Origin of the sequence: Bosea beijingensis, from assembly GCF_030758975.1 — a bacterium.
GTDB lineage: Bacteria > Pseudomonadota > Alphaproteobacteria > Rhizobiales > Beijerinckiaceae > Allobosea > Allobosea beijingensis.
The window spans coordinates 3,989,502-4,046,137 of sequence record NZ_CP132359.1 but is presented as its reverse complement, the minus strand read 5'-3'; the positions used below and the strand labels follow the sequence as shown (position 1 = coordinate 4,046,137).

General features: G+C 65.8%; 48 protein-coding genes, 2 pseudogenes and 1 riboswitch (2 of these 51 cut by a window edge). Of the genes and pseudogenes, 28 read left to right on the top strand and 22 right to left on the bottom strand.

Going from position 1 to position 56,636, the window contains the following annotated elements:
* From Q9235_RS19305 to Q9235_RS19295, 3 genes are all read left to right on the top strand, one after another.
* On the top strand, positions 1–1,209 hold the 3' portion of the coding sequence (locus Q9235_RS19305) for a type I secretion system permease/ATPase (RefSeq protein ID WP_306223412.1). 648 nt of this gene lie to the left of the window's left edge; 1,209 of the gene's 1,857 nt are visible here — the last part of the coding sequence; its start codon lies beyond the left edge, outside the window; the stop codon is at positions 1,207–1,209.
* Complete coding sequence (locus Q9235_RS19300) at positions 1,206–2,534, top strand: HlyD family type I secretion periplasmic adaptor subunit (RefSeq protein WP_306223411.1); 1,329 nt, start codon at positions 1,206–1,208, stop codon at positions 2,532–2,534. Before Q9235_RS19305 ends, Q9235_RS19300 begins: the two co-directional genes overlap by 4 nt.
* Before the next feature lie 328 nt (positions 2,535–2,862).
* Positions 2,863–3,495 carry a calcium-binding protein gene (locus Q9235_RS19295; protein WP_306223410.1) on the top strand — a complete coding sequence of 211 codons (633 nt, stop codon included), beginning with the start codon at positions 2,863–2,865 and terminating at the stop codon, positions 3,493–3,495.
* A gap of 153 nt (positions 3,496–3,648) precedes the next feature.
* Here the strand turns inward: Q9235_RS19295 and Q9235_RS19290 are convergent, their stop codons facing one another.
* The 3 genes from Q9235_RS19290 to Q9235_RS19280 all read right to left on the bottom strand — a co-directional run bounded on the left by Q9235_RS19290 (position 3,649) and on the right by Q9235_RS19280 (position 7,747).
* Entirely contained in the window at positions 3,649–4,983 is a 1,335-nt protein-coding gene (locus tag Q9235_RS19290) for an HlyD family type I secretion periplasmic adaptor subunit (RefSeq protein ID WP_306223409.1), read from the bottom strand.
* 45 nt (positions 4,984–5,028) lie between these two features.
* Positions 5,029–6,804, bottom strand: a complete 1,776-nt coding sequence (locus Q9235_RS19285) for a type I secretion system permease/ATPase (protein ID WP_306228362.1) — start codon at positions 6,802–6,804, stop codon at positions 5,029–5,031.
* Positions 6,805–7,102: 298 nt separating this feature from the next.
* Positions 7,103–7,747, bottom strand: a complete 645-nt coding sequence (locus tag Q9235_RS19280) for a thermonuclease family protein (RefSeq protein WP_306223408.1) — start codon at positions 7,745–7,747, stop codon at positions 7,103–7,105.
* A gap of 366 nt (positions 7,748–8,113) precedes the next feature.
* On the opposite strand from Q9235_RS19280, the gene Q9235_RS19275 reads away from it, so the two are divergent.
* From Q9235_RS19275 to Q9235_RS19260, 4 genes are read left to right on the top strand one after another with little or no spacing between them, the layout of a single operon-like run.
* A complete protein-coding gene (locus Q9235_RS19275) occupies positions 8,114–8,692 on the top strand; it encodes a CatB-related O-acetyltransferase (protein ID WP_306228361.1) in 579 nt (192 codons plus the stop codon).
* Entirely contained in the window at positions 8,689–9,615 is a 927-nt protein-coding gene (locus Q9235_RS19270; protein WP_306223407.1) for a glycosyltransferase family 2 protein, read from the top strand. The genes Q9235_RS19275 and Q9235_RS19270 overlap by 4 nt, the downstream gene beginning before the upstream one ends.
* Positions 9,612–10,628, top strand: coding sequence for a glycosyltransferase family protein (locus tag Q9235_RS19265; RefSeq protein WP_306223406.1), 1,017 nt, complete (start codon positions 9,612–9,614; stop codon positions 10,626–10,628). The genes Q9235_RS19270 and Q9235_RS19265 overlap by 4 nt, the downstream gene beginning before the upstream one ends.
* Positions 10,625–11,863, top strand: a complete 1,239-nt coding sequence (locus tag Q9235_RS19260) for a polysaccharide pyruvyl transferase family protein (RefSeq protein ID WP_306223405.1) — start codon at positions 10,625–10,627, stop codon at positions 11,861–11,863. The genes Q9235_RS19265 and Q9235_RS19260 overlap by 4 nt, the downstream gene beginning before the upstream one ends.
* 813 nt (positions 11,864–12,676) lie before the next feature.
* Here the strand turns inward: Q9235_RS19260 and Q9235_RS19255 are convergent.
* A complete protein-coding gene (locus Q9235_RS19255; protein WP_306223404.1) occupies positions 12,677–13,246 on the bottom strand; it encodes a calcium-binding protein in 570 nt (189 codons plus the stop codon).
* 309 nt (positions 13,247–13,555) lie between these two features.
* Here Q9235_RS19255 and Q9235_RS19250 point away from each other — a divergent pair, with 309 nt between their 5' ends.
* Positions 13,556–16,117, top strand: a complete 2,562-nt coding sequence (locus Q9235_RS19250) for an AMP-binding protein (RefSeq protein ID WP_306223403.1) — start codon at positions 13,556–13,558, stop codon at positions 16,115–16,117.
* Between the two features lie 218 nt (positions 16,118–16,335).
* Positions 16,336–16,440 (top strand): annotated as a pseudogene (locus Q9235_RS26875) (hypothetical protein); the annotation flags it as partial.
* Positions 16,441–16,454: 14 nt separating this feature from the next.
* Here the strand turns inward: Q9235_RS26875 and Q9235_RS19245 are convergent.
* From Q9235_RS19245 to Q9235_RS19215, 7 genes are all read right to left on the bottom strand, one after another.
* The gene (locus Q9235_RS19245; protein WP_306223402.1) at positions 16,455–17,279 is read right to left on the bottom strand and encodes an inositol monophosphatase family protein; all 825 of its coding nucleotides are present in this window, start codon (positions 17,277–17,279) and stop codon (positions 16,455–16,457) included.
* The gene (locus tag Q9235_RS19240) at positions 17,276–18,118 is read right to left on the bottom strand and encodes an endonuclease/exonuclease/phosphatase family protein (RefSeq protein WP_306223401.1); all 843 of its coding nucleotides are present in this window, start codon (positions 18,116–18,118) and stop codon (positions 17,276–17,278) included. Before Q9235_RS19240 ends, Q9235_RS19245 begins: the two co-directional genes overlap by 4 nt.
* Before the next feature lie 10 nt (positions 18,119–18,128).
* Positions 18,129–18,992: a carbohydrate ABC transporter permease gene (locus Q9235_RS19235; protein ID WP_306223400.1), complete on the bottom strand. Its 864-nt coding sequence runs from the start codon at positions 18,990–18,992 to the stop codon at positions 18,129–18,131.
* A complete protein-coding gene (locus Q9235_RS19230; RefSeq protein ID WP_257735620.1) occupies positions 18,989–19,867 on the bottom strand; it encodes a carbohydrate ABC transporter permease in 879 nt (292 codons plus the stop codon). Before Q9235_RS19230 ends, Q9235_RS19235 begins: the two co-directional genes overlap by 4 nt.
* Before the next feature lie 9 nt (positions 19,868–19,876).
* Entirely contained in the window at positions 19,877–21,166 is a 1,290-nt protein-coding gene (locus tag Q9235_RS19225; RefSeq protein WP_306223399.1) for an ABC transporter substrate-binding protein, read from the bottom strand.
* 54 nt (positions 21,167–21,220) lie between these two features.
* The gene (locus Q9235_RS19220) at positions 21,221–22,258 is read right to left on the bottom strand and encodes an ABC transporter ATP-binding protein (RefSeq protein ID WP_306223398.1); all 1,038 of its coding nucleotides are present in this window, start codon (positions 22,256–22,258) and stop codon (positions 21,221–21,223) included.
* Between the two features lie 336 nt (positions 22,259–22,594).
* Positions 22,595–23,377 (bottom strand): DUF899 domain-containing protein, encoded by a 783-nt coding sequence (locus Q9235_RS19215; RefSeq protein WP_306223397.1) that lies wholly within the window; start codon positions 23,375–23,377, stop codon positions 22,595–22,597.
* A gap of 116 nt (positions 23,378–23,493) precedes the next feature.
* Here Q9235_RS19215 and Q9235_RS19210 point away from each other — a divergent pair, with 116 nt between their 5' ends.
* Positions 23,494–24,714 (top strand): helix-turn-helix domain-containing protein, encoded by a 1,221-nt coding sequence (locus Q9235_RS19210; RefSeq protein WP_306223396.1) that lies wholly within the window; start codon positions 23,494–23,496, stop codon positions 24,712–24,714.
* A gap of 34 nt (positions 24,715–24,748) precedes the next feature.
* Positions 24,749–25,387, top strand: coding sequence for a Vgb family protein (locus Q9235_RS19205; RefSeq protein ID WP_306223395.1), 639 nt, complete (start codon positions 24,749–24,751; stop codon positions 25,385–25,387).
* Between the two features lie 143 nt (positions 25,388–25,530).
* Here Q9235_RS19205 and Q9235_RS19200 read toward each other — a convergent pair whose 3' ends face one another.
* A complete protein-coding gene (locus tag Q9235_RS19200; protein ID WP_306223394.1) occupies positions 25,531–26,694 on the bottom strand; it encodes a M20 aminoacylase family protein in 1,164 nt (387 codons plus the stop codon).
* Between the two features lie 105 nt (positions 26,695–26,799).
* The gene (locus Q9235_RS19195) at positions 26,800–27,726 is read right to left on the bottom strand and encodes a LysR substrate-binding domain-containing protein (RefSeq protein WP_306223393.1); all 927 of its coding nucleotides are present in this window, start codon (positions 27,724–27,726) and stop codon (positions 26,800–26,802) included.
* A 130-nt stretch (positions 27,727–27,856) separates the two neighbouring features.
* On the opposite strand from Q9235_RS19195, the gene Q9235_RS19190 reads away from it, so the two are divergent.
* Entirely contained in the window at positions 27,857–28,561 is a 705-nt protein-coding gene (locus Q9235_RS19190; RefSeq protein ID WP_306223392.1) for an SDR family oxidoreductase, read from the top strand.
* Between the two features lie 18 nt (positions 28,562–28,579).
* On the opposite strand, the gene Q9235_RS19185 is transcribed toward Q9235_RS19190, so the two are convergent.
* From Q9235_RS19185 to Q9235_RS19175, 3 genes are read right to left on the bottom strand one after another with little or no spacing between them, the layout of a single operon-like run.
* The gene (locus Q9235_RS19185; protein WP_306223391.1) at positions 28,580–30,097 is read right to left on the bottom strand and encodes a tripartite tricarboxylate transporter permease; all 1,518 of its coding nucleotides are present in this window, start codon (positions 30,095–30,097) and stop codon (positions 28,580–28,582) included.
* Between the two features lies 1 nt (position 30,098).
* Complete coding sequence (locus Q9235_RS19180) at positions 30,099–30,524, bottom strand: tripartite tricarboxylate transporter TctB family protein (protein WP_306223390.1); 426 nt, start codon at positions 30,522–30,524, stop codon at positions 30,099–30,101.
* A 42-nt stretch (positions 30,525–30,566) separates the two neighbouring features.
* Positions 30,567–31,538: a Bug family tripartite tricarboxylate transporter substrate binding protein gene (locus tag Q9235_RS19175; RefSeq protein WP_306223389.1), complete on the bottom strand. Its 972-nt coding sequence runs from the start codon at positions 31,536–31,538 to the stop codon at positions 30,567–30,569.
* 212 nt (positions 31,539–31,750) lie between these two features.
* Between Q9235_RS19175 and Q9235_RS19170 the strand changes: the two genes are divergently transcribed.
* The 5 genes from Q9235_RS19170 (at position 31,751) to Q9235_RS19150 (ending at position 37,287) form a co-directional block, all read left to right on the top strand.
* On the top strand, positions 31,751–33,202 hold the full coding sequence (locus tag Q9235_RS19170; RefSeq protein WP_306223388.1) for a bifunctional 2-methylcitrate dehydratase/aconitate hydratase: 1,452 nt from the start codon (positions 31,751–31,753) through the stop codon (positions 33,200–33,202).
* A gap of 6 nt (positions 33,203–33,208) precedes the next feature.
* The gene (gene prpB, locus Q9235_RS19165; RefSeq protein ID WP_306223387.1) at positions 33,209–34,141 is read left to right on the top strand and encodes a methylisocitrate lyase; all 933 of its coding nucleotides are present in this window, start codon (positions 33,209–33,211) and stop codon (positions 34,139–34,141) included.
* Between the two features lie 105 nt (positions 34,142–34,246).
* The gene (locus tag Q9235_RS19160; protein WP_306223386.1) at positions 34,247–35,197 is read left to right on the top strand and encodes a Bug family tripartite tricarboxylate transporter substrate binding protein; all 951 of its coding nucleotides are present in this window, start codon (positions 34,247–34,249) and stop codon (positions 35,195–35,197) included.
* A gap of 71 nt (positions 35,198–35,268) precedes the next feature.
* Entirely contained in the window at positions 35,269–35,763 is a 495-nt protein-coding gene (locus Q9235_RS19155) for a tripartite tricarboxylate transporter TctB family protein (protein WP_306223385.1), read from the top strand.
* A 3-nt stretch (positions 35,764–35,766) separates the two neighbouring features.
* Positions 35,767–37,287 carry a tripartite tricarboxylate transporter permease gene (locus Q9235_RS19150; protein ID WP_306223384.1) on the top strand — a complete coding sequence of 507 codons (1,521 nt, stop codon included), beginning with the start codon at positions 35,767–35,769 and terminating at the stop codon, positions 37,285–37,287.
* 6 nt (positions 37,288–37,293) lie between these two features.
* On the opposite strand, the gene Q9235_RS19145 is transcribed toward Q9235_RS19150, so the two are convergent.
* The gene (locus Q9235_RS19145) at positions 37,294–38,010 is read right to left on the bottom strand and encodes a GntR family transcriptional regulator (RefSeq protein ID WP_306223383.1); all 717 of its coding nucleotides are present in this window, start codon (positions 38,008–38,010) and stop codon (positions 37,294–37,296) included.
* Between the two features lie 117 nt (positions 38,011–38,127).
* A riboswitch (cobalamin riboswitch) is annotated at positions 38,128–38,326 on the top strand.
* A 122-nt stretch (positions 38,327–38,448) separates the two neighbouring features.
* Between Q9235_RS19145 and Q9235_RS19140 the strand changes: the two genes are divergently transcribed.
* The 9 genes and pseudogenes from Q9235_RS19140 to Q9235_RS19100 all read left to right on the top strand — a co-directional run bounded on the left by Q9235_RS19140 (position 38,449) and on the right by Q9235_RS19100 (position 46,806).
* Positions 38,449–40,395, top strand: a complete 1,947-nt coding sequence (locus tag Q9235_RS19140) for a TonB-dependent receptor plug domain-containing protein (protein WP_306223382.1) — start codon at positions 38,449–38,451, stop codon at positions 40,393–40,395.
* On the top strand, positions 40,392–41,252 hold the full coding sequence (locus tag Q9235_RS19135) for an ABC transporter substrate-binding protein (protein ID WP_306223381.1): 861 nt from the start codon (positions 40,392–40,394) through the stop codon (positions 41,250–41,252). The genes Q9235_RS19140 and Q9235_RS19135 overlap by 4 nt, the downstream gene beginning before the upstream one ends.
* Positions 41,249–42,262, top strand: a complete 1,014-nt coding sequence (locus Q9235_RS19130; protein ID WP_306223380.1) for a FecCD family ABC transporter permease — start codon at positions 41,249–41,251, stop codon at positions 42,260–42,262. The genes Q9235_RS19135 and Q9235_RS19130 overlap by 4 nt, the downstream gene beginning before the upstream one ends.
* Before the next feature lie 71 nt (positions 42,263–42,333).
* Positions 42,334–43,053: pseudogene (locus Q9235_RS19125) on the top strand (ABC transporter ATP-binding protein); the annotation flags it as partial.
* Positions 43,050–44,066 (top strand): DUF6925 family protein, encoded by a 1,017-nt coding sequence (locus tag Q9235_RS19120; protein ID WP_306223378.1) that lies wholly within the window; start codon positions 43,050–43,052, stop codon positions 44,064–44,066. The pseudogene Q9235_RS19125 and the gene Q9235_RS19120, both read left to right, overlap by 4 nt.
* Before the next feature lie 123 nt (positions 44,067–44,189).
* Positions 44,190–44,828, top strand: a complete 639-nt coding sequence (locus Q9235_RS19115; RefSeq protein WP_306223377.1) for a lysophospholipid acyltransferase family protein — start codon at positions 44,190–44,192, stop codon at positions 44,826–44,828.
* Complete coding sequence (locus tag Q9235_RS19110; RefSeq protein ID WP_306223376.1) at positions 44,825–45,775, top strand: phosphatidate cytidylyltransferase; 951 nt, start codon at positions 44,825–44,827, stop codon at positions 45,773–45,775. Before Q9235_RS19115 ends, Q9235_RS19110 begins: the two co-directional genes overlap by 4 nt.
* Complete coding sequence (locus tag Q9235_RS19105) at positions 45,772–46,161, top strand: hypothetical protein (protein WP_306223375.1); 390 nt, start codon at positions 45,772–45,774, stop codon at positions 46,159–46,161. Before Q9235_RS19110 ends, Q9235_RS19105 begins: the two co-directional genes overlap by 4 nt.
* A 3-nt stretch (positions 46,162–46,164) precedes the next feature.
* On the top strand, positions 46,165–46,806 hold the full coding sequence (locus Q9235_RS19100; RefSeq protein WP_306223374.1) for a CDP-alcohol phosphatidyltransferase family protein: 642 nt from the start codon (positions 46,165–46,167) through the stop codon (positions 46,804–46,806).
* 15 nt (positions 46,807–46,821) lie between these two features.
* Here the strand turns inward: Q9235_RS19100 and Q9235_RS19095 are convergent, their stop codons facing one another.
* From Q9235_RS19095 to pdxR, 5 genes are all read right to left on the bottom strand, one after another.
* The gene (locus Q9235_RS19095; protein WP_306223373.1) at positions 46,822–47,967 is read right to left on the bottom strand and encodes an iron-containing alcohol dehydrogenase; all 1,146 of its coding nucleotides are present in this window, start codon (positions 47,965–47,967) and stop codon (positions 46,822–46,824) included.
* Positions 47,967–49,349, bottom strand: a complete 1,383-nt coding sequence (locus Q9235_RS19090; RefSeq protein WP_306223372.1) for an aldehyde dehydrogenase family protein — start codon at positions 49,347–49,349, stop codon at positions 47,967–47,969. The genes Q9235_RS19095 and Q9235_RS19090 overlap by 1 nt, the downstream gene beginning before the upstream one ends.
* A 48-nt stretch (positions 49,350–49,397) precedes the next feature.
* On the bottom strand, positions 49,398–50,765 hold the full coding sequence (locus Q9235_RS19085; protein WP_306223371.1) for a glutamine synthetase family protein: 1,368 nt from the start codon (positions 50,763–50,765) through the stop codon (positions 49,398–49,400).
* A 100-nt stretch (positions 50,766–50,865) separates the two neighbouring features.
* Positions 50,866–52,476, bottom strand: coding sequence for a GMC family oxidoreductase (locus Q9235_RS19080; protein ID WP_306223370.1), 1,611 nt, complete (start codon positions 52,474–52,476; stop codon positions 50,866–50,868).
* A gap of 112 nt (positions 52,477–52,588) precedes the next feature.
* Positions 52,589–54,076 (bottom strand): MocR-like pyridoxine biosynthesis transcription factor PdxR, encoded by a 1,488-nt coding sequence (gene pdxR / locus Q9235_RS19075; RefSeq protein WP_306223369.1) that lies wholly within the window; start codon positions 54,074–54,076, stop codon positions 52,589–52,591.
* A gap of 134 nt (positions 54,077–54,210) precedes the next feature.
* Here pdxR and Q9235_RS19070 point away from each other — a divergent pair, with 134 nt between their 5' ends.
* Together Q9235_RS19070 and Q9235_RS19065 are read left to right on the top strand one after the other, a co-directional pair.
* The gene (locus tag Q9235_RS19070) at positions 54,211–55,317 is read left to right on the top strand and encodes a mandelate racemase/muconate lactonizing enzyme family protein (protein ID WP_306223368.1); all 1,107 of its coding nucleotides are present in this window, start codon (positions 54,211–54,213) and stop codon (positions 55,315–55,317) included.
* Positions 55,314–56,636: the 5' portion of an aldehyde dehydrogenase family protein gene (locus Q9235_RS19065; RefSeq protein WP_306223367.1), read on the top strand. Its footprint extends 171 nt past the window's final position; only the first 1,323 of its 1,494 coding nucleotides appear in the window; the start codon lies at positions 55,314–55,316; the stop codon falls past the right edge of the window. Before Q9235_RS19070 ends, Q9235_RS19065 begins: the two co-directional genes overlap by 4 nt.

The window sequence follows — 56,636 nt, the reverse complement described above, 5'->3', positions numbered from 1 at the left end:
TCGTTTTCGCAGCGTTTCGACCTGATCCATGCGCGCCATGTCGAAGACTACATGCAGCTCTCGCAGGCGACCGGCGGCGTCAATTCCTTCGCCAAGATGTTCCGGTTCATCCTGCAATCGGCCGTGCTCGGCCTGGGAGCATTGCTGGTGATCCGCGGCGAGATGTCGGGCGGCGCCATGCTGGCGGCCTCGGTCCTGACCAGCCGGGCCCTCGCGCCGGTCGAGCTTGCGGTCGCCCATCTCAAGACATTCGTCGCGGCCCGGCAGGGCTATGCCAGGCTCAAGGCGACCTTGCCCGAGCATGAGCCGTCCCGGCGCTCGCTCTTCCTGCCGGCGCCCTGCCGGGCGATCAGCGTCGAGGACGTCACCCTGAATCCGCCGGGCAGCCGCCGCTTCATCGTGATGAGCGTCCGGTTCCAGTTGAGCGCCGGCCAGTCGCTGGGCCTGATCGGACCGTCGGGCTCCGGCAAGTCCAGCCTTGCGCGGGCTCTGGTCGGCATCTGGCAGCCGGCCCGGGGCGCGGTGCGGCTCGACGGCGCCCTGATGACGCAATGGGACGGCGACAGCCTCGGCCGCTCGATCGGCTATCTGCCCCAGGATGTCGAACTGTTTCCGGGCACGATCGCCGAGAACATCGCCCGCTTCGATCCAGAGGCCACGAGCGACGACATCCTGGCCGCGACGAAGATCGCCGGCGCCCATGACATGATCGTCGCGCTACCGGACGGCTATGAGACGGTGGTCGGCGAAGGCGGTGCGGCGCTCTCCGGCGGCCAGCGCCAGCGGATCGCACTGGCGCGCGCGCTCTACGACAATCCCTTCCTCGTCGTGCTCGACGAACCGAATTCCAGCCTGGACGCGGATGGCGACAATGCGCTCGCGGCCGCGATCCACGCGGTGAAGGCACGAGGCGGCATCGTGATCGTGATCACGCACCGTCCCTCCGGCCTATCGGCCGTCGACCTGGTCGGCGTCATGAACGAGGGCAGGCTCCAGGCCTTGGGCCCGCGCGACGAGATCCTCGCCGCCACGACACGCAGCGAAGCGATGCCCGAGCGGGCGCCCCGGCCAGCCGCGGCCGAGCCCGGCGTGCCCCAGGACGGCGGCGCGGAAGCGTCGATCCGCGACCTCAGGCGCATGGCCAGAACCATGCGCGACGCCGACGAGGCCCGGGAAATGCTGGCGCAGGAGCAGAGGGCCCATTCATGACCGCGCCAGCCGGCCGCGACACTCAGCGAATCGACCATCACGAGCGCGCCATCAGGCGGCTCGGCCGCAGGGGCTACATCGCGGCCGGCCTCTTTATCGGCACGGTCGGCGTGTGGACCACCACGGTTTCGATCTCGGGCGCCGTCGTCGCGGGCGCGCAGTTCGTCGTCGAGAACAACACCAAGAAGGTGCAGCATCCGACCGGCGGCGTCGTCAGCGACATCAAGGTACGCGAGGGCGCGCTCGTCAATCAGGGCGACGTCCTGATCCGCCTGGACGAGACGGTGACGCGCACCAATCTCCAGATCGTCAGCCGCCAGCTCGACGAGGCGCGCGTGCGTTCGGCCCGCCTCGAGGCCGAACGCGACCAGGCGCCCCGGCTCGAATTCCCGGACGCGCTCGCCGCCCGCGCATCCGAAGCCGATTTCGCCATGCTTCTGGCCGCCGAGAGACGCCAGTTCGATGCGCGGGCGGCAGCCCGCAACGGCACCCGCTCGCAGCTCACGCGTCGCATCGACCAGCTCGGCAGCGAGATCACGGGCCTGAAAGGGCAGATGGAAGCCAAGGTGCGCGAAGCGGCGCTCACGGCGCGCGAGCTGGAAGGCGTGCGCGGCCTCTACAAGCGCAATCTGGTCAGTCTCAGCCGCCTGTCCGGGCTGGAGCGCGACGCCGTCGCGATCGACGGCGTCCATGGCCAGCTCGCGGCCCAGATCGCGCAGGCGGAGGGCAAGATCGCCGAGACGGAGCTCCAGATCCTTCAGATCAACGAGGATCTGCGCACCGAGGTCCTGCGCGAGTTGCGCGAGAACGAGGCCAAGCTCTCCGAGCTGGTGCAGCGCCGCGCCGCCGCCGAAGACCAGTTCAGGCGGATGGAGATCCGCGCGCCGTCATCAGGCTATGTCCATCAGCTCGCGGTCCACAATGTCGGCGGGGTGATCAACCCGGCCGAGCCGGTGATGCTGATCGTGCCGAGCGAGGAACAACTGAACCTCGAAGCGAAGGTGTCGCCGCTGGATTACGATCAGTTGCGGCTGGGCCAGCCGGTCGTGATCCGCGTCCACGCCTTCAACCAGCGCACGACGCCGGAGCTGCGCGGCAAGGTCGCGCGCATGGCAGCCGATGTCTCAAGGGAGCAGCAGACCGGGGCGAGCCTCTACACAATCCGGATCGCTCTGCTGGAGGGCGAGATCGAGCGGCTGGCTCCTCTGGAGGTCAGGTCCGGTATGCAGGCCGAGGTCCTGGTCAAGACGGGCGACAGGACGCCGCTGACCTTCCTGCTGAAGCCGCTGTCGGATCAGATCGCCAGAGCTTTCCGGGAACGCTGAGGCGCGCGCCTTTCCTGCCGCGACAGCTCCGGAAACGATCCGACGAGGCATCGCGCCTCCACAGCCCTGACGCGGGAGGCGCCGGGACGCGCGCGCCGGCCGATCGGATTCCGCATGCCGATCAAGTCGAGAGCGCCATCCTACCCAACGGAAGATTCTACTTCAGCGCATGATCCGAGAATAAAAGCCAACAATAGATCACCCGATTGGCTGCGATGATTACGATTCATAGTTACCCGACGGTTTGATTGACGATTGAAACCTCCCTTGTAAACACTTCATTAACCAGTAAAATCTCTTGCTGGTTAGCTGAGGGGAGTTTTGAAAAATGGCAGTACCAGGACAACAAAATAAAATACTCGGAACCGACAAGAAAGATTTCCTCTACGGAACCAACTTGGATGATTCGATCCTTGGCGGCAACAAAAGCGATCTTCTTCTCGGAAAAAAGGGTAACGACTATCTCGATGGCGGCAACGGCAACGACCTTCTTTTCGGCGGCAACGGCGATGACTGGCTGCTCGGCGGCGGAGGCGACGACATCTTGATCGGCGGCAGCGGCGCGGACCAGTTCCGCTTCGACGGCGCGCAGATTTCCGGCAGTCGGGACACGGATATCGTGGCCGACCTCAATTTCGCGCAAGGCGACAAGCTCGTCGTCTACGGCTTCAAACCCGGAACCTTCGACGACAAGGACGGGATCACCGAAGATGCGGACGGCAACGATCTCGACATCACTGTGCCTTATCCGACCAACCCGGCTCGCTATGGCGAAGGGTTCGTCGCGGACTCCGTCGACGATCTCGTGGAGCTCGTCAAGTATTCGACCGGCGCGAGCGCGCAGAAGGGCTTTTGCGACACGCTGATCCTGAAGCTGGATGACGGCACCCGCCAGCAGACCATCCTGCTCAACGGCTGGGCCGACGCGTTCGCCAACGCCGGCGGCGTCTACGGCATCTGATAGCGGAGGGGCATCGCGCGCTTCGGCCCGCGATGCCCTGCGTTTCGCCAGGGCATACCGGCCGATCCGGGTACGACGGAGCGCATAGTCCCGCCTCGGCCTAGGTCACCCGCCCCGGACGCATCTTGCAGGACAGCGCTGGCCCGAAGCGCCCTACTCTTCCCGGAACGCGCGATTCAGCTGCTCGAGCAGGGGTTTCATCAGGAAACTGGCGACAGTGCGCTCGGATGTCTTGATGAAGGCTTCGGCCGGCATGCCCGGGATGAGCTTCAGCTTGCCGAGGCGCTCGCGCTCCTTGTCGCTGACGCGCACACCGACAAGATAATACATCGCCCCGGTCCGCTCATCGCGCGCGATATCGGCGCCGATCCTGAAGATCGAGCCATTCAGCTCCGGTGTCGTGCGACTGTTGAACGCGGAAAAACGCACCCGCGCCGGCTGATCGGCATGAATCTGATCGATGTCGGCCGGGTTGACCTTGGCCTCGATCACCAGCGTGTCGCGCTCAGGCACGATGCTCATGATCGCAGCGCCAGGCGCGATGACGCCGCCGACCGTATGGATCTGCATCTGATGCACGATTCCGTCGCTTGGCGAGCGCAGGTCGATACGCTTCAACTGATCGTCGGCCGTGGCGAGCTTTTCGTTCAGCTCCGCGACCTTGGCCTCGGCCTCCCGGCTGTCCTTGGCAACCTCGGTCTCAAGGGCCCGATCGATCTGCAGGATCTGCAGCTCCGTCTCGCTGATCCGCGCATTGATCTGCGCGGCCCGCGCCGTGAGTTCCCCCATCGTGCCGCGGATACGCGCGACCTCGCGCTCTAGCTGGGTCACGCGCGGCTTGGCGACCAGGTTCTTGGCCAGCAGGCCTCGCATGTCGGCGAGTTCGAGCTCGGCGACACGGACCTGCTCCACGGCCGACTTGTATTGCGCGTCCGTGCCCCTGATCTCCTGCTGCGACTGCTTGATCTGCTCACTGAACTGGGCGCGCTGGCCGACGCGGGTGCGTGCGCGCGCTTCGAACAACGCCGTCTCGCTGATCAGAGCCTGCTTGATCTCGGGATCGACAGCGGCCATCGCCTTGAGATCCGCCGGCACGGCCATCGTGGCCGCCTGCTCCCGCTCGGCATTCAAACGCGCCTGGCGCACCCGCTGGGTGTTGAGGTCGTTCAGGACGATCTGCCGGGCGGCTCTCGTGGCGGTCTCGTCGAGCCGCATCACCACCTCGCCGGCCGCCACGCGCTGGCCCTCCTTGACGAGGATCGCACCCACAACGCCGCCAATCTGATGCTGCACCTTGTTGACGCTGTTCTCGACGACGACGGTGCCGTAGGCGATGACCGCGCCCTCGAGGGGGGCCATCGTACCCCAGGCGACACTGGCGCCGACGAAGCTGGTGCTCGCGATCAGGCCGAGCCGGATGTACCAGCCCATCTCCTTGGGCCGCCGGGTCTCCACTTGCGTGCCCTTGAACTCGAGCAACTCTGTCATCACCAAACCCTCATTGCGGCCTTCCGCGCCGACAGGATGTTCATTTCATATACCGGCGCCGCCAGACGGGCCATTCTCGACGCGCGGCAGCCCCGGATTGTCGCGGGCCGGGGCCAGGCCAGCAGGCTGAGCATTGCCAGTCGCAACCTGCGTCGCCGCGGTACTGGCGAGGTTGTTGCGCAGCACTTCACCCTTGTCGCCATAGCCAATGACGAAGCCGTCACGCAGTACAAGCAGCGCATCGACCGCCGCGATCGCGCTGGGTCGATGCGCGATGACGACCGCGATCCCGCCGCGTTGGCGCACCTGCATGATCGCAGCCGACACAGCCTGCTCGCCATCCGCATCGAGGTTGGAGTTGGGCTCGTCGAGGACGACGAGAAAAGGGTCGTCATAGAGCGCGCGGGCAAGCCCGATGCGCTGTCGTTGGCCCGCCGACAGATAAAGTCCGCCCGACCCGACCATCGTGTTCATGCCCTGCGGCATCGCGAGCAATTGCTCGTAGCAGCCAGCAGCCACCGCCGCCTGGTGGATCTTGTCGGCCGGCGCGTTGGGTTTGAAGCGGCTGATGTTCTCGGCGATCGTTCCTTCGAAAAGCTGCACGTCATGGGGCAGATAACCGATATGCTGCCCGAGTTGGTCGGAATTCCAGTGCTGCAGCGCGGCCCCATCCAGCACGATCTGCCCGCGGGCCGGCTGCCAAAGCCCGACGAGAGCCCGGCCGAGCGTCGACTTTCCGGATGCCGAATGACCGATGATGCCGAGCCCCTGCCCCGCCGCAAGATGAAACGTCGCACCCTTGATGATCGGCCGACCATCGCTGGGCGCGACCATCACGATGTTCTCGACCGTGAGAGAGCGCTGCGGCGGCATGAGCAGCAGTTTGGCCCTGGGTTGCGAGTAGTTCTTGAACAGCGCGGCGAGGCGCTTGTAGCCAAGCCGGGCCTGCTGAAAGCCGCGGTAGTTCGTAACCACCATGTCGATCGGCGCGATCGTGCGCGCGCTGATGATCGAGGCGGCAATGATCGTGCCTGGGGTCATCTCACCCTTGATGACCAGATAGGCGCCGAGGCCGAGCGTCGCCGACTGGATGACCATGCGCAGCGTGCGCGAAGCCGAGGCGAGGCTGCTGGAAACGTCGTTCGCCTTCAGCGCCAAGGTGGAATAGCGACTGTTCTGGGCCTGCCAGCGCTGGCGCATCGCATCCAGCATGCCCATCGAGACAATGGCTTCCGCCGCCTGCAGCGAATTGCCGGCCAGCACGTTGCGGCTCGACGCGGCTTCGTGAGCGACCAGCGTCGGCTTGTGCTGCTTGGCCTCGCTGGCAAAGGCGACGACAACCAGAAGCACGACGCACAACAAGGCGAACCACCCGATGAGCGGATGCAGCACGAAGCACAGCAGGAGATAGATTGGCAGCCACGGCAGATCGAAGAAGGCGACCGGCCCGGCTCCAGACAGGAAACTGCGGATCAGCTCCAGGTCGCGGAAAGGCTGCATCTGCTCGGCCGCGGCGCCCGGACGGGAGGCCTGCATGCGCACGAGGTGGTTGTAAAGCTCCGGGCCGCTGGCGAGATCGACCCTTTCGGCAACGCGCCCGAAGATGCGGGTGCGAATGACCTCGAGACCGCCCTGGAAGGCAAAGGCGATCAGGGCCATGATGCTGAGCATGACGAGCGTGGGCACGCTGCTGCTCATCAACACCCGGTCATAGACCTGGAGCATATAGAACGAGCCGGTCAGCATCAGGATGTTGATCAGGCCGCTGAAGAAGAACAGTGCCCAGAACGCTTGGCGGCAGGTCCGAAGAGCGTCGGCCATCGGCGTGCCCGCCCGATCGCGGCCGAGCTGAAATGCATCGCCGAACGCCATTGCAACTCCATGAACTGCCGTGATCGCCAAGAAGAAGGTCGATTTGGCGTTCGGATTGCCAGATCAGCCGGCGACGGCCCGCTTATAGCAGTACAATAGCTGCCTTTCCAAGACTGCGGCGCAACGCAGCCTCTTTCGCTTGCCGTAGCGGTTAATTCGCCACACCGGGCGATGACGCAGAAGTCACCGGCCCGTCATGCGGCAGTCGACTGTGGCGACCGCCGCATCGCTTGGCCGGGCCGTCATTTCAGTGCTGAGCAGCGATAACGAGCCCGTTGCGGGTCTCGGCATCGGCCCACATGCCGCGCTCGGAGCTGCGCGCTTCGCGCATGGCAGCGAGATGCAGACCGTCGACGGTCGGGCGGCCGATTCCGGAGCGGACAATCCACTCGGCGACATCCTGACCATCGATCGCGCAGGCGACCAGCTTCGGCGCCTCTCCGACAGCGGTCGTCATCGTGCAGGTCATTTCCTTGCGCGTCACGAAATTCACGAGCTGGACCCGCGCCCGCGATCCGCAGGCGATCCTGGCTCCGTCCCCATTGCGGCAGATCTTGTTGAACGACATGCCTGTGACACCCGGCAGCTCGATCGTGCGCTCCTCCTGGGAGTCGAGCGTGACCACCGAGATCGCAACGCTATCCGTGCGGACCGCCGAGCGATGCACGATGAAGCGCTCCGTCGTTTCAGAGGCGACGGCGCTCTTGGCGGGCAGCGACCCAGTCGCGAACAGCGGGCCGTCGACCCCAATGGCAGCAGGCTGCTCGACGGCAAACACCGTTTCTTCGGCGCTGGCCGCCCCGATGCCATGAAGTGAAACGAGGCCCGCAACAATCGAGCCGGCAACAATCGCGCTAAACTTGCGTCCAGACTTTCCAGTGAGCGTATTCATGATGCGTCCCCATCGATTTCAACTCTTATCTCTAGCTAACACTGCAAAGTTTAAATCGACGTGTCGGAGCGTAGTTAAAGTTTCTGCACGACATCGCGGTTAATTATTCCTGGCTCCTTGTCGTAAAATGCCGAATTCGATAACTTTAATCATACCGCTAACAATTGGTTCTCAAGGGTAGGTAAGCCATTGAGATTCCGGCGTGCCGATGGCAGGAAGCATCGCTATGGCAGATCAGAATCGCCGATACGGGCGACGCCCGAATGCAGGCTTGGCGAACGCCGCCGAGCTGACCGCCGTCAAAGCGGCAGGATCGATGCGATGACGGTCGCCGGACGCCTTTTAGAGAAGCTGCGGCTCAGGTTGATGCTGCGCAACGAGTATGAAAGCGAAGCGCTCAGACACTATTTTGCGACGCGCTTCGACATTCATGTCGGGCTCTATTCCTACGGCTGCTTCGACCGATGGCGGATTCCGCTGACGACCCGGATCGGACGCTACTGTTCCTTCGCCAGAACCGCCCGCATCCTCGACGCCAATCATCCAGTCGAGGCGCTGAGTACGCACCCGTTTCTGTATGAAAGCCGCTTCGGCCTCGTGAAGACCGACATGATCGCCCCGCCGCCGCTCGTCATCGAGGATGATGTCTGGCTCAGCCACAACGCAATCATCACGCCCGGCTGCAAGCATATCGGACGTGGCGCGGTGATCGGCGCTGGCGCCGTGGTGACGCGTGACGTGTCGGCCTACGCGATCATGGCCGGCAATCCCGCGCGCCTGCTGCGGATGCGCTTCGACCCCGAAACCATTGCTGCGATCGAGGCGAGCCGCTGGTGGCTGCTGGACCGGCAGGAGCTTGCCGCGCTCGTGGCCTCGCGGCCGGAGACGGTCTATCACCCTTCAGTCGTCACATTGGCCCGCCTGCGCGACGTGCTGCCGCAATGAACAGAGCGACGCCGGACCCAGAACACGGCAAGTCGTCGGGCAGCGATCTCATCGTTTCCGTCGTCGTGCCGCATTATCAGGATCTCGCCAATCTCGACATCTGCTTGAACCTTCTCAGGCAGCAGACACTGCCGGCCGAGCATTTCGAGATCATCGTGGTGGACAACATGTCACCCGCAGGCTTCGCGAGCATAGCCGAGATCGTCGCCGGACGGGCCCTGCTGATCGAGAACCCGCAAAAGGGCGCAGGGCCGACGCGCAATGCCGGTGTGGCGCAGGCGCGGGGCGCGGCTCTCGCTTTTCTCGATTCCGATTGCCGCCCGGCACCCCACTGGCTGGAGTACGGACTTGCAGCACTGGCCGGGGCCCCTGTCATCGGCGGCCGCGTCGATGTGCTGATATCGGACCCGACGACGATGTCGGCAACCGAGGCCTTCGAGATGGTCTTCGCCTTCAACAACGAAGGCTATGTCCGCGACAAGGGCTTCTCGGTCTCGGCCAATCTCTTTGTCAGGCGCGATGTCTGGGCGCTGGTCGGCGGGTTTCGCGACGGCATTTCCGAGGATGTCGACTGGTGCTGGCGCGCGCGCGACGCCGGTTTCCCGGTCACCTATGCGCCGGAAGCGCGCGTCGGCCATCCCGCGCGGCGAGACTGGTCGGAACTGGTCCGAAAATGGCGCAGGCTGACCCGGGAAGGCTACGCCCTCCACCGGGAGAAAGCCGGTAGCCTGCCCTCATGGCTCCTCCGCAGCTGGGCCGTGCCGTTATCGGCACTGGCGCATCTCCCCCGCGTCATGCGCTCACCCAAGCTCAGCCGCCCTATGGACCGGATGCGGGCCGCTGGCATCCTCCTTGCGATCCGGGCCTATCGCTTCATCGACGCGCACCGCGCCCCATTCGAGAAACCAGAAGGGCCAGCATGACCGAGCAGCCAAGCGCAGCGAATGCACCTTCGACGCATGCGCCCGCTTTCCATGTGGCGGTCATCATGGTCGGCTTCCGCAATGCGGATGATATCGAACAGGCCGTCGGCTGCCTGCAACGGATGAACTATCGCGACCTCTCCGTCCATATCTGCGAGAATGGCGGACGCGAGGCTTTTGTTGCGGTAGCGCGCACGCTCGGAATGGCCGATGCTGGAGACGGCGAGACCGATATCTCGATCATACTCGAGGGCCTTCACGGCCCGTTCGAAGCAACCCTTCATCTCGCGCCCGACAATCTCGGCTATGCTGGCGGCGTCAACTTCTGCCTAGCCGGGCTGTCGCGCTGGGACGCCATCTGGATCCTCAACCCCGATACCCAGGCTGATCCCGACAGCTTGCGGGCGCTCGTCGATCATCGCGCATCTGGCGATTACGGCGTGGTCGGCAGCAGGCTCGTCAATCCGACGACCAATCAGGTCCAGCTCTATGGCGGCCGCTGGCGGCGCTGGATGGCGCGCGGCCTCAATATCGGCCTGGGGGCCGACCCCGCCATCGTGCCGGATGTCGAACACGTCGAGCGCGAGATGGATTATGTCAACGGCGCATCGATGCTCGTCTCGCGCCCCTTCATCGAGACCGTAGGCCTGATGAAGGAGGACTACTTTCTCTACTGCGAGGAAATCGACTGGTGCCTGGCGCGGGGCAGTTATCGCCTTGGCTATGCCCATGCCTCGCTCGTGCATCATGCCCATGGCAGCACCATCGGCTCCAGCAAGAACCGGCGGATGCGCTCCCGCTTGTCGGTCTATCTCGACGAACGCAACAAACTGCTCCTCACGAGACGTCGCTTCGCCTCGATTTATCCGTTCGTTCTCATCACGACATTGATGCTGACGACACAGTATCTGCGTTACGGCGCCGTCAGAAACTTCGGCTACGCACTTGCGGGGTGGTGGGCCGGGCTGCGGGGCGAGACCGGAAAGCCGCTCTGGATGAGGAGCCCGACATGACGATGGCCACCCCCGATGCTGCAGACAGCGTCGCTCCCGCCAAGGCCGTGCGTGTCGCGCTGCTGTGGCATTCGCTTCGCTCCGACAATCTCGGTGTCGGCGCGCTAACGATCGCGCATATGCGCATCATCCGCGAGGCGGCGGCCGCGGCCGGCGGGCGCGTCACCTTCGATGTCATCGGCTTTGGCGGAACGGCGCATTATCCGCCGGCGGAGAACGATGCCGAGGAGACGCTCGTCAGAGGCAGCAAGAACCTGCTGCCGGGCTTTCCGATGTGGAAGGCGCTGGGGCGCGCCGACCTCGTCCTCGATATAGGCGCCGGCGACAGCTTCGCCGACATCTATGGCGCGAAGCGCTTCATGTGGATGTGGGTGCCGAAGCTCATGGCCCTGCTGCAAGGCAAGCCGCTGGTGCTGGCGCCGCAGACGATCGGCCCGTTCCGGAACCCGGTCTACACGCGCCTGGCCAGCTTCGCGATGAAGCGCTGCCGCAAGATCTTCGCGCGCGACGGCCAGTCGAAAGCGGTTCTCGACCAAGAGAAGCTCGGCGATATCGCGGCCGAAACCGTCGATGTCGCCTTCCGCCTGCCGTTCGAGCGGCAAACGCGGGCGCCGGACGGGCGCATCCGCTTCGGCCTCAATGTCTCAGGGCTGCTCTATGCAGGTGGTTATACCGGCCAGAACCAGTTCGGCATTAAGGGCGACTATCGCGCGATGATCGACCAGATCATCACCGGACTTCTCGCCCGCGGCGATACGGATGTCGTCCTGGTGCCTCACGTGATCACGTCCGAGGGCGATAGCGAGGACGACATCCATGTGTCGCGCATCATCGCCAAGACATTCCCCGCATGCACGATTGCGCCTCGATTCGCTTCACCGAGCGAAGCCAAGAGCTTCATATCAGGGCTCGATGTCCTGGCCGGTTCGCGCATGCACGCCACGATCGCGGCCGTATCATCGGGCGTTGCGGTGGTGCCGCTCGCCTATAGCCGCAAGTTCAGCGGCCTGTTCGCCGCTGTGGGCTATCCACTCGTCGGCGATTGCACGAAGCAGGACGAGGCCGAGCTCGTCGCGCTGACGCTCGACGCGGTCGATCGCCGTGCCGAGCTGGGGGCTGCGGCGCGGCGTAGCAATGAGATCGCGCACGAGCGACTGGGCGTCTACAGCGCCTTTCTGGCGGAGCTCATCCTCGCGTGCCCGGAGCGGGGCATGCAACCTCAGATCCGGAACTGATTTCCCAGACTCCAGATCACTCGCCGACGGCAGAACCTGCCTCTCCAACAATGCAGAGGCGAGAGCATTACGCGGGATCTGCCCGCCTCGCGTCTGCGCGAGTGACAGCCTGGGCGAGGAAACGCCTGCGCGAAACCGAAAAGCCCGCGGGTTAGAAGGTTACCTGCTCCGCAACCCACGGGCATGGCCCTGGCGCCGCACGAGCGAGGCCACCTATGCCATGAACTTCGGTGTATGCCTTACACAGACCCTGCCATCGCCGAGGAAATGGGCGAAGTCGGCCTGGCGCCGGAGCATGTCGCCGATGGGTGTCAAAACCTCGGCTGCGGATTCCGACGGAGGTGGCCGCGTTATCCAATCATCGACCGACCAAGTTCCGAGAAACAAAGGATCGGGCTTCGGATCATCATCCGGCCAACGCGAGGGTTTGTTCCGGATCCTGTTTCCGGATGTGGGGACAGGCGTTTCCGGTCGAGCCGAAGTCGCTGCGGACAGCTCCGACTGGCGCTCTCTCAGGTTCTCTCTGATGAACGCGACGCGCTACGCATTGTAGGCGATGCGATTTATGATCGCGCGGCGATGGTGGGATTTCCGACGACCTCATACCAGCGGTCCACAAGGATCGGACTGGTGATCACGGCCGCGCGGCGCTCCCTCGCGATCCTCGGTGAATTGGAGGGGATCGCAGCCCTCGGTGTCGCCGAGCCTCTCCGGACCCTGGCCTTAAACGACCAAGGTCGGCCCTGGTCGCGATCGCTGTTATCGTGGCAAGGAGCGCAAAAGCGCTCCTTGCTTGTTTAGCTACAATAAATATCAGCCGATAAGTGTGCTGCCGCCAGCCGCAAGGAAGTCGGCATAGCCACCGTTGATCTGGATGATCTGAACCTGACCCGGCGCAACATCAAGACGCAGAACGAGCGCCTGCGAGCTTTCCGTGAACGTCATCTTGCCGTTCGAGTTGCTGATCAGCGAGACGATGTCCGAGTAGGAGTCGATGATGGCGCTCGTGCCACCGGCGAGCACCTTGGCTCCCGCGTCGCCGCCGTTATCGAAGAACCCTTCGCCGAACTTCGAGAGCGAAATCTGATCGCCATCACCAAAGTTCAGATCATAGATCCGGTCATGGTCGGAGCCATTGTCGCCTTCATACTGAGTCCCGATGAAGACGAAGGTATCGGCGCCCTTGCCGCCATACATCCGGTCGTCACCAGCGCCGCCCACGATATAGTCGTCGCCCTTACCGCCAGAAATGATGTCGTCACCGCCACGCCCATCGAGATAGGTACCCTGATTCAGCGGCGGAGGCCCCGCGACCGGCGCCGTCCCGAGAACATCTGCTCCCTTCGTACCAAGAACCGGATCGCCAGCGTAATTTGCGGACATTTTCAAACCCTCGAACACTCGAGCGCGAGAATGCCGTTAGCGCCAAACACTCGGTGCCAAGAGGGCGAAATCGCTCGTGCTGAACGGTTACCTTAATATTTCGTCTCCGACAATAGGAAAATCGTTAGATTAGGATCGTGTTTAATCGGTTAGGTTAAACACCTTCTGAATCAGAGCGTTGCGTCACCTCGTTGCGACACCCGCTGGACGAACCCTCGGCGATCTGCTCCAAGAACGCTCAAATCGCGGCGTAAGCCTTCGCGTGATTGCCGCCGCGCCGGACGTTCTGTGTTGGAAGGCTTTCTAGTGATGGTTTATCATGACGCGCCTCCGTTCTGGCTGAATCTCGAAGTATTTGGAGACGCAACCGCGCTCGTGGACGACGCCGGCCAGCGCATGTCATATCGGAACCTCGCCCGCGAGGCCGATGAGGCAAGAAGCGCATTGCCTGCCGCCGGCCTCATCGCGATCGAGGCCGCCAATCAGATAACCGCAATCGTCACCTATCTGGCATGCCTGCGGGCGGGTCGCCCGGTCCTGCTTCTCCCTCCCGAGAAGGCACCTGGCCAAAACGCCGCGATCATCGAGACCTATCGCCCCGTCTGGCTCGTTCAGGCGGATCGGCCGCGCGAGGAGTGGGCCCGGACAGCGGGATCAACGATCGTCGAGCCACATCCCGACCTGCGGGTGCTGTTGACGACATCCGGCTCGACCGGAAGTCCCAAGCTGGTGCGCCTGTCGGCCAGGAACATCAATTCCAACGCCAAAGCGATCGCCGAATATCTCGACCTGACCTCCGCGGATCGTGCGCCAACCACATTGTCGTTCAGCTATTCCTATGGAATGGCCGTCCTGAATTCCCATTTGTCTGTGGGCGCAACGCTGCTCCTGACCGAAAAATCGGTAACCGACAAAGCATTCTGGAGCCTCTTCGCCCGTGAGAAGGCAACGAGCCTCGCCTGCGTTCCCTATCATTTCGATCTGCTGGACAGGGTTGGCTTCGCCGAGATGGCTCTTCCGTCGCTGCGATACGTAACCCAAGCGGGCGGTCGCCTCAGCGATGAAAGGATCAAGAACTATGCCCGGCTCGGCCAAAGCCGCGGCTGGTTATTCTACGTCATGTACGGGCAGACGGAAGCGTCTCCGCGCATGTCCTATCTACCACCACATGACGCCATCGCCCATTCCGATACGATTGGCAGAGCGATCCCCGGCGGAACGCTTTGGCTGCGCGGCACAGACGGCAGACCTATCGAGACCTTGGGCAGCCAGGGCGAGCTCATGTATGCTGGCCCGAATGTGATGATGGGCTATGCCGAGACATCGGAAGATCTGCGTCATGGAAATCAAGTCGAAGCCCTTGAGACCGGCGATATTGCGACGAAAACTGAGAACGGGTATTATAAAATCGTCGGTCGAGCCAAGCGCTTTACAAAACTATACGGATTAAGAATCAACCTCGACGACGTCGAAAGCTCACTCTCCACTCAGTTGGGTTCAACAGTCTACTGTGCCGGGTCAGACACCAGGTTGGCGGTTTTCGCGACTTCGCCGGTGGCACCGGCACGAATTCACCAAATCCTGCGTGAAACAATCAAAATTCAACCGAGCGATGTCGACATCATCGAGGTGCCCCAGGTCCCGCGGCTCCTCAACGACAAGCCGGACTACAAAGCCCTCAACGAAGTGCATCGCGCCTACATTGCCGAAGCCGGCACCCGCGCACGGGAAAATCCGCCCGACGCCGACACCATTGCAGACCATGTCCGGATCGTACTTGGCAACCAGGCCCTACCCGATTCCATCTCGTTCGCCGAAACCGGAAGCGATTCGCTTTCATACCTAAACGTAAGCCTCGTAATTGAAGAGAAACTGGGCTATCTCCCCGACGATTGGGAGAAAATTCCGCTAGGCTCATTTTCTGAGTTGGAGCCCCGATCTTCTCGATCAACCATGGTCGAAACCGACCTTCTTGTCAGATTTTTCGCCCTGGTCGGCGTGGTTCTGCTCCATTCGACGGGTTACCCGGTGGCGGGGGGCGCTTTCGTATTGTTGGCACTGACCGGTTACTCTCTGGCTCGCTTTCAAACTCAAAGCCTCATGGATGGCAGATATCATCAGATCATATTTCAGTCCCTTACAAAAATCTTGGTACTTTACTATATCATTATCGCTTCGTACAGTTTTTCGCGAGAAATCCCAATGAATTGGTTTTTCTTGATGGGCAACATGTCAGGCGGCCAAAGAAGCCTGATAGAACCTTATTGGTTTATTTCCGCTTACGCTCAGCTTATTGTGATTTTTACCTTGGTATTTGCTGTTTTTATGAAAATAAATCCTCCATGGAGACCATCCTCGGCTGGAATGACGCTCTTGTCGGTGGGTTTTATTTTTTGGATCATCGGATATTTTTGGATCAATGAATTCGATGTTACGATGAGAAATCCATTAGTTCTTTTCCACCTGCTACCGCTTGGGTGGATTATATACTACGCCCAATCGAATAAAGAAAAAATGATCGCAACACTGGCTGTTCTGCTGGTGTCTGTTTTTCTATGGTCGTATTCCCTCAATTACCAGCTTTCCATGCTTTTTGCGCTGAGCGCGATAATTTGGCTGAAAGGCATACGACTCCCAACAAAGATCGCACGCGCGCTGAAGATTGTAGGCGCGTCCAGCATATACATCTACCTTGCCCATGTCGTTCCGGTTCACATCTTCCGGTATAGCCTCAATATGGAGGCTCACGCAGGAAAGATTCCGGTGTTCTTGCTCTCACTTTTAGCCAGTATCGCGATTGGCGTTCTGATCCACCTGACCTTGAACAGGCTCGTAAGGCTTCGATCTCACCTGAATCGGCAACCCGCGTAGAAGCGTCGCCAGCAAGATTAGCCCGGAAACGCTGGAGCGCTTCCGGGCTAATCTGCTTCATATCCAATGGCCTGGCATGATCGGCGCGCTCGTCCAGGGAAGCTGGGCGACAACCGTGTCGGCGACAGCCGGCGAGCGCCGATCGACGCCCAGTCCTTCAAGGCGATTGACCTGAGACCCTGATCTTCCTCCAGATTTGAGTAGAGTCCGTCACTCACATCATGGAGCGCATGGAGAACGAGGGCATCGTCGGGCCGGCTAACCACGCAGGGAAACGCGAGATTTTGGGGGAAGGACCGCGTCAGCGTGACGAAGAGGACTGAGCGGCGTTTGCCGTTCAGTCCAGGAGGATCGACCTGATCTCCTGCCAGCTCGCCTCATCCGGCGCGCAGAGCAGGCCGGCCGGGCGCTCGGTCGGCGAATAGGGCCGGCCGTCGAGCAGGCGCGCATGGCCGCCGGCCTCGCTGTAGAGCAGCACGCCCGGCGCATGGTCCCAGGGGTTGAGGCCGCCGTAGAGCAGGAATTGCAGGCGGCCCGCCGCGGCAAGCCGGTATTCCTGCCCGCAGCAACGCAGCGAGCCGACTTCGAGGAAGGCTGGGAAGCGGCCGGGAAGCGTGCTGCGCAGCGGCTCCGGGAAATACTGCCAGCTCGCCATGCCGTTCATCTGCTGCGTCGCGACGGCCGGCGCGACGCGCAGGTCGCGGCTCGTGCCGTCCCCGGAACTCATCCAGGCGCCTTTGCCGCGTAGCGCCATGGCGCTGTCATCGGCCGTCGGATCATGGATCACGGCGGCGCCGATTTCACCTTTGACGATGACCGCTGCCATGACCGCGAAGAGCGAGAGATCGCTGGCATAGTTCAGCGTGCCGTCGATCGGATCGATGACGAAGGCAAGCTCGGCTTCGGAGAGCCTTGAGAGGAGGGAGGGGTTCTTCGTTACCGCTTCTTCGCCGATCAGCACGGCGCCCGGAAAGGCTTTGGTGAGCTCGGCGCAGATAAGGCGCTCGGCCGCCTCGTCGGCTTCGGTCACGACATCGACCGGGTTCTGCTTGGCGCGGATATCGTCAGCCGCCAGGCGCCGGAAACGTGGCATCACCTCGCGCCGTGCCGCCTCGCGCAAGATGGCGTCGAGCCGCTCGTGATCCTGCCGGGTGAAGATCATCCCAGCTCGAACTCGACCAGGATCGGCTGGTGATCCGAGGCGCGCGTCTCGATGTCGTAGGTGATCGAGCGCGCCCGCTCTGCGAGATCGGGCGTCGCCAGCACATAGTCGAGGCAGCCCGGTGGACCATAGGTCTGGTCGCAGATGAAGGCGGAGGGCGGATGCGGCTCCGCGCCTTTCAACACCGGCCAAAGGTCGACCAGCGACGGCACGCCGCCGGTGAAGGGCGCGAGCAGTTGCGCCATCCCGGTATCGTCCGGCCGCATGTTGAAATCCCCCGTCAGGATCGCACTCGCCGTGTTCGGCGTCGGCGCATAGGTGTGGGGGCCGGGGTGGCGCGGTGTCGCTTGCCGTGCGGCGGCCATGCGGTGGATCTGCCGGATACCATCGACTTGGGCAGCACGCAGCACAGGCGACGAGTACTCCAGATGGGTCGTCATCAGCCGGATCGGGCCGTGAGGCGTCTCGACCATCGCCTCGACCAGCACGCGTGGCATGTTGCGCGTCGCGGCGGCTTCCCAGGGCAGGACATGGCGCAGCGCCTGCGCCACCGGCAGCCGCGACAGGATCAGATTGCCGAAGCGCTTGCGGCCGCCCGCGCCGTCCGGAACATCGACGCCAACAGCCTCGATCGCAGTGAAGCCCGGCAGGAGTTCGCTGAACAACGCGAACTGGTCGGTGCGGTCGTTGCCGTCGAGATCGGGGAAATTCGCTGCGACCTCCTGCAGGCAGAGCACGTCGAAATCCGCCATTTGCCGGGCATGGTCGATGATGCGGCGCGGATCGACCTTGTCGTCGACGCCGCGGGCCCACTGGATGTTCCAGGTGATCAGCTTCATCGGAACGCGGTCACTTGATGCCGGCGCGCATGAAACTCTGCACGAACTGGCGCTGGAATAGCAGGAAGCCGACGAGCAATGGCGCCGAGGTCATCAGGGTCGCCGCGCAGATCACCGCCCAGTCGATGCCCTGATCGCTCGATGAGAAGACCTGCAGACCGACCGTCAGAGGCCGCGATTCCACGGAATTGGTCACGAGCAGCGGCCAGAGGAAGTTGTTCCAGTGATAGCTGACCGAGACGAGGCCGTAGGCGACATAGGTCGGCTTCGCCAGCGGCACATAGACCCGCATCAGCACCTGCAGCGGGCTCGCGCCCTCGACGCGGGCAGCGTCGTCGAGCTCCTTCGGCACCGTCTTGAAGGTCTGCCGCAGCAGGAAGATGCCGAAGGCCGAGGCGATATAGGGCAGGGCGATCGCGGGGATCGTGTCGATTAGGTTGAGCTTGGCCAGCGTGCGGTAGTTCTCGACGATCAGCGCGTCCGGCATGATCATGAGCTGCGCCAGGATCAGCACGAAGGCGACGTCGCGGCCCCAGAAATCCTGCCGTGCCAGCGCATAGGCGGCGAGTGTGCCGAGCACGATCTGGAAGGCGAGGATCAATGTGACCAGGATGAAGGTATTGAGGAAATAGCGGGCGAAGGGCGCTGCCGCCCAGGCGCGCGTGAAATTGTCGAGCGTCAACGGCGCAGTCAGCACGAAGCGCGTGGTGTATTCGGCCGGGTGGAACGCCGCCCAGACGGCATAGGCCAGCGGCAGCACCCAGATGAGCGCGAGCAGGATCGCGCCGGTCGATTCCAGCGTGAGGGACAGGCCCTTCGGCGCGTAAGGATCGCTGCGCGTCGCTGATGGTGCGGGGTGGGGCGCGGCGCTCATTGATAATGCGTCCTGCGTTCGAGCCAGCCGTACTGGACGAAGGCGACCAGTGCGAGCAGCGCCAAGAGCACGCAGGTCAGCGTCGCCGCATAGGCTGTGTCCCAGAAGCCGAAGCCGACCTGGTAGATGTAGAACAGCAGCAGTGTCGTTGCATTGTCCGGGCCGCCGCGCGTCATAACGAAGACATGGTCGACCATGCGGAAGGCATTGATCACGGCATTGATCAGCACGAACAGCGTCGTCGGCATCAGCAGCGGAAACTGGATGCGCCGGAAGAAGGTCCAGCGCGACGCGCCTTCGATCGCTGCCGCCTCGCCGAGGCTGGGCGGGATCGCCTGCAATGCCGCGAGGTAGAAGATCATGAAGAAGCCGGCTTCCTTCCAGATCGCGACGATGGTGATGGCGTAGAGCGCGGTGTCCTGCGAGCCCAGCCAGTTGGTCGAGCGCGCGCCGAACAGGCCTGTGATCTGCTCCAGCAAGCCGTATTGCGGCGTGTAGAAGAACAGCCAGATATTGGCGACCGCGATCATCGGCAGGATCGTCGGCGTGAAGAAGGCCATGCGGACGAGCGTGCGCCCTGCGATCTTGTCGTTGACCCAGACCGCCATCAATAGCGCCAACGCGATCGAGGTCGGAATCGTGCCGAGCGCGAACCAGAGATTGTTGCTCATCGCCTTCCAGAAGATCGGATCGGCGAGCATCTGCTGGTAGTTCTCGAGCCCGATGAAGCGCGCCGGGCGGCGCGCCTTCGGGGTCGAATAGAAGCTCTCGATGAAGCTCGCGACCGCTGGCCAATGCGTGAACAGGGCCAGGCAAGCCATGGCCGGCAGCAGAAGCAGCCAGCCATGGATCGTCGCGGTCGCGCGGTTCGTCATCGGGTGGGATCAGCGATAGGCCTTGAGGATGCGCTCGGCCTCGGCTTGCGCTTCCTCCATCGCCTTCTGCGGCGCCTTGGTGCCGGTCAGCGCCGCCTGCAAGCCATCGTTCAGTGCCTTGGTGACGCGCTGGTTCTCATGAGTCGAGAGCTCCGCCACGGCGCTCGAAAGCTGATCGCGCGCGACGATCGCCTGCGGAAAATCGGCGACGTATTTCTTCATTGCTTCGGTCTCGTAGGCGGCCGGCGTCACGCCGACATATCCGGTATCGGCGCTCCACTGCGCGGCGCGCTCGGGGGTGGTGATCCAGCGCACGAACTTGAAGGCGGCTTCCTGCTCGGCCTTGGTCGCCTTTTTCGAGAGATAGAAATTGCCGCCGCCGGTCGGGCTGCCCGGCTTCTTGCCGGCCGGCAGAACCGCGACGCCGAACGGGAACTTGGCGTTGGCGCGGACATTGGTGAGATTGCCGGTCGTGGTCCACATCATTGCGACCTTCTTCTCGAAGAAGTCGCGCGGCGTGGTGCCCCATTCGACGATGCCGGGCGGGTGAACCTTGTGCTTCTGCGCGAGGTCGACCCAATACTGCAGGGCTTCGACAACACCCGGATTGGCGTAATCGGTCTTGTCTCCGGCGGCATTAGCGAGGATCGCGCCGGCCTGGGTCGTGAGGCCCTGGAACAGCCAGTAGGGGAAGCCGGAGGAAGGGATCTGGATACCCCATTGGGTGACATTGCCGGCGGCGTCGCGCTTGGTCAGCTTCTGCGCGAATTCGAGCTGCTCGGCCCAGGTCTTCGGCGGCTTCTCGGGGTCGAGGCCGGCTTCCTTGAACAGCTCCTTGTTCCAGTAGAGCACGACCGTGGAGCGCTGGAACGGGATGCCCCAGGTCTTGCCGCCGGTCTGGCTGTTCTCCATGAAGCCGGGATAGAAGCCGGCGAGCCACTTCTTGTCCTCGTCGGTCTTGATGAAGTCGTCGAAGGGCACGATCGCCTCTTCGTCGATCAGCGTGAACATGTCGGTCGAGAGCAGCACCGAGAGCACCGGCGGCGTGCCGCTCTTGTGCGCGGTCAGCGCCTTGACGATGGTCTCCTGATAGGTGCCGGCATAGATCGGCTTCAGCTTGACCGAGGGGTTATCCTTCTCGAAGCCGGCGGCGTAGTTGTCGATCAGCTTGGTGATCGGCCCGCCGACGGCGACCGGATAGAAGAACGAGAGCTCGGTGCTCTGCGCCCGGGCGATGCCGGGCAGGGCGGTCGCGCCCGCAAGGGCGGCCGTGCCGCCAATAAATTCACGCCTGTCCATGATGTCCTCTCTCCCTTTGCTGGGATGGTCCGCACGCCCGACGCTCCGGCCGGTTCAGTTGCGAACCACCTTCCGTTCCGACGCCTGGTCGAACCAGTGCAGCGCCGATTGTGACAACGTGATGTAGATCTGTTCGCCGGCGGTGGCCCGCACTTTCCCGGGCCGCTTGACGATGAAGGAATGGCCGTCGATGCGGGTCTCGAGCAGCGTGTCGGAGCCGAGATATTCGACCGCGACGACCTCGGCGGTGACGCCGCTGCCGGTGATCTCGACCATCTCCGGGCGGATGCCGACCGCAAGGCTTACAGGGTCGAGACCCTCAGGAGCCGTGATCGCGCCGCCCTTCGCCTGCACGGTGGCGAGCGGCAGCACGTTCATCGGCGGCGTGCCGACGAAGCGGGCCGCGAAGATCGTTGCCGGGTTCTCGTAGAGCACGTCGGGCGGGGCGTCCTGCTCGATCCGGCCGTTGCGCATCAGCACGACCTGATCGGCCATGGTCATCGCCTCGACCTGATCATGCGTGACATAGACCATGGTCATGCCGAGCCGCTGCTGCAATTCGCGGATCTCGCGGCGCATCTCGACGCGCAACTGAGCATCGAGATTGGAAAGCGGCTCGTCCATCAGGCAGACCGGCGCCTCGGCGACGATGGCGCGTCCGAGCGCGACGCGCTGCTGCTGGCCGCCGGAGAGCTGCGAGGGCTTGCGTTCGAGCAGGGCGGAGAGGCCGAGGATCGAGGCGGCGCGGGCGAGGCGCTCGTCGCGCTCGGCCCGCGAGACCTTGCGGACCTTGAGCCCGAACAGGATGTTCTCGGCGACGCTCAGATGCGGGAACAGCGCGTAGTTCTGGAAGACCATGGCGATGCCGCGCTGCGAGGGCGAGGCATGGGTGACATCGCGTCCGCCGATCGCGATCGTGCCGCTGCTGGTGTCTTCCAGTCCGGCGATCAGCCGCAGGGTCGTCGACTTGCCGCAGCCTGACGGGCCGAGCAGGGCTACGAGATTGCCCCCTTCGACGGTGAAGCTGATGGCATCGACGGCGGCCATGCTGCCCCAGGTCTTCGAAACCGTCTTCAGCGCTACAGAAACCATTCGCGATCCGGTCAACCGAGGTCATGGTGAGCCGGCACAGCAATAGCGCGTCACCAGCGTGAAGTCAGTGCGACCATGACGCGAAAAATCTTTTGCGCACAAGAGGCCGGCCGAAAGGCCGCGAGCCCAGAGCGCGCGGCACGCGGCTCGTTGATGCCGCCGCCCAGGCCGTTGGATCATGATCGCCGGATGCGGACCAACGCCTGCCAGCAGGAACAGCGCCCCACGAGACCGTCCTCGGCGAGGAAATGTCGCGTCACGTAGTCCGCCATCAGGATTTGGCTGAACTGCGCGGAAGCAATTGTCTCACCGCTGATCCCGGCGGTGAGGGCGGTTTCAAGCGGGCGCGGCTTGGCGGGCGGCGTAGCGGTCGCGATGGAGCCACCACGGGCCTTGCGCCTCGTTGCGGCCCTTCGGCGCCCGGTCGAGCCAGGCATACATGCCCCAGATGCCGTCCACCCCGCGCGAATAGGTCGAGTAGGTGTGGTAGATCGCGCCGTCCTCGCGGATGAAGGCGCTCATGCCCGGCCTGTCGCGGTGATAGGTCGGCACGTCCACTCCGGACATTTCGGCGAACGAGCGCTCGATCTCGTTGCCGGAGGTCCGCCACTCGAATTTCGGCTGGTGGCGGAAATTGTAGTCGATGCCCTGCGTCCGCTCCTGCATTTCGGTGAAGGAGACGTTGTAGTCGAAATTGAAGTCGCTCTCGCCGGACGAGGCCCAGGGAAAGCTCCAGTCCATCCGTTCGCGGAAGGCGAGCAGCTTGTCGATCGGCGCCCGCGAGATCGCCCAGAGCATCACGTCGTGATTGGCGAGATGCGTGGCCGAGCCGTTGAACCCGTCGGCGATCGCCGAACAGGACGGGCAGCCGGCCTTGTAGTCGGGCCCGAACATGAAATGGTAGACGAGAAGCTGCGAGCGCCCCTGGAAGAGATCGGCTAGCGAGGCGTCGCCATGCTCGGTCTGGAAGAGATAGTCCTTCTCGACCTTGACCCAAGGCAGGGCCCGCCGCCGCTCGGCGAGGGCGTCGCCCTGCCGCGTATACGCCTTCTCGGCCTCCAGCAGTTCGAGCCGGGCGGCAAGCCATTCCTCGTGTGTTCTGATCGCATGACTGGTCATTATGTTTCACTCCTGTCGGGGGATGTCCGCGCCGCCTCGACACTCGATGCGGCGTCGCGATCGGTGGTAAGGCGGAGGCGGCAGGCGGTGGGAGTGACAAGTTTGGCGGGATTCCGATGGACTCGCTGATCACGGCGGCGGCGCAGGCTCTGGCGAAGGGCGATCCGCTGGGCGCGCTGAATCGGGTAGCCTTGCGCGACGATGCGCCTGCCCTGGCGCTGCGCGGTATCGCCATGGCGCAGCTCGGCGATTTCGCCCGCGCCAAGCTTTTGCTGCGCCGCGCCGGCCGTGCCTTCGGGGCGGGGGAAGCGGTCGCCCGCGCCCGCTGCACCGTCGCCGAGGCTGAGGTCGCCCTGGCGGCGCGCGATCTCGGCTGGCCGCCCGGCAGGCTCGATGAAGCTGGGGCGGTGCTCGAAGCCCATGGCGATCGCGCAAACGCGGCCCATGCGCGCCTGCTGGACATCCGCCGCTTGCTGCTGATCGGGCGGCTCGACCATGCGGGCGAGCGGCTCGCCGGCATCGATCCGGCACGCCTTCCCGCCGGGTTGCGGGCCATCCACGGACTGGCCCGCGCTGGCATCGCTCTGCGCCGGGTCGAGGCGCGCGTGGCGCGGGCTGTGCTCGCGGAAGCACGAGAGGCGGCTGGCGCGGCCGGAATCCCGGCGCTGATCGCCGAAGTCGAGGCCGCGCGCCACCTGCTCGAAGAGCCGGCCGCGCGCCTCATCGCTGATGGTGTCGAGCGCCCCTTGCTGCTCGACGATGTCGAGGATCTGCAGGCCTCGGAGGCTCTGATCGTCGATGCCTGCCGCAATGCCGCGCGCGACAGCAACAACGCGGTTTCGCTGGCGACACGCCCCGTGCTCTTCGCCCTGCTGCGAACGTTGGCCGAGGCCTGGCCGATGGATGCGCCGCGCGACGTGCTGATCGCCAGCGCCTTCGGGTCGCGCTTCACCGATGAATCCCACCGGGCGCGGTTGCGCGTCGAGATTGGCCGGCTGCGCGCGGCTTTGCGCCTACTGGCGCGGATCAGCGCGACGGAGCGCGGCTTCGTCATCGCCCCGCGCCGCGCGACGGGGATCGTCGTGCTGGTACGCCCGGTCGAGGAGAAGCATGCCACGGTGCTCGCCCTCATGGCCGATGGCGAGACATGGTCGAGTTCCGCTTTGGCGCTGGCGCTCGGGTCGAGCCAGCGCAGCGTCCAGCGCGCGCTCGAGGCTCTTGCCGAGACCGGCAAGGTCCAGTCCTACGGGCAGGCGCGCGCGCGTCGCTGGGTGATGCCGCCGCTGCCGGGTTTCGCGACCGGTTTGTTACTCCCGATGTCCTGGCCGGATGGCTAGGGTTCGGCATAACAACAGACGCAGGAGCGCCATCATGACGATACAAGCTGCCGAGATCACCCGCACCTATGGCCCGTTTCCGGGCGTCGAGAAGGTCCATGGCGTCAGCTTCGACGGCGCCAATGTCTGGTTCGCCTCCGGCGACCGGCTGAACCAGCTCGATATCGTCAAGGGCGAGGTCGTCAGAACCATCGATGTTCCCGCCCATGCCGGCACGGCCTTCGACGGCACGCATCTTTTCCAGATCGCCGAGGACCGCATCCAGAAGATCGATCCGCGGACCGGCTCGGTGCTCGGCACGATCCCCGCGCCCGGCAAGGGCGGCGATTCCGGCCTTGCCTGGGCCGAGGGATCGCTCTGGGTCGGCCATTATCGCGAGCGCAAGATCCATCAGATCGATCCGGCCACCGGCAAGGTGCTGCGCAGCATCGAGACCAACCGCTTCGTCACCGGCGTGACCTGGGTCGACGGCGAGTTGTGGCACGGCACCTGGGAAGACGGCGAAAGCGAGTTGCGCCGTATCGATCCCGCGACCGGCAAGGGGCTGGACGCTGTCGCCATGCCGCCCGAGATAGGCCTCTCCGGGGTGGAATCGGACGGTGCCGACCTGTTCTATTGCGGCGATGGCGGCAAGAGCACGCTGCGGGCCGTGCGCCGGCCGAAGCGCATCTGAGCATTAGGACATGAGCCTGTTTGACACAGGCTCATGTCTACGCCGGCCGGCATGGGGTTTGGCTCCATGGATCAGGGGATGTTTGCAAGGCTCTTCCCCGAAGGAGCTGCCGCCGGAAAGATCTCTCCCGGCGCAGCCGAAGCTCAGCCTTCGGGCAGCCTGTGCCGGATGATCGCGGCGTGGAAGCGGGCGCCATGGATCAGCCCGCGATCGTCGAAATCATAAGACGCGTTGTGCAGCGGCGCCGAGCCCTCGCCATTGCCGACATAGGCGAAGCAGCCGGGCACGTGGTCGAGGAAGCGGGCGAAATCCTCCGAACCCGTCATTGGCTCGGATGCGATCGCGACATCGCCGTCGTCGAGCACGGTCCGGGCTGCGGCGAGCGCTTCTCGCGAAAGCTCCGCGTCGTTCACCAGCGGCACGAACTCGCGCGTATAGGTCAGTGCGCAGGTCAGGTTGTAGCTCTCGGCTGTGCCGTGCGCGATGATGCCCATCTGGCGCTCGATCTCGGCACTGACCTCGGGGCGGAAGCAGCGGGCATCGCCGAGGATGCGGGCGGTTCCCGGCAGCACGTTGCGTGTGCCATCCGTCAGCAGTTCGGTCACCGAGACGACCGCGATATCGGCCGGGCTCAGCCGGCGCGAGACGATGGTCTGGAGCTGCATCACCAGCGCGCAGGCGGCGACCAGAACCTCGCTTCCCGCATGAGGTTTGGCGGCATGCCCGCCGACGCCCCTGAGCACGATCTCGAAATTATCCTCGGCCGACATGAAGGAGCCGGCGCGCGTCTGGAACCGGCCTATGCCGAGGCCCGGCATGTTGTGGAGGCCGTAGATCTCGTCGAAGGGGAAGCGTTCCATCAGCCCGTCGTCAAGCATCGCGAGCGCCCCGCGGCCCCATTCCTCGGCCGGCTGGAACAGGAAGCGCACGGTGCCGTCGAAGCCGCCTTCCTCCGCCAGAAGCTTGGCCGCTCCGAGCAGCATGCTGGTATGGCCGTCATGGCCGCAGGCATGCATCACGCCGGGCGTCTGCGAGCGATAGGGTTGCTCGCTCTGCTCGGTGATGCGCAGCGCATCCATGTCGGCACGCAAGGCGATGGCGCGGTTGCCGCTGCCGCGCTTGAGTGTGCCGACGACGCCTGTGCCGCCGACGCCCTCGACGACCTCGTCCAGGCCGAATGCGCGCAGCTTCTCCGCGACGAAGGCCGCCGTCTGCTTCTCTTCGAAGCCGAATTCCGGATGCGTATGCAGATGGCGCCGCCACGCGGTCATCTCGGATTGCAGGGCGTCGAGATCGAGCTGGGACATCGGAGCGGCCTCGCGTCACGGGATGCCGAAGGGATAGTGCAGTTGCGTCGAAAGAAGCGCTGCAATCCTGTCTGCTGGATGCAAATTTGTTTCGCGGGACTGAGACTAGGCCGGCGAGGCGTCCGATCGCGAACTGGAGCGGTGGCCCGCTGCGGCTTCGGCCAGCCAGCGACATACCTCCTCGACCGGGCCGGGATGCCGGGGTTTGCGCGGGGTGACGATATGGAAGCCTGCTTCGACTGGCAGCTCCGCTGGAAGAACGCGGGCTAGTCGGCCTGACGCGATGTCGTCAGCGACCAGGAAAAGGCTGGCCAGGGCGAGACCCTGCCCGGCGATGGCCGCCTCGACCGCGAGCGAGGTCTGGTTGAACCGCACATTCTGCGCGGAGGCGGGCGCGCCGCCCGGAAATGCCTTGCCGAGGAAGGCCGGCCAGAAATCGTGGGCATCATGCAGCAACGGATAGCGCGCGAAATTTCGGGGATCGCCGGGATCGCCGAGCTTTTCGACCAGCAGGGGGCTGCCGATGGCGATGATGGTCTGCTCGTGCAGCAGTTCCGCAGTGAGCCCCGGCCCGAATGGCGGATGCCCGAGCCTGACCGCGAGATCGACGTCATCCGTCTCGAAATTGGAAAGGCGGTCGGTCGCGACGATCCGCAGGTCGATCGTCGGGTGGGCTGCCGTGAAGTCCGGGAGGCGGGGGATGAGCCAGCGTGAGGCCAGGCTCGGCGTGACGCTGATCGTCAGGCGCTGCGGTTCGGCGCGCAGGTCGCGTGTCGCTTCAGCGATCAGGTCGAAGGCGCGCCGGATCTTGGCGGCATATTGCTGTCCGGCCTCGGTCGGCTCCAGACCCTGGGGGCGGCGCAGGAAGAGCTTCAACCCGAGCTCCGCTTCGAGGCCGCGGATCAATTGTGCGACGGCGCCTTGCGTCACGCCGATCTCCTCGGCGGCGAGCCGGAAGTTCAGATGACGGGACACGACCTCGAAAACGCGGAGGCCGTTCAATGGCGGCAGGCGGCGAGAGGAAGATGACATGCGATAGTTTTTCTATTGGCAATGCTGCGTGGAACTGGTTCGCTGCGTGGCGCTGCCAATGCTAGAAGATGCGTAACGATCATTATGCAGCAGCGCTGGCTGCTGCGGTATCAAGCCGGAGGATAATAGCATGTCGGTAGAAAAAGTGGCCCTGATCACCGCGGGCGGAAGCGGCATGGGCGCGGCGGCAGCGAAGCGCCTCGCACAGGACGGCTTCGCCGTCGCCATTCTCTCCTCCTCGGGCAAGGGCGAGGCGCTGGCCGCCGAGCTCGGCGGCATCGGCGTCACCGGTTCGAACCAGTCGAACGACGACCTGAAGCGTCTGGTCGATCTCGCCATGGAACGCTGGGGCCGTGTCGACGTGCTCGTCAACAGCGCCGGTCACGGGCCGCGTGCGCCGATCCTCGACATCACCGACGAGGACTGGCACCGCGGCATGGACGTCTATCTGCTCAACGCCATCCGGCCGACGCGGCTGGTGACGCCGATCATGCAGAAGCAGAAGGCCGGCGCGATCATCAACATCTCGACGGCCTGGGCTTTCGAGCCGAGTTCGATGTTCCCGACCTCTGCGGTGTTCCGGGCGGGGCTCGCCTCCTTCACCAAGATCTTCGCCGACACCTATGCGGCCGACAATATCCGCATGAACAACGTGCTGCCGGGCTGGATCGACAGCCTGCCGGCGACGGAGGAACGGCGGCAGGGCGTGCCGATGCAGCGCTACGGCACCAGCGACGAGATCGCCGGCACCATCGCCTTCCTCGCCTCGAAGGACGCGGCCTATATCACTGGTCAGAACCTGCGCGTCGACGGCGGCATCACCCGCTCGATCTGACGTTGTTCCGGGCGCCGTTCAGGCGCCCGCCTTCCCGCTCTCGGCCGCTGGCACGGCCGGATGGAGCGCGGGCTTGCGGATGAACGGCAGGCCGATCGCGACGATTGCCAGCAGCCAGAGCACGATGCTGGTCGGGGTCGAGAACAGAATCTCGTAGCCGCCATCCGACAAGGACAGTGCTCGGCGGAAATTGTCTTCCAGCAGCCGCGCCAGCACGAAGGCCAGCATCAGCGGGATCAAGGGTATGCCGACCTTGCGCAGGCCATAGGCGAGGATGCCGATGCCGGTTGTGATGATCAGCTCGAAGGCCGAGTTCGAGACGGCGTAGACGCCGGCATAGGACAAGGCGAGGATGCCGGGATAGAGAATCCAGGCCGGCACCAGCAGCAGGCGCGCGAACAGTCCGACCAGAGGCAGGTTCAGCACCAGCAGCATCAGGTTGCCGATATACATCGAGGCGATCAGGCCCCAGGCGACCTCGGGGCGCTGCGTGAACAGCAGCGGGCCGGGCGTGATCGAGTACATCATGAAGGCACCGAGCATCACAGCCGTGGTGCCGGAACCGGGAATGCCGAGCGCCAGCATCGGCACCATCGAGCCGGTCTGCGCCGCGTTGTCGGCGGTTTCCGGCGCCGCGAGGCCGCGCATGTCACCCTTGCCGAAGGTGCCCTTGTCCGAGATGCGCTTTTCGGCGGTATAGGCCATGGCCGAGGCGACGGAGGCGCCGGTGCCCGGCAGCACGCCGAGGAAGAAGCCGAGGCCGGTCGCACGCAGCATGGCCGGCACGCAGTACAGGATTTCCTTGAACGACAGCCGGGCGCCACTTCCTGTGCGCGAGACCACGCCGCTGATCATCCCTTCCGCCAGCACGAGGATTTCGGCGACGGCGAAGAGGCCGATGGTCAGGCTGGTGAAGTCGATGCCGCCGAGCAGTTCCAGCGAGCCGAAGGTGAAACGCTCGACGCCGGTGCCGCCATCGATGCCGACCATGGCGAGCAGGAGCCCGAGCGCCACCGCGATCCAGGTCTTCACCGCCTTGCCCTCGCTCATCGTCCCGAGCAGGGCGAAAGACAGCACCATCAGCGCGACATAATCGGCCGGGCCGAAGGAGAGCGCGAGCCGCGCCAGCGGTACGGCCAAGAAGGTCATCAGGATGACGGCACTGGTGCCGCCGACGAAGCTGCCGATGCCGCTGATCGCCAGCGCCGCCGCGCCGCGCCCGGATTTGGCGAGCGGATAGCCGTCGAGCGTGGTCATCACCAGCCCGGGATCGCCGGGGATGTTGAGCAGGATCGAGGAGATGCGGCCGCCATAGCCGCTGCCGTAATAAAGCCCGGCGAGCAGGATCAGCGCCGTCTCCGGCGGCAATTTCAGCGCGAAGCAGAGTGGCAGCAGCAGCGCGACCGCGTTGATCGGGCCGATGCCCGGCAGCGCGCCGATGGCGGTGCCGAGCGCCACGCCGGCGAAGGCGACGCCGAGGTTGAGCGGGGTCAGCGCGACCTGGAAGCCGGTGAGCAGGGCGGCGAAGGCGTCCATCTCAGATCCCCAGCGGTCCGCGCGGCAGCGGCAGGTCGAGCACCTTGTCGAGCAGCACGAAGAAGACGATCGCGGTGGCGACCGCGGAGGCGGCTGCCGGCAGCGGCCGCGCATGGAAGGCCAGCGCGGCCACGAAGCAGAGGAGCGACGTGGCCGCGATGAAGCCGATCGGCAGCAGGAGCAGCGGGTAGATCAGGCTGGCCACGAGCACGGCGAGCGCGCGCGGCCATGTCCCGAACTCCATCGTCACCGGCCCCGGGCGCAGCATCAGGATGAAGCCGCCCAGGATCAGCACGCCGCCGGTGATCGTCGGGAACATGCGCGGCCCGACCGGATCGGCCGCGAAGGGCACATGCAGGGTCTGCGCGTGCCAGATCGCGCCCGCGCCGATGAGCGCGCAGATCAACCCGACCAGGCGATCGATCATGATCCTCTCCCGTCCTGCTGTCGTGGCGAAGGGCTTCTGCCCTTACTTGGCGAGGCCGACCTCGGCCGCCAGCGTCCGGAAATCGGCGGTCCGCTTCTTGGCGAAGGCGTCGAATTCCGCGCCGACCATGTTGAACTCGAACAGACCCTGCTCGGTGCGGGCTTTCTGCCAGCGCGGATCGGCGTTGAGCTTGGTCAGCACGCCCGTCCAGTAGGCGTAGGACGCTTCCGGCGCCTTCGGCGGGGCGTAGAAGCCGCGCACGATCGGCCATTGCACGTCGTAGCCCTGTTCCTTGGCCGTCGGCACTTCGGCGAAGGCACCGGGCAGGCGCTTTTCCGAGAAGGTCGCGAGCAGGCGGATCTCGCCGGCTTCGAGCTGGCCGCGCACCTCGGAGGCGTCGCCGGGGAAGAGGTCGATATGGCCGCCGATCAGGGCGCCGATCGCCTCGCCGCCGCCCTCATAGGCAAGGTAGCGCATCTTGCGCGGATCGACGCCGGCCGCCTTCAGCACCAGCGCGGGCTTCATCCAGTCCTGGCTGCCGACGGTGCCGCCGGCGCCGACCTTGACCGAGGTCGGGTCCTTCTTCAGGGCTTCGACCACATCGGCCAGCGTCTTGAAGCGGCTGTCCTTGCGCACGGCGAGCACGCCGTAATCGGCGCCGATCGCGCCGAGCCAGCGCACGTCGGATTCGCTGAAGCGGCCGAACTTGCCCTGGGCGAGATTGACCCAGGACCCCGTCGAAACCGCGACGATGACATTGGCATCGGCGGCGCGCTGAGCCTGGATGTTGTTATAGGCGATGGCGCCGATGCCGCCCGGCATGTTGGTGGTGCGGATCGAGGGGCCGACCAGCCCGGTCTCGTTCAGCAACCGGCTGGTGAGCCGGCAGGTCAGGTCGAAGCCGCCGCCGGGCGCGGCAGGCGCGATGCATTCGGGGTTCTGCGGCTGGAAGTCCTGCGCGTGGACGGTTGCCGAGAGCAGCAGCGCGCAGCAGGTGGCGATCGTTGTTCTCATGGCGTTCCTCCGAAACTCTTGTTGCTCCCGCCTGTCGGCGGCGGGGTTTCGTCGTCAGTCCGGGCTCATGATCGGCCCGGTTCGATTGTCGACAATTTTCAGATTAGCGAACCGGAACCGCTTGTCAAACCGGCGGGTCGATGTAATTTGTGTCGACAATAAACGCTGGCCAGAATGAAAAGGCCGGCGATCGATGCGAGGAACGGCCCAAAATGGCGACATTCAACAACAATGAGCGTCCGGCTCCGGACGGCGTGCTGGTCGATATCGCCGACTATGTGCTGAACTATCGCGTCGAGAGCAGCCTCGCCTACGAGACCGCCCGCAACTGCCTGATCGACACGATGGGCTGCGGCATGGAGGCGCTGGAATACCCCGCCTGCACCAAGCTGCTCGGCCCCGTCGTTCCCGGCACGGTCGTGCCGAATGGCGCCCGCGTGCCCGGTACGCCCTATCAGCTCGATCCGATCCAGGCGGCTTTCAATTTCGGCACGATGATCCGCTGGCTCGATTTCAACGATTGCTGGCTCGCGGCCGAATGGGGCCATCCGTCCGACAATCTCGGCGGCATCCTTGCGGTTGCCGACTGGCTGTCGCGGACCGCGGTCGCGGCCGGCAAGGCGCCATTGACGATGCGCGACGTGCTGACCGCGATGATCAAGGCGCACGAGATCCAGGGCTGCCTCGCGCTGGAGAACGCCTTCAACAAGGTCGGCATCGACCATGTCATCCTGGTCAAGGTCGCCTCGACCGCGGTGGTGGCGGGCATGCTCGGGCTCGACCGCGACGAGATCGTCAACGCGCTCTCGCTCGCCTTCGTCGACGGCCAGGCGCTGCGCACCTATCGCCATGCCCCCAATGCCGGGTCGCGCAAGAGCTGGGCGGCGGGCGATGCCACCAGCCGCGCCGTCCGGCTCGCCCTGATCGCCCGCACCGGCGAGATGGGCTGCCCGTCAGCACTCACCGCGAAGACCTGGGGCTTCTATGATGCCTCGTTCCGCGGCCAGAGCTTCAAGTTCCAGCGCCCCTACGGCTCCTATGTGATGGAGCATGTGCTGTTCAAGATTTCCTACCCGGCCGAGTTCCACTCGCAGACGGCGGTCGAGGCGGCGATGACGCTGCACGATCAGCTCAAGGCGATGGGCCGCAGCAGCGACGACATCGCCTCGATCAGGATCAGGACGCACGAGGCCTGCATCCGCATCATCGACAAGCGCGGCCCGCTGCATAATCCGGCCGATCGGGACCACACCATCCAGTACATGGTCGCCGTGCCCTTCATCTTCGGCCGTCTTACCGCCGCCGATTACGAGGACGATATCGCCGCAGATCCGCGCATCGACGCGCTGCGCGACAAAATCGAATGCGTCGAGGATCCAGCCTTCACCAAGGACTACCACGATCCCGAGAAGCGCTCGATCGCCAACGGTATGACGGTGACCCTGAAGGATGGCACGGTGCTGCCCGAGCTCGTGGTCGAATACCCGATCGGCCACAAGCGCCGCCGCGCCGACGGCATTCCGCTGCTCGAAGCCAAGTTCCGCACCAACCTCGCCCGCCGCTTCGTCGAGAAGCGTCAGCGCCAGATCCTCGGTGTCTCGCTGGATCAGGCCAGGCTCGAAGCAACGTCGGTCAACGACTACGTCGATCTCTACTGCAACTGAGCGCCCATGCCCTATCTCGTCGCCTCCGATCTTCCCTCCGAACCGGCCGGTCAGCGCTTTCGGGCGCTGGTCGAGCGCGGCGGCATCGCGCGCCTCCCCGGAGCCCATAACGGCATGGCCGCGATCCAGGCCAGGATGGCCGGCTTCGAGGGCTTGTATCTGTCCGGTGCGGCCATGACCGCGTCGATGGGGATTCCCGATCTCGGCATGATCACCGTCGACGAGGTCGCCTTCTTCGTCCGCCAGATCGCGCGGGCTTCCGGCCTGCCGCTGCTGGTCGATGGCGATACCGGCTATGGTGAGGCGCTCAACGTCATGCACATGGTGCGCGTCTTCGAGGAGGCCGGTGCCGGTGCCGTCCATATCGAGGACCAGCTCCTGCCGAAGAAATGCGGCCATCTCAACGACAAGAAACTGGCCGACGCCCATGACATGGCGGCCAAGGTCGCAGCGGCTGCGAAGGCGCGCCGCCACCTCTACGTAATCGCCCGCACCGATGCGGCCGCGAGCGAAGGCATCGACGGCGCGGTCGCCCGCGCCAAGCTCTATCTCGAGGCCGGCGCGGACGCGATCTTCCCGGAGGCGCTGACCACGGCCGAGATGTTCCGCGAGTTCGCCCGCCGCATGCCCGGCGTGCCGCTGCTCGCCAACATGACCGAGTTCGGCCGCACGCCCTTCTTCACGGCCTCCGAGTTCGAGGCGATGGGTTATCGCATGGTGATCTGGCCGGTCTCCTCGCTGCGCGTCGCGAACAAGGCGCAGGAAAAGCTCTATGCCGCGCTCGCCCGCGACGGCGGCACCCATGCCATGGTCGAGCAGATGCAGACGCGGGCCGAGCTCTACAAGACGATCGGGCTTGCCGATTACGAGGCGCTCGACGCCTCGATCGTCGCGACGATTACGCCGGAAGGCATGCCGCAGCGCGAGCGTAGCGCATGAGGACACGAGGGCGCCGGAACGACCCGGCGCCCGAACTGCGGATGGCGCGGCAACAGAACGACCAGCCGAAAACGGCGGCGTAACGACAACGGGAGGAGATGAAAGATGCTGAAGCGTTTGACGATGGCCGGTGTCCTGGCCCTGGGGCTCGGCTCCGGCGTGGCCCTGGCCGAGCCGGCCAAGGTCATGATCCCCGCCAATCCCGGCGGCGGCTGGGACGGGGCCGGGCGCCATACCATGGCGGCCTTCGCCCAGTCCAAGGTCTTCACTGACGGCGCGTCCTTCACCAACAAGGGCGGTGCCGCCGGCACGATCGGCCTCGCCGAATTCGTCCGCACCGCCAAGGGCGACGACAACGCCCTGCTGGTCACCGGCGTCATCATGGTGGGCGGCGTCATAACCAACCAGACGCCGGTCTCGCTCAAGGACACGACGCCGCTCTTGCGCCTGACCAACGAGTACAACGCCATCGCCGTGCCCGCGAATTCGCCGATCAAGACCCCGGCGGACTTCATCGCCGCGCTCAAGGTCGATCCCGGCGCGCTCTCGGTCGGCGGCGGCTCGGCCGGCGGCGCCGACCATGTCATGCTGGCGCTGCTCGCCAAGCATGCCGGCGCGCCTGTCGGCAAGATCAACTTCGTCGCCTTCTCCGGCGGTGAGATTCTCGCCGCGCTCGGCGGCGGCAAGATCAAGGCGGCGATCTCCGGCGCCTCGGAATTCCGCGCCTTCGCCGAATCCGGCCGCATCCGCATCATCGCGACCTCCGGCCCGACGCGGGTCGAAGGCTTGAACGCCCCGACGCTGAAGGAAGCCGGCATCCCCGTGGAGATCGGCAACTGGCGCGGCTTCGTCGGTGCGCCCGGCATGAGCGATGCCGCCAAGAAGACCTGGCTCGACCGCTTCGCCAAGCTCCACGCCACCAAGGAGTGGAAGGAGACGCTGAAGACGCAGGGCTGGGAGGATGCCTATCTGCCGGGTGACGCCTTCAACGATTTCCTCAAGAGCGAGGAAACCAACTGGACCAGCGCGCTCAAGGAAGTCGGCATCCTGAAATAGCCTCCGTCGAAGCCGGACGGCGCGCCTGAGCGCGCCGCCCGCGATCCATCGCGAAGGGACGGGCAGGGCAGATGTCGTCGACGAAGACCAATTCCATAGCGTCCCGCGGCCGAGGGCCCTGGTGGCTCGGGCTCGCCATCCTGGTCATGGGCGCGCTCTGGCTCAATGGCGCGCGCGGCATCGCCTCGACCACCAATTATGTCGGTGTCGGGCCGGCCGCGATCGTGCTTGCCGTCGGGCTGGGACTCGTCCTGCTCGGCTTCCTGCTGATCGTGCAGGCGCTGAAGGGGCAGCTCGCGCCCGCCAGCGAGGATGAGGAGGAGGCGCCGTTCTCGCGCCCTGCCTTCCTGATGGCGCTGGCCGGGGTCGGCGTACCCTTGCTGACGATCCGCTGGCTCGGCTTCCCGTTCAGCGCGATGCTGGCCTTCACGCTCGTGACACATGCCTTCGGCTCGCGCCGCACCTTGCTCGATCTCGGTATCGGCGCGCTGATCGCCAGTCTCGCCTGGTTTGGCTTCTCACGCCTTGGCATCAGCCTGGGCCCCTTCTTTCCCCTTCTGGGCTGAGTCATGGACGTCCTGAACCAGTTGCTCGGCGGGTTCGCGGTTGCCTTGCAGCCGATGAACCTGTTCTGGGCCTTCATCGGCTGCGGGCTTGGTACCGCGGTCGGTGTGTTGCCTGGTATCGGCCCGGCATTGACCATCGCTCTGCTCCTGCCGGTCACCGCGCAGGTCAATCCGGCCTCGGCCTTCATCATGTTCGCCGGCATCCTCTACGGCGCGCTTTATGGCGGCTCGACCACCTCGATCCTGCTGAACACGCCGGGCGAGAGCGGTTCGGTGATGACGGCGCTCGAAGGCAATCGCATGGCAAGGCGCGGCCGTGGCGCCGCGGCGCTGGCGACCGCCGCGATCGGCTCCTTCGTCGCCGGCACGATCGGCACGCTGGCGCTGACCTTCCTCGCGCCCGCCATCGCCGAACTCGCCTTCGTCTTCGGCCCGGAGGATTATTTCGCGCTGATGATGCTGTCCTTCACCTCGGTTGCGGTGGTGATGGGGCGCTCGATGGTGCGCGGCTTCGCCGCCCTGTTCTTCGGGCTCGCGCTCGGCACGATCGGCATCGACACTCAGACCGGCCAGACCCGGATGGTCTTCGGCACGCTCGAACTGCTCGACGGCGTCTCCTTCACGGTCGTGCTGGTCTCGCTCTTCGCGATCGGCGAGACACTCTATGTCGCGAGCCGCAGCGGGGCAGCGCCGGCCGCGATCAACCCGCTCTCCGGCGGAAGCTGGATGACCCGGCAGGATTGGGTGCGTTCCTGGAAGCCCTGGCTGCGCGGCAGCGTGATCGGCTTCCCCATCGGCGCACTGCCGGCCGGCGGCACGGAAATCCCGACCTTCCTCTCCTATGCGCTGGAGCGCCGCCTGACCAAGCACCCCGAGGAGTTCGGCCAGGGCGCGATCGAGGGCGTCGCCGGTCCCGAGGCTGCCAACAACGCGGCGGCGGCCGGCATCCTCGTTCCGCTCCTGACGCTAGGCCTGCCCTCGACCGCGACGGCGGCCGTCCTGCTCGCGGCCTTCCAGAATTACGGGCTCCAGCCCGGCCCGCTGCTCTTCGCGACCAACCCGGACCTGCTCTGGGGCCTGATCGCCTCGCTCTATATCGGCAATGTCATCCTGCTCATCCTCAATCTGCCGCTGGTCGGCATCTGGGTCCGGCTGCTGCTGATCCCGCGCCATTACATCTATGGCGGCATCGTCGTCTTCGCGATGGTCGGCGTCTGGGGCCTGTCGACCTCCTGGATGGACCTTGCGTTGATGTGCGGGCTGGGCCTCGTCGGCTATGTCGCGCGGGTCCATGACTTCCCGATAGCGCCGGCCCTGATCGGCCTGATCCTCGGCCCGCAGGCGGAAATCCAGCTCCGGCGCGCGCTCGCCGTCAGTCAGAACGACTGGAGCGTGCTGGTCGGCACGCCGATCGCGGCGACGCTGCTCGGGATCGCCGCGCTGGTGCTGGTCGTGCCCCCTTTGCTCGCCTATCGCCGCCGCCGCGCCGAGGCGGAAGGGCAATCGGCCGCCGCCACCGGCTGAACCGCGTCAGCGCTTCCCACCGCTCCGGCGCTTGCCCGGCTTGGCGCTTTCGCTCGCGGCCAGCGCGGCCTGAAGTGCCATGCGGGCGGCGCGGATATGGCGCCGCATCAGGATTTCCGCGAGCTCGCCGTCGCGATGGCTGATCGCCTCGGTGATCCGCATATGCTCGCGCCAGGCCTCGCGGCCACGCCCCGGCACCGTGGAATGCAGCCGCCGGCACAGGCGCAGACGCGGATAGAACTGCTCGCAGAGCAGCTCTGCCAGGATCGGGTTGCCGCTGCCCTTGGCAATGCGGCGGTGGAAGTCCGCTTCGGGCTCGTCCTGGAGATAGGCCCCCATCGGATTGCGCTCGATCTCGTCGCGATGCCCCGTGACCAGCGCCTCCAGTGCCGCGATCTCGTCATCGCTCATGCTTTCGGCCGCGAGACGGGCGGCCATGCCTTCGGTCGCCTCGCGCACGTCGAGCAGCGCAAGGAACTCGGCCGCGCTCGGCTCGGCGACGCGCGCCCCCTGATTGGCTACATAGGTGACGAGCCCGCGCTCCTGCAGGCGCCGGATCGCCTCGCGTACCGGCGCGCGGCTGACGCCGAAGCGGCGCGCGATCGCCGGCTCGCTCAGCTTGGCGCCGGGCGCGATCTCCCCGGAGACGATGGCCGAGGAGAGGTCGTCGTAGAGTTTGACGGTGACGCCCACGCTCGCGGGGGGCAAAGTCTCGGCCAGCATCGAGCGGGTGCCTATCTGCTTCTGTTCTGCGGAGTATAGCGCAGTAGCCGCAATTGCCGAGCCTGTTCATGGCCCCGATGTCGGGACGGCGGCCGTTTGACGCCGCCACTTTTTCGCCCTACTCGTCGACCCGACGGTTCCCTCACGGGATCAAAAGGGAACGCGGTGCGGGTGGCGAGCCACCCCATGCCGCGGCTGCCCCCGCAACTGTAAGCGGCGAGCCTTTCGCCACACGCCACTGGGGCCTCGGACCTGGGAAGGCGGTGAAAGGCACCGACCCGCGAGCCAGGAGACCTGCCGTCAGCCGTGGTCACACGCGGACACGTTCGGCCGGGGTGCGCCGATCGCTGATTCGACCGTTCGCCGTCTTTCGTACGGCTGATGGGAGATCGCGTTCGCGGTGACGTGCCACTGACGTCAACGCCCGAGGTCTCCATCGTGAACGTCTCCCTCCCGGCCGCCGGACGCGGCCGCCTGCTGCTGTCCGCTTCCTGCCTTGCCATCCTGGCTGCCGCTGCTCCGGCCGCCGCCCAGAACGAGCCCGCCACCGTGGCGCTCGACGAGATCGTCGTCAGCGCCACGGGCACGCCGACCCCGGCGCGCGAGATCGCCAGTTCCGTCACGGTGATCACCGCGAAGGAGATCGAGCAGCAGCAGCGCCGCACCCTGCCGCAGGCGCTGGCCGCCGTGCCCGGCCTCAACATCGTGCAGACCGGCGGGCCGGGCGGCCTCACCTCGGTCTTCATGCGCGGCACCAACTCCAACCACGTCAAGGTGCTGATCGACGGCATCGAGGCGAACGACCCCTCCGCGCCGAACCGCGCCTTCGATTTCGGCTCGATGCTGACGGAGGATATCGAGCGCATCGAGGTGCTGCGCGGCCCGCAGAGCGGCCTTTACGGCGCCAACGCGCTGGGAGGCGTCATCTCGGTGACTACCAAGCGCGGAGAAGGCCCGCCGAAGATGACGGCGCGCGTGGAAGGCGGCTCGCACGGCACCTTCAACCAGTCCCTCGGCTTCAGCGGGGGCGATGCGCGCTTCAACTACGCCTTCAACGCCAGCCATTTCCGGGCCGACGGAACCGAGGTGACGCCGCCGAACCTCGTGCCGTCCGGCCGCCGGATCAATCCGAACATCTTCGACAATTACAGCTATTCGGGGCGCCTCGGCTTCGCGCTCACCGACACGCTGACGCTGAACTGGGTCGGCCGCTATCAGGACGGCCAGCTCCGTTATACCGGCGATACCGGCTTCCCGAGCAAGCCCTCGCCCTATCGCTCCCAGCAGAACTACGCGCAGGCCTTCACCCGCGGCGAGGTGGTCTGGGACCCGTTTGGCGGACGCTTCGTCAACACCTTCGGCGTCTCCTACTCGCGGCAGGACCGGGGGACGCGGACGGCTTCCGCGATGACCGGGCTGCTCGGCCTGCCCAATCAGAGCCTCGGCGAGCGCACCAAGTTCGACTGGCGCGGCAATCTCGAGATCAGCAAGGGTCACAACCTGATCATGGGCCTGCAATATGAGCGCGAGCGTCTGGACACGACGAGCCTTATCGCCTCGAACGGCAACAAGGCCGCCTATCTCGAATATCAGGGCAATATCGAGGACCGCTATTTCATGGCGGCCAATATCCGCCGCGACCATGACGACAGCTATGGCGGCCACACGACCTATCGTGTCGCGCCGGCCGTCATCATTCCCGGCATCGAGACCAAGCTGAAGGCGAGCTACGGCACCGGCTTCAAGGCGCCGACGCTGAGCGAACTCTTCATCGACTACCGCCCCGGCTACAATTTCTTCGGAAACCCGAACCTGAAGCCGGAGGAAAGCCGCGGCTGGGATATCGGTTTCGAGCAGCCGCTCCTCGACAAGCGTGTTCAGTTCGGCGCGACCTGGTTCCAGAACGATATCGAGAACCTGATCGTCACCAACATCAGGCGTGATTCCTACGCCAATATCGGCAAGGCCAGGACGAAGGGCGTCGAGGCTTTCGCCGCGCTCGAAATCTCGCCGCAGTTCCGCGTCCGCGCCGATTACACCTTCACTCTCGCCAGGGACGAGATCGCCCGGCAGGAGCTGCTGCGCCGGCCGCGCCACAAGGCGAGCATGACCGCGACCTGGACGCCGACGGACAAGCTCAGCCTCTCGGCGACGCTGATCCATATCGGCTCATGGGTCGACGGCAATCGCGATTTCTCGGTCCCGCGCATGCGGGCGAAGGGTGCGACGCTGGTCAATCTGGCTGCCGAATACAAGGCGAGCGACAAGGTGACGGTGTTCGGGCGGGTCGATAACCTCTTCGACAAGCGCTGGGAGAATCCGGTCGGCTTCCTCGTGCCGGGCCTCGGCGTCTTCGGCGGTATCAAGGTGGCCATCGGCGGATGACGTTTTCTCGGGTCCTGCGGCGCCTGCGTGGCGCCTGCCTGATCACCCTCGCGCTCTCGGGCGCGATCGCATCCGGCGTGGCCGCTGCGGAGCGGCCGGCGCGTATCGTCTCGCTCAACATGTGTACGGACGAGCTCGTGCTGCGTCTGGCCGATCCCGCACGCATCGCTTCGGTGACCTGGCTGTCGCAGGACCCGCGCAACGCCAACATGGCCGAGGCGGCGCGCCGGATACCGGCCAATCACGGCCTCGCCGAGGAGGTGCTGGGGTTCAGGCCCGACCTCGTCGTCGCTGGCGCCTATACCACCCGCGCGACGGTGTCCCTGCTCGGGCGCGTCGGCGTCGGCGTCAGGGAATTCGGCGTTCCCCGCAATCTCGCGGAGATGAAGGCGCAAATCGCGGAGATGGCCGACGCTCTCGGCGAGCCCGCGCGCGGGCAGGCGCTGCTCGCAGGCATCGAACAACGTCTGCAGGCTCTCGCCGCCCGCCGCGTCGACAAACCTTTGCGAGCGATCGTGCTCCGTCCCAGCGGCTTCACGGTCGGGCGCGGCTCGCTCGTCGACGAGATCCTGACCCGCGCCGGCCTCGTGAACATCGCCGCCGAACTGGGTGTCGAGAGCTATGGCCAGATCGCGCTCGAAACAGTGGCGCTCGGCCGTGCCGAGATCCTGATCCTGAATGAGACACCGGACGGTCCGCCCTCGCTGGCGTATGAGATCCTGCACCATCCGGTGATCGAGCGGCTCGGCGACCGCATGAAGCTCGTCGCCCTGCCGTCGCGGCTCTGGACCTGCGCCGGCCCGAGCGTGCTCGACGCGATCGAATTGCTGGTCAGCGCCGTGGAGAAGAAGCAATGATGCCGGAAGCTTCACCCGGCATCAGGCCGGCCCCGCTGCTGGGATTGCTTGCCCTCGCCACCCTGGCGATGACCGCGATCTCCATGGCCGTCGGCTACGCACCCTTGGCGCTCGGCCAGGCGGTGACGGATCTCCTTGCAGGACAGAAGAGTCTGCCGGCGCTGGTGCTCTATGAACTGCGCCTGCCGCGCGCCCTGCTCGGCGCCCTCGTCGGCTTCAGCCTCGGCATGGCCGGCGCGGCGATGCAGGGGCTGCTGCGCAATCCGCTGGCCGAGCCCGGTGTGATCGGCATTTCCAGTGCGGCGGCCTTCGGTGCCGTCCTCGCCTTCTATAGCGGGCTCTCCGCCAGCCTCGCGCTCGCGCTGCCGCTCGGCGGCATCGCCGGAGCGCTCGTGGCGACCGTCATCCTCTTCATCCTGCTCGGCCGCGGCGCGAGCACGACGACGCTGATCCTCGCAGGCGTGGCCCTCAACAGTTTCGCGGGCGCGGCGACCGCGCTCGCGCTCAACCTCGCGCCCAACCCTTATGCAGCACTGGAGATCGTGTTCTGGTTGATGGGCTCGCTGGCCGACCGCAGCATGATCCACGTCGCGCTCGCTCTGCCGTTGATGCTGATCGGCTGGGTCCTGCTCGCCTCGACGGCACCGGCGCTCGATGCCCTCAGTCTCGGCGAGGATACCGCGGCGAGCCTCGGCTTCGATCTCGGCTGGCTCAGGGCACGCTTGATCGGCGGCGCGGCGCTGGCCGTCGGCAGTGCGGTCGCGGTGACCGGTGCGATAGGCTTTGTCGGATTGGTTGTACCGCATCTGCTGCGCCCGCTGGTCGGCCATCGGCCGGGCCGGTTGCTCATTGCCAGCGGCTTCGGCGGCGCCATCCTCGTGCTCGCGGCCGATATAGGCGTGCGGCTCATGCCGGTCCGGCCGGAGCTCAAGCTCGGCGTGGTCACCGCATTGATCGGCGCACCTTTCCTCTTCGCGCTGGTACAGCGCTTGCGCCGCGAGGCTGTGTGATGGCGATCACGGCGTCCGGCATCACGGTTTCGCTCGGTGGCAAGCCGATCCTGCAAGAGGTCGATACCCAGATCCGGCCGGGCGAGCTGCTCGGCCTGATCGGACCCAACGGCGCCGGCAAGACGACCCTGCTGCGCGTGCTGGCGGCGTTGCTCGCGCCGGAGAGTGGCAGTGTCGATTACGACGGCGCTACGTCACGGGAACTCGGCCGCCCTACGCTCGCGCGCCGCGTTGCCTTCCTGGCTCAGGGTGGGGAAGTGCCGGCGGCGCTCTCGGTCGAGGCCTTGGTCGGGCTCGGCCGCTTGCCGCATCGGCGCCCTTTTGCCGAGCAGGGGGATGCGGATCGGCACGCGGTCGCGCGGGCATTGTCATTGTGCGACGTGGCGGGCTTCGCCGGCCGTGCGGTCGGGACGCTTTCGGGCGGCGAGCGCCGCCGCGTCCTGCTGGCACGGGCGCTCGCGGTCGAGGCGCCCTATCTTCTTGCGGATGAGCCGCTGGCGGGGCTCGACCCGCAGCATCAGCTCGACACGCTGCAACTTCTGCGCCGGATCAGCGCTGATGGCATCGGCGTGGTCGTCGTGCTGCACGACCTCACGCTCGCCGCCCGCTTCTGCGACAGGCTCCTCCTGCTCGATCATGGTCGGCGCGTTGCCGACGGATCTCCTGCGGAAGTTCTCGACGACGTCAGGCTCGCGCAGGTCTTCGACATCCAGGCCATGCGCGGCTCCCACGCCGGCGAGCCCTTCCTCCTGCCGTGGCGTACGCTCGAGAACGGAAAGACCGCTTCATGACCGGAACCGACACGGTGCGCAGCCTCCTGCGCGATCACCTTCTCGACGCCGGCAGCCAGTGGAATCTCGGCACCTTCGGCGCCATCGCGGAATTCATGCGCGACGCGGGCGAGCTGTTCGAGATCGTCGATGAGCCCGGTCGTCTCTCGGTGACGACGGCCCGCGGCGGCATCGGCTTTGGCGCGCTCGATGGCGTCCGCCTTCACGCGTCGGAAAGCGCTGTCGGCAGCGGCTGGAACCACCGCGTCGCGCTCTGCCTGCCGGAAGGCGCCTGCGCGATGAACCGACGCAGCGTCCTGACCGAGCTCGGCCCGGACGCGGAGGCGCTGCGGCCGCAGGATGCGGCGGGCATCTTGTTCGACATGGGGCTCGGCGCGCTCCAGGCCGATATCTGCATTCGCACCACTGATCCCGCGCTGATCGCGGCATTGCGGACGGAGGTCGGGCGCTCCCTGTTCGAGCCCGGCAACCGCGCGATGGGGGCGATCGTCGCGGCCGGCCCACACCGGGCCTTCCTCGCCCGCTTCGGCCGCTGCGAGGTCTACCAACCGATCCCGCCGGCGGATGGCCGCAGCCCGGAAGGCCCGCATACCCATGTGCTGCCCCAGCTCATGCGCGGCGGCCGCACCCATGCGGCGACCGAGCCGGTGCCGGAAGGCTTCGTGCCGTGCGCTCATCTCGTACCGGCGCACCCGCTCAAGGATGGCTTGGGAAGACCGCATGCCTTCGACCGCGCGGCTTTTCATGCCTTTGAGGCGCTTCATGATAGCTTCGGCGATCCCACCCTGATCGCGCTGAAGCGAAGCGCACGCGAGGCCATCGCGGCCGGCCATGCTCCCGATGCTTTCGAGGCGCCCCGCAGTCGTTTCGGGCGACAGGCGCTTCGTGTCTTCCTCAGGCAGACGGCTTTCGGCGGTACTGACAAGAGACAGCTAAGTGCATGGTGCGCCGCATTCGATCCACGCGAGACCGACTCCGAGGACGGCACGGTGCTCGATCCCTATGGACACTGAAGCCGCGAAGCGTTGCCCACGGCTGTGGCAGCCGTTGCCTTTGCGTCGGCAGCCTGTCGATATCGACAGCGCCTGAAACAGGCGCTACCTCCTCTGCACGGCTAACGGGGGCGAGATCGGGGAATGCGTGAGGCAGTGGCAAGTCTGGCTGGCGCGCTCATTCTCTTCTTCGCCCGCTTCATCACGGCCGTGCGCGGTCGCTGGGCGGGCGCCGAGCCCAGCGACGAGCAGCGCATCTACTTCGCCAACCACGCCAGCCACGGCGATTTCGTCCTGATCTGGACCGTGCTACCGCGGCGCCTGCGTTTCACGACCCGGCCGGTTGCGGGCAGCGACTACTGGCTGGAGAGCAATTTGCGCCGCTTCATCGGCCGCGACGTCTTCGATGCCGTCCTGATCGACCGTGATCGCGAGAGCCGCACCAGCGACCCGATCGCGCAGATGACCGAGGCGCTCGATGCCGGCTCCTCGCTGATCGTCTTTCCCGAGGGCACGCGCAACACCACCGAGGCACGCTTGCTGCCGTTCAAGAGCGGCCTGTTCCATCTGGCGCAGGCGCGACCGAACGTGGCCTTGGTGCCGGCCTGGATCGACAATCTCAACCGCGTCATGCCCAAGGGCGAATTCGTGCCGATCCCGCTGATCTGCACGGTGACCTTTGGCGCGCCGCTTCGCCTCGCTGACGGCGAGGCAAAGCAGGCTTTCCTGACACGGGCCGAAGCCGCGCTGCTAGCTCTGTCCCCGAAGGCGAACGCGCCATGACGATGCCGCATCCCGATCTGGTGGCCGTGCTCGCCGGCATCCTCGGCGTCCTCGTCGTCGCCTCGACCATCGGCTTCGTGCTGCAGCGCAAGCTCTCGCCCGATGGCAACAATGCGGTAGTCGAGAACCTCAACGACCGCATCCGGGCCTGGTGGGTCATGGTCGTGCTGATGGGTGTGGCGCTGATCGGCGGCAAGACCGGCGTAACCCTGCTCTTCGGCTTCTGCTCCTTCGCGGCCTTGCGCGAGTTCATCACGCTGACCGATACGCGCCGCGCCGATCACTGGGCGCTGGCCACGGCCTTCTTCATCGTGCTGCCGGTGCAGTATTACCTGATCTGGATCGAGTGGTACGGGCTCTATTCGATCTTCATCCCGGTCTACGCCTTCCTGCTGATGCCGATCATCGCTGCGGCGCGCGGCGACACCGAGCATTTCCTCGTGCGCATCGCCGAGGTGCAATGGGCGCTGATGATCTGCGTCTTCGCCACCTCGCATGTGCCGGCGCTGCTCAGCCTCCAGATTGCCGGCTACGAGGGCCGCAATGTCCTGCTGATCGCCTTCCTCGTCATCGTCGTGCAGCTCAGCGACGTGCTGCAGTATGTCTGGGGCAAGCTGCTCGGCCGCACCAAGATCGCGCCGAAGCTCTCGCCTTCGAAGACGGTGGAGGGCTTCGTCGGCGGGGCGCTGAGTGCGACTGCCGTCGGCGCCGGCCTGGCCTGGATGACGCCGTTCTCAGCCCTCCAGGCCGCTTTCCTAGCGCTGGTCATCGTCCTCATGGGCTTCTTCGGCGGGCTCGTCATGTCCGCGATCAAGCGCGACCGCGGCGTCAAGGATTGGGGCAACCTGATCGCCGGCCATGGCGGCTTCATCGACCGGCTGGACTCGGTCGTGTTCTCCGCGCCGATCTTCTTCCATCTCGTGCGCTACGGTTGGTCAGCCGTATGAGCGGCCCGCTCGCGCGCCTGATGCGGAGCAGCATCGTCCATGTCGGATTTGCCTTCCTCGCCATGGGGAGCTGGGCAGCCTTTGCCAACCGCGCCCATCCGATGCCGGCGCCGCTCCAGGCCGGGCTGTTGCAGGGCGCGATCTCGGCCACGATCACGCTGGTGCTGAAACGCGCGATCGAATATCTCGCCAGCCGCTTCTCCGGCCTGCTCGCGCTGGTGGCGCCGCCGGTGATCGCCGGCCTCGTCTCCGCGAGCCTGCTGACGACCCTCCACACTCTCAGCGGCACGCCCGAGATCGCGAAGACCATCGCCGTGCCGCTCACCGTCGCGACGAGCTATGCCGCGCTCTACAATTATTCGCTCTGGCGCACCCGGGGGGCCTGAATCATGGCGCAGGACGAGAATCGCCGCCCGCTAGCCAGCCGCGATTCCGGCTGGGCCCGCGCCATCGCCCGCCGCTTGAGCGCGGCTTCCATCACGCCGAACCAGATCTCGATGGCGAGCATGGTCATGGCGGCCGTCGCCGGCTTCGCCTTCTGGCAGGCGGGCACGGCCACGGGAAGCGCTCGCGTGGCCCTTCTCCTGTTCGCAGCGCTGTTCTGCCAGTTCAGATTGCTCTGCAACCTCTTCGACGGAATGGTGGCGATCGAGGGCGGCAAGCAGGCGCCGGACGGACCGTTCTGGAACGAATTCCCCGATCGCGTCGCCGATATCCTGATCCTCGTCGGTACGGGCTACGGTGTTGGGCTGCCGGCGCTAGGCTGGGCGGCGGCAGCCTTTGCCGTGCTGACCGCCTACACCCGAGAGCTCGGCCGCAATTGCGGCTTGCCGGCTGATTTCTCCGGGCCGATGGCCAAGCAGCACCGCATGGCGGTGATCACCGCCGCTGCCGTGCTGTCACTGCTGGAGCCGCTCTGGAGCGGCCACAATCAGGTCATCACAGTAGCCCTCTGGCTCATCGCCGTAGGCGCCGCGATCACCGCGATCCGGCGCGCTGCGAACATCGTCCGCAAATTGCGCGCCGGCTGATACCGTCCGCCGATCTCAGATCGACTCGATGAGCAGCTTGCGCGCCGCCTCGACCGTGAGTTCCACCGGATTGCCGCCGGTCGAAGGATCGGCCACGGCGGCCTCGGCCAGCTCGTCGATCCGGTCGGTGCCGACGCCGAGCGCGCCGAGCTTGTCGGGAATGCCGAGGTCAGCCCGCAGCTTCAGCACGAAATCATAGAAGCCGTCGAAGCCCCCGGCGATGCCGAGATAGGCGGCGGCCGCCGCGATCTTGTCCTCGATCGCCGGGCGGTTGAAGCGCAACACCGGCGGCATGACGACCGCGTTCGTGGTGCCGTGATGGGTGTGGTAGACCGCGCCGACCGGGTGGGAGAGCGAATGGATCGCGCCCAGCCCCTTCTGGAAGGCGACGGCGCCCATCGCGGCTGCAGCCATCATCTGCGTGCGTGCCTCGATGTCGCTGCCGTCGGCATAGGCGCGCGGCAGATAGGTCTTCACCAATCGCATGCCTTCGAGCGCGATGCCCTGGCTCATCGGGTGGAAGAAGGGCGAGGAATAGGCCTCCAGGCAATGCGCGAAGGCGTCCATGCCGGTGCCGGCGGTGATCGCCCTGGGCATGCCGGCCGTCAGTTCGGGGTCGCAGATCGTCACGCCCGGCAGGAATTTCGGGTGGAAGATGATCTTCTTGGTATGGGTCTGCGAATTGGTGATGACCGAGGCGCGGCCGACCTCGGAGCCGGTTCCCGCCGTGGTCGGCACTGCGACGATCGGCGCGATGCCCTCGATCGAGGCACGCGTCCACCAGTCGCCGACATCCTCGAAATCCCAGACCGGCCGGGTCTGCCCGGCCATGAAGGCCACGCATTTGCCGAGGTCGAGGCCGGAGCCGCCGCCGAAGGCGACGACGCCGTCATGCCCGCCGGCCTTGAAGGCGCGCACGCCGTCGTCGAGATTGCGCTCGTTGGGGTTAGGATCGACATCGGCGAAGATCGCGCGGCCGAGCCCGCCGGCTTCGAGGATGTCGAGCGCGTTGGCGGTGATCGCCATGCTCGCCAGCCCGCGATCGGTCACGAGCAGTGGCCGCTTCATGCCGAGCGCCTTGCAGTGATCGGCCAGTTCCCTGATCCGCCCGGCGCCCAGCTTGACGGCGGTCGGATAGCTCCAGTTCGCGGTGATCGGCATCAGCCAGCTCTCTTCAAATGGTAGGATTTCGGGCGGGTGAGGTTGTGGAAGCCGATGACGGAGAGCGAACCGCCGCGCCCGGTCTCCTTGACGCCGGTCCAGCACAGGGCCGGGTCGAGATAATCGGCGCGGTTCATGAAGACGGTGCCGGTTTCGAGCTCTGCGCCCAGCCGCGCGGCGCGTTCGTCATCGCCGGTCCAGAGCGAGACGGTGAGGCCGTATTTGGAATCGTTCATCAGCGCGAGGGCCTGCGCATCGTCGCGCACCTTCATGATGCCGACCGCCGGCCCGAAGGTCTCCTCGCGCATGATCGTCATGGAATGATCGACATCGACCAGGACCTGCGGCGCGAGATAGGCGCCGCCATCGTCCTGCGGGAACAGCTTGGGGTCGACCAGCGCCCGCGCGCCCTTCGCGGTCGCTTCCGCGATCTGCTCGCGCACCACCTGCGCGAAGCGCTTGTGAGCCATCGGGCCGAGCGAGGTCTCGGGATCGAGCGGGTTGCCGAGGCGGTAATTCGAGACCCAGTCGACCGATTTCTCGACGAAGGTGTCGTACAGGCTCTCATGCACATAGATGCGCTCGATGCCGCAGCAGCATTGCCCCGAGTTGAAGGTCGCGCCGTCCATCAGCGTGTCGACCGCCTTGTCGAGATCGGCGTCCTCCATGACGTAGCCGGGGTCCTTGCCGCCGAGTTCCAGCCCGATCCCGGTGAAAGTGCCGGCGGCGGCGCGCTCGATCGCCTGCCCGCCTGCGACCGAGCCGGTGAAGTTGATGAAGTCGAACTGCTTCTCGGCGATCAGGCGCGACGAGGTCTCATGGTCGAGGAAGACATTGGCGAAGATCTCTTCCGGCACGCCGGCCTCGTGGAAGGCGCGCGCCAGTCGCTCGCCGGTGAGGAGCGTCTGGCTGGCATGCTTGAGGACGACCGCATTGCCGGCGATCAGCGCCGGCGCGACCGAGTTGATCGCGGTCATATAGGGGTAGTTCCACGGCGCGATCACGAAGACGACGCCATGCGGTTCACGCGCGATGAAGCGCTTGAAGGCGGCGCTGTCCTCGATCACGAGCGGCGCCAGTGCTTCGTTCGCGATCGAGGCCATATAGTTCGAGCGCTCGTTGAAGCCCTTGAACTCGCCGCCGTACTTGATCGGCCGGCCCATCTGCCAGGCGAGCTCGGTCACAACTTCCTGGCCCATCTCGTTGAGCCGCGCCACGCCCTTGAGAACCAGCGCGATGCGCTCGTCGAGCGGGCGTCGCGCCCATGCCTTCTGCGCTTTGCGGGCGCGCGCGACCACGGTCTTCGCCTCGTCGAGCTTCAAGGCCGGCCGTTCGGCATAGACCGAGCCATCCACCGGCGACACGCATCGGATCATCGTCATCGTCACTATCCGTCTGGCTGAAGGCTTCTGCTGTTGGGGGAGGCCGGATCAGGCGCGTTCAAAACCGCGCTTCACTTCCCAATCGGTGATCCGGCGGTCGTATTCCTCCTGCTCCCATTCGGCGGCGCGGACATAATGGTCGATCACGGCGTCGCCGAAGGCTTTGCGCAGCATCGCCGAACCCTTCAGCGCCACGGTTGCGTCACGCAGGGTCTTCGGGATTTCGCGGATGTCACGGCCGCCATAGGCATCGCCGACGAAAGCCTCTTCCAGCTCCATCTTCTGCTCGATCCCGTCGATGCCGGCGGCGAGTAGTGCCGCCATGGCGAGATAGGGGTTGAGGTCCGAGCCGCCGACCCGGCATTCGATCCGGATGCCCTTGGTGCCGGCGCCGCAGAGCCGGTAGCCGGCGGTGCGGTTGTCGGCGCTCCAGATTGCCTTGGTCGGCGCGAAGGTGCCGGCGACGAAGCGCTTGTAGGAATTGATATAGGGCGCGAGGAATCCGGTGATGTCGGAGGCATGGGCGAGCAGCCCCGCCACATAGCTCCGCATCAGCGGCGACATGCCGTATTTCGCCTGCGCGTCGAGGAAATGCGGGGTCTTGCCGTCGGCGCTCCAGAGCGACTGGTGGATATGCGAGGAGGAGCCGGCATGGGCGTTGCTCCACTTGGCGAGGAAGGTGATCGACTTGCCCTGCGCCCAGGCGATCTCCTTGCAGGCGTTCTTGATGATCGCGTGCCGGTCCGCCATCGTCAGCGCATCGGCATAGCGGACATTGATCTCCTCCTGTCCGGCCGAAGCTTCGCCCTTGGAGTTCTCGACCGGGATGCCGGCGCCCTGCAGACCGTTGCGGATCGCCCGCATCACCGCCTCTTCCTTGGTGGTCTGGAAGATGTGGTAGTCCTCGTTGTAGCTGCTGGCGGTCTTGAGGTCGCGATAGCCGCTGGCGCAGGCGTTCTCGTAGCTCTGGTCGAACAGGAAGAACTCGAGCTCGGTCGCCATATAGGCCTTGAGCCCCATCGCCTCGAGCCGCTTGACTTGGCTTTTCAGCACCGCGCGCGGCGAGTGCGGGATGTCATGGCCGTGATGGTCCTGCACGTCGCAGAGCACGAGCGCCGTGCCTTCGAGCCAGGGCACGCGGCACAAGGTCGAGAGGTCCGGCTTCATCGTATAGTCGCCATAGCCGGCGGCCCAGCTCGTCGCCGCATAGCCGGCTACGGTTTCCATCTCCATGTCGGTGGCGAGCAAATAGTTGCAGCTATGCGTCTCGTGATGCCCGCTCTCCAGGAAAAAGGCGGCATGGAAGCGCTTGCCCATCAGGCGCCCCTGCATGTCGACGAGACAGGCCAGTACGGTATCGATGCGACCGGCGGTGACATCCTCTCTCAGGGCGTCGAGCGTGTAGGCTTGCGTCATGCCGGTCATCCATCTCCGATGCGCGATCTTCACACGGGAATGCGCCTGGCGGAATAGCCGGCTCGCATCCCCAGGCCTGAATATTCAGCGGGGCTCCGCGTCACCCGGAAGCCATCAGCGCCGCGGCGCGCTCTCCGACCATCATGGCCGGCGCATTGATGTTACCGGAGGGGATCGTCGGGAAGATCGAGGCGTCGACGACGCGCAATCCTTCAATCCCATGTACTCGCAGCTTGGCGTCGACCACGGCATCATCAGCGTCGGGACCCATCCGGCAGGTCCCGCAAGGGTGGAAGACCGAATAGGCATTCGCGCGGATGGCGGCGACATGCGCCGCGTCGCCCACAGCCTCAGGTCCCGGCCGGATCGCGGTGTCGATCACGGCGGAAAGCGTGGGCGTCGCTGCGAGCCGGTGCAGGAAGCGAGCGCCGGTCAGAAGCGTGCGCATGTCCTCGGGGGCGGAGAGGTAGTTCGGAGCGATCTCCGGCGCGACCTGCGGATCGGGCGAGCGGATCGCCACATGGCCGCGACTGAGCGGCCGGCATGGCGAGACGCTGAGGCTGAAGCCTGGGAACGGGTCGGGCTTCATCAGGGCTCGCACGCCCGGCACGGCGCGCTCATAGCTCAGCGGCGAGAAATAGAGCTGCATGTCCGGTCGCGTCAGGTCCGGCCGGGTGCGGTAGAATCCGCCGCCCTGATTGACGCTGAGCGAGAGCGGCCCGCGCCGCCGCAGCACATAATTCGCGGCCATGCCGATGCGGGCCGGCCAGGACAGCAGCGCATCGTTCAAGCTTGGCCGCTTCGAGCGATAGACGTGGTCGTAGCAGAGATGGTCCTGCAGGTTGCGGCCGACGGCGGGGAGGTCGAGCAAAGGCGCGATGCCGTGCTGCTTCAGCAGTTCCGCCGGGCCGATGCCGGAAAGCTGCAGCAATTGCGGCGAGTTGAACGCGCCGCCGGACAGGACGATCTCCCTGCGGGCGCGAAAGCGCAGGGTCTCGCCGCCGCGCCTTGCCTCGACGCCGACGGCGCGCCGCCCGTCGAACAGGATGCGCGTCACCTGCATGTCGGTTTCGAGCTTTACGCGTCCGCGCCGCCTTGCCGGATGCAGGAAGGCGCGCGCCGCCGATTCACGCCGGCCGCCGCGCGTGGTGATCTGGTAGATGCCGGCGCCCTCGCTGGTCGCGCCGTTCAGGTCCGGATTGAAGCGCAGGCCCGCTTCGCCTGCGGCCCGGACGAAGAGCGGCGTCAGTGGATGGACTTCAGCGGCGACGTTTTCGACATGGAGCGGGCCCCCAGCGCCATGCCAGAGGGAAGCGCCCAGCGCGTGATCCTCCATGCGCTTATAGGCGGCGAGCACCTCGGCCCAGCCCCAGCCGGGATTGCCGAGCCGCTTCCACTCGTCGAAATCCTCGGCCTGGCCGCGGGCATAGACCATCGCATTGATCGCGCTCGAGCCGCCGACGACCTTGCCGCGCGGCTGGTAGATCTCCCGCCCGTCCAGTTCGGCTTGCGGCGTGGTCCGGTACATCCAGTTCATGCGGCGATGGTAGAAGATCTTGCCGTAGCCGATCGGCAGATGCACCCAGGGGCTGAGATCGCGCGGGCCTGCCTCGATCACCAGGATCGAGCCCTGTCCGGCCTCGGCAAGCCGCCCGGCCAGCACACAGCCGGCCGAACCCGCGCCGACGATGATCATGTCCCATTCGCTCAAGATGACCGTCCTGCCGATGCCGCAAGGGCAGTTGGCCCAGCCTGCCCATCGCGATTCCTAGGCAGAATTGGGCTTGTCGCTAAGGGCCATTCCCGCTGAAGCACCAGTCCAGTTACTTGCATTCAGCGAGGTCGTCGATGCTGCGGCGCAGATCGAGCACGCCGGCCTTGGTTTCCACCGGCGTGAAGCCGCTGAAGCCGAGCACGAGCCCGTTCCGCGCCACGGGTTCGAGGCAGAAGCGGCTGATCGGCGCGACTGTCACGCCGCGCTTTGCGGCGGCCTGCGTCAGCACGACGGCATCGAGCCCGTCGCGGAGATAGGCGATGGTGTGCATGCCGGTCTGGGTCGGCACGACCTCCAGATCGGGTGCCAGATGTTCCCGCGCCGCATCCTCCAATGCCTGATAGCGCTCTTGATAGAGCTTGCGCATGCGGCGGACATGCGTCGCGAAATGCCCCTCGACGATGAAATCGGCGACGATGCCTTGCAAGGCCGTCGGCACACCCGGCGAGAAGGCTTCGAGGCAGATGCCGAACTGCTCGACGAGATGCGGCGGCGCGACGAGGAAGCCGAGCCGCAGCGACGGGAACAGCGTCTTCGAGAAGGTCCCGACATAGATCACCCGCCCGCTGCGGTCGATGCTGGTGAGCGTCGCCATCGGCGCGCCCTGGAAGCAGAACTCGCCGTCCCAGTCGTCCTCGATGATCCAGGCGCCGCTGGCCTCGGCCGCCTCCAGCAGGGCGAGCCGCCGCTCCAGGCTCATCTTGGCGCCGAGTGGCTGCTGATGGGCTGGCGTCACGAAGGCGAGCCGGAATTCGGGCGCCCGGCGCAGGCCTTCCTCGACCACGAGCCCGGCCTCGTCGACCGGGACCGGCACGATGTCGACGCCCGACTGGATCATGCTGTTGCGCGCGCCGATCGCGCCGGGGTCCTCGAACCAGACCTTGTCGCCGGGGTCGAGCAGCGTGGCCGCGATCAACTGGAAGGCCTGCTGCGCGCCGGCCACCACGAAGACCTGTTGCCATTCGCAGGCGATGCCGCGGTTGAGCCTGAGATGCGCGGCGATGGCTTGGCGCAAGGCGCGTTCGCCATGCGGGTCGGGATAGCCGAGAACCTGATGGCGCGGCTTGCGCCAGTGCTTGCCCGAGAGCCTGGCCCATTGCGCCATCGGGAAGGCATCGAAGGCCGGCATCGCCGTGGTGAAGGCGCGGGGCTGGTGCGGCAGGCGCGTGCCGAATAGTTTTGACGCCGTGTTCATCGCCTGCGCCAGCTTGACCCGCGCCGTCGGCGCGGCGGTCGCCGCAGCGGCTGGTGCTGGCCGCTCGTTCGCCAGCGCCTGGCTGACATAGGTGCCGGAGCCGACCCGCGTCTCGATCAGCCCTTCGGCCGCAAGCCGCTCGAAGCTCTCGACGATGGTGGTGCGGGCGACCCTGAATTCATGCGCCAGCGTGCGCGTCGCCGGCAGGCGCTCGCCGACCTTGAGCGTGCCGCCGAGGATCAGTTCGCGCAGCCCCGCGCAGATCTGGACGCTGAGCCCATGCTCGCCCTCGCGGTCCAGCACGATCGACTGGAGCAGGGCGCCTTCCTCGCGTTTGACCATGCTGCCCTTAAACAAGAGTGGACTGTCGATTTGGTGAGAATGGACCTTGGGGTCAGGCCAATTCAAGCCCCTTCTTGCGCCGAAGCTGCCGGGTTGTTCGCCGGGCGGCGCTCCCGGAACGGACAGCGGCAGCGATGAAGATCACCCGGCTCGAAAGCTTCTCGACGCAGGACGTCGGCTTCGTTCGCGCGACATGCGAGGATGGCAGCCAGGGCTGGGGGCAGTTCTCGCCCTATAATGCCGACATCACCGCGACCGTCTTCCACCGGCAGGTCGCACGCTGGGCGGTCGGCGAGAATGCCTTCGACATCGACGAGCTGATCGCGACCATTGGCGAGCGCGAGCATAAATTCCCCGGCTCCTATCTCTGCCGCGCCATGACCGGGCTCGACACGGCGCTGTGGGACCTACGCGGCCGGAGCGAGCGGAAAAGCGTCTGCGAATTGCTCGGCGGCACGCCGCGTCCGTTTCCGGTCTATGCCTCCAGCATGAAGCGCGGCGAGATCACGCCGGAGGCCGAGGCCGAGCGCTTCCTGCGCCTGCGCGACGCCCATGGCTACAGCGCCTTCAAGTTCCGGGTCGGGCGCGAATGCGGCCGCGACATCGACGAATGGCCGGGCCGCACGGAGGCGATCGTGCCGCAGGTCAGGCGGGCGCTCGGCCCAGATGCGACGCTGCTCGTCGATGGCAACAGCGCCTATTCGCCGGACAAGGCCATCGCGGTCGGCCGGATGTTGCAGGATCACGGCATCGTCCATTTCGAGGAGCCCTGCCCCTATTGGGAACATGCCTGGACGCGCGAGGTCCGCGACGCCCTCGATCTCGATGTCACGGGCGGCGAGCAGGACTGCGATCTCGCTGTCTGGCGCGCTATGATCGACGGCCGCGTGGTCGACGTCGTGCAGCCGGACGTCTGCTATATCGGCGGCGTCGGGCGGATGCTGAAAGTCGCACGCTGGGCGCAAGAGGCCGGCCTGCCGGTGACGCCGCATTCGGCCAACCAGTCGCTGGTGACGGTGTTCACGCTGCACATCATGGGCGCGCTCGCCAATGCCGGCCCTTATGTCGAATTCTCGATCGAGGGGCCGGACTATTACCCGTGGGAACAGGGCCTGCTGCGCAACCCGCCGCAGGCGCGCGATGGTAAGGTCGCGATCCCCGATGGGCCGGGCTGGGGCGTCGAGATCGAGCCGTCCTGGCTCGACAAGGCCGCCTATCAGGTCACGGAGATCGGCGCGTGACCCTGGACCGCGCCGCACTGGTCGCCGAGGCCCTGCAGACGGGAACGCTCGCCGGCCTGCCGGGTGGGCACTTCATCGATGGGTGCTTTGTCGACTCCGTCTTTGGGCGTCGGATGGAGAGCTTCGATCCCGGCCGGGGCACGGCTTTCGCCACGGTCGCCGCCGGCGACGGCGCCGATATCGACCGGGCGGTCGCAGCCGCCCGCGCTGCGCTCTCCGGCCCATGGTCCCGACTGAGCCCCGCCGCGCGCGGCGACATCCTGATGCGGGCAAGCCACCTGATCGCCGAGCGCGCGGCCCGCTTCGCCGTGGTCGAGACGCTCGATTCCGGCAAGCGGCTGGCGGAAGCCGAGGGCGATGTCGGCGGCGTCGTGAAGGCTTTCGCCTATTATGCCGGCGCGGCCGACAAGCTGCATGGCGACAGCATGCCGCTCGGCCCCGATCATATCGGGCTGACGCTCGAGGAGCCGGTCGGCATCGCCGCCCAGATCGTGCCGTGGAACTATCCGCTCTCGACGGCGGCGCGGGGCATTGCGCCGGCCCTCGCGGCCGGCTGCACGCTCGTGGTCAAGCCAGCCGAGCAGACGCCCTTCACGACACTGATGCTAGCCGAGCTGCTGCACGAAGCAGGCCTGCCCGCAGGCGTGCTCAACGTCGTCGCCGGGACGGGTTCCGAGGCTGGCGCGGCGCTCGTCGCCCACCCCGGCATCGACCACATCACCTTCACCGGCTCGCTCGCGACCGGGCAGCGCGTGATGCGGGCCGCGGCCGAGCATGTCACCCGGCTGGTGCTGGAGCTCGGCGGCAAATCGCCCCTCGTCGTGCTGGCCGATTGCGATGTCGATGCGGCCGTGGCCGGGGTCATGGAAGCGATCTTCGAGAATGCCGGGCAGATTTGCTCCGCCGGCTCGCGCCTGATCGTCGAGGAAGCTATCGCCGAGACCCTGCTCGAACGCCTTGTCGCGAGCGCGCAGGGCTTGCGGCCGGGCCATGGCCTGAGCGATGCCGGGATCGGTCCGATCAATTCGGCGGCACAGCTCGCGCGCGTCGCGGCCCATGTCGATCGCGCCCGCGCCGCCGGCAATCGCATCCTGACCGGCGGGGCGGTCGTGCCGCCCGAGGATTGCGGCGGCGGCTGGTTCTACCAGCCGACCATCGTGCTCGCTGATGGCCCGGATGATCCGCTGGTGCAGGAGGAAATCTTCGGGCCGGTGCTGACCGTGCAGGTTGTCCCCGACTTCGAGGCGGCGATCGCTGCGGCGAACGCGACCTCCTACGCGCTGGTCGCCGGCATCTACACGCGCGATCACGCCAAGGCG

What these genes read in the sequence shown, in the direction of transcription:
- Q9235_RS19100 (WP_306223374.1), top strand. Translation starts at nt 46,165, where the DNA reads ATGGCGCAGGACGAGAATCGCCGCCCGCTAGCCAGCCGCGATTCCGGC.
- Q9235_RS19270 (WP_306223407.1), top strand. Translation starts at nt 8,689, where the DNA reads ATGAACAGAGCGACGCCGGACCCAGAACACGGCAAGTCGTCGGGCAGC.
- Q9235_RS19240 (WP_306223401.1), bottom strand. Translation starts at nt 18,118, where the DNA reads ATGAAGCTGATCACCTGGAACATCCAGTGGGCCCGCGGCGTCGACGAC.
- Q9235_RS19090 (WP_306223372.1), bottom strand. Translation starts at nt 49,349, where the DNA reads ATGACGATGATCCGATGCGTGTCGCCGGTGGATGGCTCGGTCTATGCC.
- Q9235_RS19145 (WP_306223383.1), bottom strand. Translation starts at nt 38,010, where the DNA reads ATGCTGGCCGAGACTTTGCCCCCCGCGAGCGTGGGCGTCACCGTCAAA.
- Q9235_RS19300 (WP_306223411.1), top strand. Translation starts at nt 1,206, where the DNA reads ATGACCGCGCCAGCCGGCCGCGACACTCAGCGAATCGACCATCACGAG.
- Q9235_RS19155 (WP_306223385.1), top strand. Translation starts at nt 35,269, where the DNA reads ATGTCGTCGACGAAGACCAATTCCATAGCGTCCCGCGGCCGAGGGCCC.
- Q9235_RS19070 (WP_306223368.1), top strand. Translation starts at nt 54,211, where the DNA reads ATGAAGATCACCCGGCTCGAAAGCTTCTCGACGCAGGACGTCGGCTTC.
- Q9235_RS19115 (WP_306223377.1), top strand. Translation starts at nt 44,190, where the DNA reads ATGCGTGAGGCAGTGGCAAGTCTGGCTGGCGCGCTCATTCTCTTCTTC.
- Q9235_RS19280 (WP_306223408.1), bottom strand. Translation starts at nt 7,747, where the DNA reads ATGAATACGCTCACTGGAAAGTCTGGACGCAAGTTTAGCGCGATTGTT.
- Q9235_RS19230 (WP_257735620.1), bottom strand. Translation starts at nt 19,867, where the DNA reads ATGACGAACCGCGCGACCGCGACGATCCATGGCTGGCTGCTTCTGCTG.
- Q9235_RS19200 (WP_306223394.1), bottom strand. Translation starts at nt 26,694, where the DNA reads ATGTCCCAGCTCGATCTCGACGCCCTGCAATCCGAGATGACCGCGTGG.
- Q9235_RS19275 (WP_306228361.1), top strand. Translation starts at nt 8,114, where the DNA reads ATGCTGCGCAACGAGTATGAAAGCGAAGCGCTCAGACACTATTTTGCG.
- Q9235_RS19085 (WP_306223371.1), bottom strand. Translation starts at nt 50,765, where the DNA reads ATGACGCAAGCCTACACGCTCGACGCCCTGAGAGAGGATGTCACCGCC.
- Q9235_RS19220 (WP_306223398.1), bottom strand. Translation starts at nt 22,258, where the DNA reads ATGGTTTCTGTAGCGCTGAAGACGGTTTCGAAGACCTGGGGCAGCATG.
- Q9235_RS19290 (WP_306223409.1), bottom strand. Translation starts at nt 4,983, where the DNA reads ATGACAGAGTTGCTCGAGTTCAAGGGCACGCAAGTGGAGACCCGGCGG.
- Q9235_RS19130 (WP_306223380.1), top strand. Translation starts at nt 41,249, where the DNA reads ATGATGCCGGAAGCTTCACCCGGCATCAGGCCGGCCCCGCTGCTGGGA.
- Q9235_RS19225 (WP_306223399.1), bottom strand. Translation starts at nt 21,166, where the DNA reads ATGGACAGGCGTGAATTTATTGGCGGCACGGCCGCCCTTGCGGGCGCG.
- Q9235_RS19135 (WP_306223381.1), top strand. Translation starts at nt 40,392, where the DNA reads ATGACGTTTTCTCGGGTCCTGCGGCGCCTGCGTGGCGCCTGCCTGATC.
- Q9235_RS19150 (WP_306223384.1), top strand. Translation starts at nt 35,767, where the DNA reads ATGGACGTCCTGAACCAGTTGCTCGGCGGGTTCGCGGTTGCCTTGCAG.
- Q9235_RS19095 (WP_306223373.1), bottom strand. Translation starts at nt 47,967, where the DNA reads ATGCCGATCACCGCGAACTGGAGCTATCCGACCGCCGTCAAGCTGGGC.
- Q9235_RS19215 (WP_306223397.1), bottom strand. Translation starts at nt 23,377, where the DNA reads ATGACCAGTCATGCGATCAGAACACACGAGGAATGGCTTGCCGCCCGG.
- Q9235_RS19260 (WP_306223405.1), top strand. Translation starts at nt 10,625, where the DNA reads ATGACGATGGCCACCCCCGATGCTGCAGACAGCGTCGCTCCCGCCAAG.
- Q9235_RS19285 (WP_306228362.1), bottom strand. Translation starts at nt 6,804, where the DNA reads ATGGCCGACGCTCTTCGGACCTGCCGCCAAGCGTTCTGGGCACTGTTC.
- Q9235_RS19185 (WP_306223391.1), bottom strand. Translation starts at nt 30,097, where the DNA reads ATGGACGCCTTCGCCGCCCTGCTCACCGGCTTCCAGGTCGCGCTGACC.
- Q9235_RS19255 (WP_306223404.1), bottom strand. Translation starts at nt 13,246, where the DNA reads ATGTCCGCAAATTACGCTGGCGATCCGGTTCTTGGTACGAAGGGAGCA.
- Q9235_RS19180 (WP_306223390.1), bottom strand. Translation starts at nt 30,524, where the DNA reads ATGATCGATCGCCTGGTCGGGTTGATCTGCGCGCTCATCGGCGCGGGC.
- Q9235_RS19210 (WP_306223396.1), top strand. Translation starts at nt 23,494, where the DNA reads ATGGACTCGCTGATCACGGCGGCGGCGCAGGCTCTGGCGAAGGGCGAT.
- prpB (WP_306223387.1), top strand. Translation starts at nt 33,209, where the DNA reads ATGCCCTATCTCGTCGCCTCCGATCTTCCCTCCGAACCGGCCGGTCAG.
- Q9235_RS19170 (WP_306223388.1), top strand. Translation starts at nt 31,751, where the DNA reads ATGGCGACATTCAACAACAATGAGCGTCCGGCTCCGGACGGCGTGCTG.
- Q9235_RS19190 (WP_306223392.1), top strand. Translation starts at nt 27,857, where the DNA reads ATGTCGGTAGAAAAAGTGGCCCTGATCACCGCGGGCGGAAGCGGCATG.
- Q9235_RS19250 (WP_306223403.1), top strand. Translation starts at nt 13,556, where the DNA reads ATGGTTTATCATGACGCGCCTCCGTTCTGGCTGAATCTCGAAGTATTT.
- Q9235_RS19295 (WP_306223410.1), top strand. Translation starts at nt 2,863, where the DNA reads ATGGCAGTACCAGGACAACAAAATAAAATACTCGGAACCGACAAGAAA.
- Q9235_RS19110 (WP_306223376.1), top strand. Translation starts at nt 44,825, where the DNA reads ATGACGATGCCGCATCCCGATCTGGTGGCCGTGCTCGCCGGCATCCTC.
- Q9235_RS19245 (WP_306223402.1), bottom strand. Translation starts at nt 17,279, where the DNA reads ATGATCTTCACCCGGCAGGATCACGAGCGGCTCGACGCCATCTTGCGC.
- Q9235_RS19205 (WP_306223395.1), top strand. Translation starts at nt 24,749, where the DNA reads ATGACGATACAAGCTGCCGAGATCACCCGCACCTATGGCCCGTTTCCG.
- Q9235_RS19265 (WP_306223406.1), top strand. Translation starts at nt 9,612, where the DNA reads ATGACCGAGCAGCCAAGCGCAGCGAATGCACCTTCGACGCATGCGCCC.
- Q9235_RS19105 (WP_306223375.1), top strand. Translation starts at nt 45,772, where the DNA reads ATGAGCGGCCCGCTCGCGCGCCTGATGCGGAGCAGCATCGTCCATGTC.
- Q9235_RS19160 (WP_306223386.1), top strand. Translation starts at nt 34,247, where the DNA reads ATGCTGAAGCGTTTGACGATGGCCGGTGTCCTGGCCCTGGGGCTCGGC.
- pdxR (WP_306223369.1), bottom strand. Translation starts at nt 54,076, where the DNA reads ATGGTCAAACGCGAGGAAGGCGCCCTGCTCCAGTCGATCGTGCTGGAC.
- Q9235_RS19235 (WP_306223400.1), bottom strand. Translation starts at nt 18,992, where the DNA reads ATGAGCGCCGCGCCCCACCCCGCACCATCAGCGACGCGCAGCGATCCT.
- Q9235_RS19175 (WP_306223389.1), bottom strand. Translation starts at nt 31,538, where the DNA reads ATGAGAACAACGATCGCCACCTGCTGCGCGCTGCTGCTCTCGGCAACC.
- Q9235_RS19195 (WP_306223393.1), bottom strand. Translation starts at nt 27,726, where the DNA reads ATGTCATCTTCCTCTCGCCGCCTGCCGCCATTGAACGGCCTCCGCGTT.
- Q9235_RS19120 (WP_306223378.1), top strand. Translation starts at nt 43,050, where the DNA reads ATGACCGGAACCGACACGGTGCGCAGCCTCCTGCGCGATCACCTTCTC.